Origin of the sequence: Morganella sp. EGD-HP17, assembly GCF_000512315.2 — a bacterium.
Taxonomy (GTDB): domain Bacteria; phylum Pseudomonadota; class Gammaproteobacteria; order Enterobacterales; family Enterobacteriaceae; genus Morganella; species Morganella morganii.
Window position 1 is genome coordinate 115,344 of record NZ_AZRH01000002.1, and the last position, 57,671, is coordinate 173,014.

The 57,671-nt window shown below is 52.8% G+C and carries 46 protein-coding genes (2 of these 46 cut by a window edge); 18 read left to right on the forward strand and 28 right to left on the reverse strand.

What is annotated here, in order from left to right; genetic code table 11:
- The 4 genes in view from mukB to cmoM are tightly spaced (each overlapping or abutting the next) and all read right to left on the reverse strand, a layout consistent with a single transcriptional unit that may run on beyond the window.
- A protein-coding gene (gene mukB, locus X965_RS02980; protein WP_036416996.1) for a chromosome partition protein MukB crosses the window boundary here: on the reverse strand, positions 1-3,479 show its 5' portion. Its footprint begins 1,009 nt before the window's first position; only the first 3,479 of its 4,488 coding nucleotides appear in the window; it begins with the start codon at positions 3,477-3,479; its stop codon lies off the left edge, out of view.
- Positions 3,476-4,213, reverse strand: coding sequence for a chromosome partition protein MukE (gene mukE / locus X965_RS02985; RefSeq protein WP_004235837.1), 738 nt, complete (start codon positions 4,211-4,213; stop codon positions 3,476-3,478). Before mukE ends, mukB begins: the two co-directional genes overlap by 4 nt.
- Positions 4,194-5,519 (reverse strand): chromosome partition protein MukF, encoded by a 1,326-nt coding sequence (mukF, locus tag X965_RS02990; protein WP_036416998.1) that lies wholly within the window; start codon positions 5,517-5,519, stop codon positions 4,194-4,196. Before mukF ends, mukE begins: the two co-directional genes overlap by 20 nt.
- Entirely contained in the window at positions 5,512-6,300 is a 789-nt protein-coding gene (gene cmoM / locus X965_RS02995; protein WP_004235834.1) for a tRNA uridine 5-oxyacetic acid(34) methyltransferase CmoM, read from the reverse strand. Before cmoM ends, mukF begins: the two co-directional genes overlap by 8 nt.
- Before the next feature lie 209 nt (positions 6,301-6,509).
- On the opposite strand from cmoM, the gene elyC reads away from it, so the two are divergent.
- Positions 6,510-7,307, forward strand: a complete 798-nt coding sequence (gene elyC, locus X965_RS03000; protein ID WP_032098470.1) for an envelope biogenesis factor ElyC — start codon at positions 6,510-6,512, stop codon at positions 7,305-7,307.
- A gap of 59 nt (positions 7,308-7,366) precedes the next feature.
- Here elyC and kdsB read toward each other — a convergent pair whose 3' ends face one another.
- The 11 genes from kdsB to serC all read right to left on the reverse strand — a co-directional run bounded on the left by kdsB (position 7,367) and on the right by serC (position 19,941).
- Positions 7,367-8,116, reverse strand: coding sequence for a 3-deoxy-manno-octulosonate cytidylyltransferase (gene kdsB, locus X965_RS03005; protein WP_004235831.1), 750 nt, complete (start codon positions 8,114-8,116; stop codon positions 7,367-7,369).
- Positions 8,117-8,121: 5 nt separating this feature from the next.
- Positions 8,122-8,298, reverse strand: coding sequence for a Trm112 family protein (locus X965_RS18870; protein ID WP_004235830.1), 177 nt, complete (start codon positions 8,296-8,298; stop codon positions 8,122-8,124).
- Between the two features lie 106 nt (positions 8,299-8,404).
- Positions 8,405-8,620, reverse strand: coding sequence for a cold-shock protein (locus X965_RS03010; RefSeq protein WP_004241772.1), 216 nt, complete (start codon positions 8,618-8,620; stop codon positions 8,405-8,407).
- A gap of 360 nt (positions 8,621-8,980) precedes the next feature.
- Positions 8,981-9,964, reverse strand: a complete 984-nt coding sequence (gene lpxK / locus X965_RS03015; protein ID WP_004235827.1) for a tetraacyldisaccharide 4'-kinase — start codon at positions 9,962-9,964, stop codon at positions 8,981-8,983.
- 12 nt (positions 9,965-9,976) lie between these two features.
- On the reverse strand, positions 9,977-11,722 hold the full coding sequence (gene msbA / locus X965_RS03020; RefSeq protein WP_004241767.1) for a lipid A ABC transporter ATP-binding protein/permease MsbA: 1,746 nt from the start codon (positions 11,720-11,722) through the stop codon (positions 9,977-9,979).
- A gap of 37 nt (positions 11,723-11,759) precedes the next feature.
- The gene (locus X965_RS03025) at positions 11,760-14,060 is read right to left on the reverse strand and encodes a DNA internalization-related competence protein ComEC/Rec2 (RefSeq protein ID WP_036416999.1); all 2,301 of its coding nucleotides are present in this window, start codon (positions 14,058-14,060) and stop codon (positions 11,760-11,762) included.
- A 376-nt stretch (positions 14,061-14,436) separates the two neighbouring features.
- A complete protein-coding gene (gene ihfB, locus X965_RS03030) occupies positions 14,437-14,721 on the reverse strand; it encodes an integration host factor subunit beta (RefSeq protein WP_004235823.1) in 285 nt (94 codons plus the stop codon).
- Positions 14,722-14,786: 65 nt separating this feature from the next.
- Positions 14,787-16,460, reverse strand: a complete 1,674-nt coding sequence (gene rpsA / locus X965_RS03035; RefSeq protein ID WP_004235822.1) for a 30S ribosomal protein S1 — start codon at positions 16,458-16,460, stop codon at positions 14,787-14,789.
- A 226-nt stretch (positions 16,461-16,686) separates the two neighbouring features.
- On the reverse strand, positions 16,687-17,376 hold the full coding sequence (gene cmk / locus X965_RS03040) for a (d)CMP kinase (RefSeq protein ID WP_004235820.1): 690 nt from the start codon (positions 17,374-17,376) through the stop codon (positions 16,687-16,689).
- Positions 17,377-17,492: 116 nt separating this feature from the next.
- Positions 17,493-18,770 (reverse strand): 3-phosphoshikimate 1-carboxyvinyltransferase, encoded by a 1,278-nt coding sequence (aroA, locus tag X965_RS03045; protein WP_036417001.1) that lies wholly within the window; start codon positions 18,768-18,770, stop codon positions 17,493-17,495.
- Between the two features lie 85 nt (positions 18,771-18,855).
- Complete coding sequence (serC, locus tag X965_RS03050) at positions 18,856-19,941, reverse strand: 3-phosphoserine/phosphohydroxythreonine transaminase (protein WP_036414234.1); 1,086 nt, start codon at positions 19,939-19,941, stop codon at positions 18,856-18,858.
- Between the two features lie 353 nt (positions 19,942-20,294).
- Between serC and ycaO the strand changes: the two genes are divergently transcribed.
- The 5 genes from ycaO to X965_RS03075 all read left to right on the forward strand — a co-directional run bounded on the left by ycaO (position 20,295) and on the right by X965_RS03075 (position 27,893).
- Positions 20,295-22,076, forward strand: coding sequence for a 30S ribosomal protein S12 methylthiotransferase accessory factor YcaO (ycaO, locus tag X965_RS03055; protein WP_036415785.1), 1,782 nt, complete (start codon positions 20,295-20,297; stop codon positions 22,074-22,076).
- A gap of 305 nt (positions 22,077-22,381) precedes the next feature.
- Positions 22,382-23,242 carry a formate transporter FocA gene (gene focA, locus X965_RS03060; RefSeq protein ID WP_004235816.1) on the forward strand — a complete coding sequence of 287 codons (861 nt, stop codon included), beginning with the start codon at positions 22,382-22,384 and terminating at the stop codon, positions 23,240-23,242.
- A gap of 54 nt (positions 23,243-23,296) precedes the next feature.
- Positions 23,297-25,579, forward strand: coding sequence for a formate C-acetyltransferase (gene pflB / locus X965_RS03065; protein WP_004235815.1), 2,283 nt, complete (start codon positions 23,297-23,299; stop codon positions 25,577-25,579).
- A 104-nt stretch (positions 25,580-25,683) separates the two neighbouring features.
- The gene (pflA, locus tag X965_RS03070) at positions 25,684-26,424 is read left to right on the forward strand and encodes a pyruvate formate lyase 1-activating protein (RefSeq protein ID WP_004235814.1); all 741 of its coding nucleotides are present in this window, start codon (positions 25,684-25,686) and stop codon (positions 26,422-26,424) included.
- A gap of 302 nt (positions 26,425-26,726) precedes the next feature.
- Positions 26,727-27,893, forward strand: coding sequence for a CyaA/EF/ExoY family adenylyl cyclase toxin (locus X965_RS03075; RefSeq protein WP_051997305.1), 1,167 nt, complete (start codon positions 26,727-26,729; stop codon positions 27,891-27,893).
- Between the two features lie 76 nt (positions 27,894-27,969).
- Here X965_RS03075 and serS read toward each other — a convergent pair whose 3' ends face one another.
- The 5 genes from serS to lrp all read right to left on the reverse strand — a co-directional run bounded on the left by serS (position 27,970) and on the right by lrp (position 35,655).
- Positions 27,970-29,262 carry a serine--tRNA ligase gene (gene serS, locus X965_RS03080; protein WP_004235811.1) on the reverse strand — a complete coding sequence of 431 codons (1,293 nt, stop codon included), beginning with the start codon at positions 29,260-29,262 and terminating at the stop codon, positions 27,970-27,972.
- 216 nt (positions 29,263-29,478) lie between these two features.
- Positions 29,479-30,822 carry a replication-associated recombination protein A gene (locus tag X965_RS03085; RefSeq protein WP_015422574.1) on the reverse strand — a complete coding sequence of 448 codons (1,344 nt, stop codon included), beginning with the start codon at positions 30,820-30,822 and terminating at the stop codon, positions 29,479-29,481.
- A gap of 7 nt (positions 30,823-30,829) precedes the next feature.
- Positions 30,830-31,441: an outer membrane lipoprotein chaperone LolA gene (lolA, locus tag X965_RS03090; RefSeq protein ID WP_015422573.1), complete on the reverse strand. Its 612-nt coding sequence runs from the start codon at positions 31,439-31,441 to the stop codon at positions 30,830-30,832.
- 62 nt (positions 31,442-31,503) lie between these two features.
- Positions 31,504-35,022, reverse strand: a complete 3,519-nt coding sequence (locus X965_RS03095) for a DNA translocase FtsK (RefSeq protein WP_036417003.1) — start codon at positions 35,020-35,022, stop codon at positions 31,504-31,506.
- A 138-nt stretch (positions 35,023-35,160) separates the two neighbouring features.
- Positions 35,161-35,655 (reverse strand): leucine-responsive transcriptional regulator Lrp, encoded by a 495-nt coding sequence (lrp, locus tag X965_RS03100; protein ID WP_004235807.1) that lies wholly within the window; start codon positions 35,653-35,655, stop codon positions 35,161-35,163.
- A gap of 560 nt (positions 35,656-36,215) precedes the next feature.
- Here lrp and trxB point away from each other — a divergent pair.
- From trxB to infA, 5 genes are all read left to right on the forward strand, one after another.
- A complete protein-coding gene (gene trxB / locus X965_RS03105; protein ID WP_036417005.1) occupies positions 36,216-37,175 on the forward strand; it encodes a thioredoxin-disulfide reductase in 960 nt (319 codons plus the stop codon).
- A gap of 104 nt (positions 37,176-37,279) precedes the next feature.
- Complete coding sequence (gene cydD, locus X965_RS03110) at positions 37,280-39,049, forward strand: cysteine/glutathione ABC transporter permease/ATP-binding protein CydD (protein ID WP_036417008.1); 1,770 nt, start codon at positions 37,280-37,282, stop codon at positions 39,047-39,049.
- A gap of 2 nt (positions 39,050-39,051) precedes the next feature.
- Positions 39,052-40,818, forward strand: coding sequence for a cysteine/glutathione ABC transporter ATP-binding protein/permease CydC (gene cydC, locus X965_RS03115; RefSeq protein WP_004235803.1), 1,767 nt, complete (start codon positions 39,052-39,054; stop codon positions 40,816-40,818).
- Positions 40,796-41,515 (forward strand): leucyl/phenylalanyl-tRNA--protein transferase, encoded by a 720-nt coding sequence (aat, locus tag X965_RS03120; RefSeq protein ID WP_004235802.1) that lies wholly within the window; start codon positions 40,796-40,798, stop codon positions 41,513-41,515. The genes cydC and aat overlap by 23 nt, the downstream gene beginning before the upstream one ends.
- A gap of 150 nt (positions 41,516-41,665) precedes the next feature.
- The gene (gene infA, locus X965_RS03125; protein WP_002211347.1) at positions 41,666-41,884 is read left to right on the forward strand and encodes a translation initiation factor IF-1; all 219 of its coding nucleotides are present in this window, start codon (positions 41,666-41,668) and stop codon (positions 41,882-41,884) included.
- Positions 41,885-41,960: 76 nt separating this feature from the next.
- On the opposite strand, the gene clpA is transcribed toward infA, so the two are convergent.
- Both clpA and clpS read right to left on the reverse strand, forming a co-directional pair.
- Positions 41,961-44,246, reverse strand: a complete 2,286-nt coding sequence (gene clpA / locus X965_RS03130; protein WP_036415782.1) for an ATP-dependent Clp protease ATP-binding subunit ClpA — start codon at positions 44,244-44,246, stop codon at positions 41,961-41,963.
- A gap of 33 nt (positions 44,247-44,279) precedes the next feature.
- Positions 44,280-44,600: an ATP-dependent Clp protease adapter ClpS gene (gene clpS / locus X965_RS03135; protein WP_015422570.1), complete on the reverse strand. Its 321-nt coding sequence runs from the start codon at positions 44,598-44,600 to the stop codon at positions 44,280-44,282.
- Positions 44,601-44,858: 258 nt separating this feature from the next.
- Here clpS and cspD point away from each other — a divergent pair, with 258 nt between their 5' ends.
- Positions 44,859-45,089: a cold shock domain-containing protein CspD gene (gene cspD, locus X965_RS03140; protein WP_004235798.1), complete on the forward strand. Its 231-nt coding sequence runs from the start codon at positions 44,859-44,861 to the stop codon at positions 45,087-45,089.
- 86 nt (positions 45,090-45,175) lie between these two features.
- Here the strand turns inward: cspD and macB are convergent, their stop codons facing one another.
- The 3 genes from macB to X965_RS03155 are packed head-to-tail and all read right to left on the reverse strand — an operon-like array spanning position 45,176 to position 49,932.
- On the reverse strand, positions 45,176-47,122 hold the full coding sequence (gene macB / locus X965_RS03145) for a macrolide ABC transporter ATP-binding protein/permease MacB (RefSeq protein ID WP_036417011.1): 1,947 nt from the start codon (positions 47,120-47,122) through the stop codon (positions 45,176-45,178).
- Positions 47,123-47,125: 3 nt separating this feature from the next.
- Positions 47,126-48,235, reverse strand: coding sequence for a macrolide transporter subunit MacA (gene macA, locus X965_RS03150; RefSeq protein ID WP_036417013.1), 1,110 nt, complete (start codon positions 48,233-48,235; stop codon positions 47,126-47,128).
- 14 nt (positions 48,236-48,249) lie between these two features.
- Positions 48,250-49,932 (reverse strand): ATP-dependent endonuclease, encoded by a 1,683-nt coding sequence (locus tag X965_RS03155; protein WP_004241747.1) that lies wholly within the window; start codon positions 49,930-49,932, stop codon positions 48,250-48,252.
- Positions 49,933-50,168: 236 nt separating this feature from the next.
- On the opposite strand from X965_RS03155, the gene X965_RS03160 reads away from it, so the two are divergent.
- The 6 genes from X965_RS03160 to artM all read left to right on the forward strand — a co-directional run bounded on the left by X965_RS03160 (position 50,169) and on the right by artM (position 55,542).
- Positions 50,169-51,068: a lysine exporter LysO family protein gene (locus X965_RS03160; protein WP_004241746.1), complete on the forward strand. Its 900-nt coding sequence runs from the start codon at positions 50,169-50,171 to the stop codon at positions 51,066-51,068.
- A gap of 13 nt (positions 51,069-51,081) precedes the next feature.
- Positions 51,082-52,530, forward strand: a complete 1,449-nt coding sequence (locus X965_RS03165; protein ID WP_036417015.1) for a DUF2867 domain-containing protein — start codon at positions 51,082-51,084, stop codon at positions 52,528-52,530.
- A 118-nt stretch (positions 52,531-52,648) separates the two neighbouring features.
- Complete coding sequence (gene artP, locus X965_RS03170; protein ID WP_024474069.1) at positions 52,649-53,377, forward strand: arginine ABC transporter ATP-binding protein ArtP; 729 nt, start codon at positions 52,649-52,651, stop codon at positions 53,375-53,377.
- Between the two features lie 39 nt (positions 53,378-53,416).
- Entirely contained in the window at positions 53,417-54,151 is a 735-nt protein-coding gene (gene artJ / locus X965_RS03175) for an arginine ABC transporter substrate-binding protein (RefSeq protein ID WP_004235790.1), read from the forward strand.
- Between the two features lie 15 nt (positions 54,152-54,166).
- Positions 54,167-54,871, forward strand: a complete 705-nt coding sequence (gene artQ, locus X965_RS03180; RefSeq protein WP_004235789.1) for an arginine ABC transporter permease ArtQ — start codon at positions 54,167-54,169, stop codon at positions 54,869-54,871.
- 2 nt (positions 54,872-54,873) lie between these two features.
- Positions 54,874-55,542 (forward strand): arginine ABC transporter permease ArtM, encoded by a 669-nt coding sequence (artM, locus tag X965_RS03185; RefSeq protein ID WP_032098908.1) that lies wholly within the window; start codon positions 54,874-54,876, stop codon positions 55,540-55,542.
- 64 nt (positions 55,543-55,606) lie between these two features.
- On the opposite strand, the gene rlmC is transcribed toward artM, so the two are convergent.
- The 3 genes from rlmC to X965_RS03200 form a co-directional block, all read right to left on the reverse strand.
- A complete protein-coding gene (gene rlmC / locus X965_RS03190) occupies positions 55,607-56,731 on the reverse strand; it encodes a 23S rRNA (uracil(747)-C(5))-methyltransferase RlmC (RefSeq protein WP_036417018.1) in 1,125 nt (374 codons plus the stop codon).
- 35 nt (positions 56,732-56,766) lie between these two features.
- Positions 56,767-57,255 carry a YbjN domain-containing protein gene (locus tag X965_RS03195; RefSeq protein ID WP_004235786.1) on the reverse strand — a complete coding sequence of 163 codons (489 nt, stop codon included), beginning with the start codon at positions 57,253-57,255 and terminating at the stop codon, positions 56,767-56,769.
- Between the two features lie 105 nt (positions 57,256-57,360).
- Positions 57,361-57,671: the 3' portion of a YbjC family protein gene (locus X965_RS03200; protein ID WP_004235785.1), read on the reverse strand. The gene runs 1 nt beyond the window's last position; the window shows 311 of its 312 coding nt (coding positions 2-312); the start codon is cut by the window's right edge — 2 of its three bases fall inside, at positions 57,670-57,671; it ends in the stop codon at positions 57,361-57,363.

The following is a 57,671-nucleotide window of genomic DNA, read 5'->3' on the forward strand; positions in this document are numbered from 1 at the left end:
GCCTGACGCAGTGCACCGAGGGCTTTATCCGACATGGAACGCAGTGTGTCCGCATCTTCATAAGCCAGCTCACGGCGGTGGAGGCGGCGCTCAACGCCACTTTCTTTCACCATCCGCATCACCGCACACCAGCCCGCTTTGGCGGTCACGACCTGCTCGCGGAGCTGCTGGTAATCGCGCTCTGCTTTGCGCAGACGTTTTTGCAGATTATCCATTTCCGACTCGCCGATCCCCAGCTGTTTTTCCAGCTGATTGATACGGGCGCGGTTATGGCTGACCTGGTTGTACAGTTCATCACGGCGCACACGGGCACGCTCTTCCGCATTGGCATCCGCCTGAACACCAATTTCGCTCATTTCGCGCTCAAGTTCGCGCAGCATGTCCGATTTGGTTTCATACGAGCTGCGCAGTGAGGCCAGAACCTGATTGAACTCCGCGCATTTGGTCTGCTGCTGGCGCAGCATCTCACGTGTACGGGCACGATCAGACTCCGCGTGTTCCAGACGCTGACGCAGTTTGTCATTAAGATCGGCATTTTCTGTCAGCATGCCGGCGGATCCGCCGTAATTAAAGTGCTGACGGCGCTGCGCGACTTCTTCCAGGGCAAACGCCTGCTGACGGGCCTGCTGCTGCACCTGTTTCGCGTTTTCATAATCGCGGATCAGAGCTTCATGCTGCTCCGGATCACTCTGGAGAACAGCTACCATCGGCTCCAGTTTGCGCAGCGCTGCACCGTACTGCTGAATATGACGGGCGGATTCCTGTGCATCCGTCAGCGCATCACGGATCTCATCCGCGCGATCTGCCAGTGTTTCATCAAGCAGCAGAGCGGTATTCGGGATCAGACGGTTAAGGATGCTCAGATTTTCTTTGATCTGCGCATACTGCTGACGGGCAACGGCAGTCTGATCCTCAAACTGTGCCAGCTCGCGCTCCAGCTCATTACGGCGCTGATTCAGTGTGCGGATTTCCGCTTCCGGGTCAGCCTCAAAGGCCACTGAGATATTTTTGCCGACAAAACGGCTGAATGCCTGATGAGCACGCTGCATTTTCTGGACATCAAAAGAGAGTGTCGCCAGGCGTTCTGCCAGCTCATCCCGTTCATGTTCCAGCACTGCCAGCTGATTTTCCCGCGCCGCACGGCCGAACAGCGGCACAGACGGGAAGCGGGAGTAACGCCACTGGCGATCGGTGCTGCGCACCAGCACCGCACGCTCCAGCTCTTCGGTGGTGAAGACGCTGTCATCAAAGGATTGCGGATCCCCTTCAATCAGATAGAGATCTTCCGGACAATCATCGAGGGCATCCAGCATCGGACGCACGGCGCTGAGATCCGGCACCACAATCGCATGGCGCGCCGGGCCGTATAAGGCGGAGAAATACGGTGCGTCATCAATCGTGATGTCGTCATAGATTTCCGACAGCAATATACCACCGAAACGCTCTGCCAGGCCAAGCATACGGCCATCTTCCGCGCCGCTCGGCTGACTGAGCCGTTCAATATCTTTTTCCAGCTGTGCTTTTTTCAGCGCGATTTCATCACGCTCAACAGTCACTTCGCGCTCACGCTCCAGCAACTGCTGCATATATTCAGTGACATCATTGGCGCTGGTGAACGTCTCATGAGACTGCTCACACAATTGCGTCAGAGCTTCCTGCGCCGCCAGCCACGCCGGGGCTTTGACGGTCAGGGACTGGATTTGCTGCTTCAGCTGCTCAGTCTGCTGACGCATTTCCATACGGCGCTCGCCGCTTTCACTGACACTGACACTCAGGCTTTCCTGCTGCGCCTCAAGGGTCATCAGCATCTCATCGAGCCCGTCCGCCTCAACCTGCTGCCCGATGCGTTTGCAGAAATCATCCAGCGATTTCTGCGCATTGTGCTGGCTGTGCAGACGCTGTTCCAGTTCGGATAACTGCTGGCGCAGCGGCTGGACGCGGTCGGCCATCATCTGCTGTGACGGCAGTTCGCGCAATAATTCACGGGCGGTCTGGTAAGCTTCACTGCGGCTGACTTCACCGACCACCGATTTCACCAGTTCATAGGCCTGAGAGAACTGGCTGTGTGCGGCCTGCGCCACACTCATTTTCTGCTCAAGCACTAACAGGGATTCGGTTGCCTGCTCTTCGCGGGCGCGGAAGGTTTCCAGCCATTCATCCAGTGAATCAATATCCAGCTGCGGCAGCTGACACACCGCTTTGGCGCGTTCCAGCGCCTGTAATGCCTGCTGATACTGAATGGCGCGGGTCTGCTGAACATCCAGCGCCTGCTGGTAATCGGCCAGTTGGCTTTTCAGCTCATCCACTTCTTCTTCCGCAACATGGTTGCGTTCTTCATATTCCGCCAGCTGTTCTGCGGCTTCTTCCGCCACTTCAGTCTGTTCTTCCAGACGGAATGTCAGCTCTTCGACATCAGCCTGATAACGGTCAATTTTTTCCTGCTGACGCATGGCCGTCTGCACCAGTGTCAGATGATCACTGGCTGCCTGGTAATCCGTTTCCAGATCGGCGGATGAGGCCGTCTGCTCCGCCAGCTCGCGGGACATTTCCACCTGACGGAACTGTTCGCTGATCAGCTGTTTGCGGCTGCCGAGCAGTTCCCGGCGCACAGAGAGTGCCTGGTCGATATGCACACGGCGCTCATTGGCGTGACGCATATAATCTGCAGAAACATACGCGGTCGCTTCAGTGATCAGGTGTTTGAACAGGTCACGGTCAGACTGGGTAACGCGGATAGCTTCCAGTGTGATACGGTTTTCGCGCAGTGCCCCTTCCATATCCTGGAAGGCTTTGCGCACCCCGCTGTTCTCCGGCAGTAAATAGTCACGCAGGGAACGGGTGATAGCACTGGAGATACCGCCGTAGAGCGAAGCTTCGATCAGGCGGTAGAATTTGCTGCGGTCCCCTGCAGAACGCAGACGTTTCGGGATAACACCCAGCTCGAACAGAACCGAATGGTAATCAGTAATCGAGTTAAACTGTTTGAAATGCACACCTTCGATATCATCCAGGCGGGCTTTCAGGTCATTCAGCGGCAGAACCCGCACCTGGCGTTCACTCAGCTGTTCGCTGACAATCTGTGTCGGGGAATACTGTGTCGGTAATCCCTGAATCATAAAGGATTTGATATCGACTTTTTTATCACGTCCGGCAATCTGCTGAAGACGCACCCCCACCAGCACACGCTGATGGCGGGAGTTCACCACATCCAGCATGGCGTAGCACACGCCCGGACGCAGTTTACCGTGCAGACCTTTATCACGGGAACCGGATGTTGCCCCGGCTTCAGTGGTGTTACGGAAGTGCAGCAGGGTCAAATCCGGGATCATGGCGGTAATAAAGGCCGCCATGGTGGTGGATTTACCGGCACCGTTACCGCCGGACAAGGTGGTGACCAGCTCATCCAGATCAAAAGTGCGCGCAAAAAAGCCGTTCCAGTTGACTAACGTGAGCGAGCGGAATTTACCACGTTCAATCATTCTTCATCCTCCGCTTCATCCGTCGCGTTGTCATTATCAGATTCTTCATTATCATCGTCCTGATCCTCAGGGCGCGGGTATTTTTCATCTTCCGTCAGGGATTGGGCCTCACCGTCACGGATAAGACGCAGCTGCGCCTCACGCGGGTCATCCCCGCTGCGAACATCTGCCCCGAAGCGGAAAACGGATTCGGCAATCACAAACTGGCTGTTATCCGCAGAGACAAACGTGATCATGCCCAGGCGGCGCAGGCGGTTCAGCGCACCTCGGGTTTTTTCCAGTAATTTCTGTTTGTCCAGGTCAGAGCCGGTGGAGCGGTTATTCACCACTTTCAGTAATTTGGCTTCATCCGCCAGTGACAGCAGTTCCTCATAGAGCTCTGCCGTGGAGAAAATACCCTGGTTGGCGAGACGCTCCGGGCTGAGATACAGATAGCACAGCACTTTACCGACCAGCATTTCCAGTTCGGATAACACCGAGCGCGGGATCAGTGTGCTGGAACGCGGGCGCAGATAGAAGAACCCTTCCGGTGCACGGACCAGTTCCACGTTATAACGGGCGTAAAAACCTTCCAGTTCATCCTGGAAATCCATCAGAAAGGCATGATTATCCAGATCATCCACGCCGATATGGCGGCCTGCGCGCAACTGGCTGTCAAGTTCCGGAAAAAGGTTGTTGGCAAGTGCCTGAGCCAGCTTTGCTGACATAAATTGTTCAATATGTGTCGATGACATGTGCCTGCACCTTCGCTCCGTATTCATTAATTGCTGACCATTCTGCCGGGATGCCTGAGAAATCAGCATCAGCCACCCCGAGGCGGACGGCCTGATCCACGATAATCCGTGCCACATCGAACTGGCGGCTGCGCGGATATTTCGCGAGGTAATCACGCAGAACCGCGCCCAGATCCAGCGGCTTCGCCTGTGCTTTATACACAGCCAGCGCAGTTTCCATCATAGCGGCAAGCTCTTCGTTGACCTCGCTGAACTCTTCATATTCCAGATCCGGCGGTAATTCCCCGGTCACTTCGTCATCACGCAGTGCCATCTCTTCGTCACGCATATCCAGCAGGCGATCCGCATTAGCCACATTAAGGGCCCACGGCGAGTCAAAATAGTGCTGTACAGAATGGCGCAGACGCTGCGAGAAAATACGGTTTTTATCCATATCGATAGCGGTACGGATAAATTTATGGACATGGCGGTCATAACCAATCCATAAATCAATAGATTGCTGGCCCCAGCTGATAATGCGGTCGAGCTTGGCCTGCAGATCAAAAATCAGTTTATCCACCAGTTCGGAGCCGGTGGCGGCACTCATATTGGCATCCTGAATACGCAGCAGGTTCGCCTGTAATTTGTCACCGGCGGCTTCGAGCGTATCCTGCAGTTCCCGCAGTGTGAGAGAGGTTTCTGACAGCAACTGTTCACAGTTGGCAATCGCGGCCTGCCAGTCCTGATTCAGCAGTTTGGCGATATCGTCTTTGACGCCGTTTTGCTGCTCATCCATAACGCGCTGCGACATATCAATGCTGTCGAAGATCTCCGCCACGGAATATTTCAGCGGGGCAAACACATTACGGTGCCAGTGGAATTCATCCCCGCCCTCTTCGGCGGCATCTGCCGCGCGGCTCAGTTCACCGGCCACAATCGAGAGCTGCATGGATAAACGCAGTGAGGAAAATTCACGCTGACGGATGTAATAATCACTGATGCCGATCCCGAGCGGGGTCAGCCGGTAAATCGCATTACCCTCAAAGATATCACTGGTAAAGCGGTTAAATATTTTCTGGCGCACCATATCATTGATGGCATTGTTCGCGCGGACCGCAACAGATTCCGTTGTCTGTTCAAAGCCTTTGCAGACTTCGCGGAAGGCATCCACCAGTTCCCCCTCGCTCATTTCACCGTCGATGCGCTCACTGTTGAGCACCGCAACAGACAGTAAAAAAGCCAGCCGTTCCGGCGGCAGCGCGATGGAGAAATCATTCTTTCGCGCCCATGCCACGAGTTCCGGGACTGTTTGGGTAAACTCACTCATTGTCCATCCTTCTGATCGGTTTTCGTGCCATAACGTGAATATAGCGGCCTAAGCTGATATAAGGCTCCTGACGGCAATAGCGTTGCTCCAGTGCCAGCAGCGCCGGGAAATCACGGTTTTGTAACTGGCGGCTCTGCAGATAATCATGGAAAACCCGCACGCCGGTTTTTGCCTCAATCGTCAGACGACAATCATCCAGCCACTGATAAACCTGTTCCGGCATAAGGGGATTCTGCGGCGATAACGAACGCTTGCGGCGGCGCTGAATTTCCGGGGTTGCCAGATGAAAATTGCCTAATATCGCATTTCGCATCACAAGTCCGTTCGCATTGTAAAACATTAACGATAATGCACCACCGCCCGCTATTATAGCGGTCAGTGCTTCAATTGCACCTTTTTGATCTGTGATCCACTCCAAAACGGCATGAAATAATACCAGATCAAACGCCCCTTCAGTGTGAAGTGCGATATCCTGTGCCGCACAATGAATAAAGGACATATTTTCTGCCACGCCGTCATCCAGCGCGGCCTGTTGTGCGCGGGCAATCATCTCTTCTGACAGGTCGCACAATACCACCTGATGCCCCAGCGCAGCCAGACGGCGGGAGAAAAAACCGTCACCGCCGCCCGCATCCAGAATGCGCAGCGGACCCGGTTTCAGCCGGGTCAGTAAGGCGTCCAGATCCTGCCAGACCACCGCTTCGCGGATTTGCCCTTTTGTTGTGCCATAGATATTGCGGGTGAATTTCTCCGCGATATCGTCAAAATTACGATCAACCATGAAAACCTGTGTTCAGTTCCGGGGGATATTTCGGGTCAGTCTGCGGCGGTTTCCCGCGCAATCCGGCTATCTTCAATTGTATTGCCGGGCAGAGCAGTGCAATATGCAAAGTCGGTAACTATTGTGTCACAGACGTGTCTAATGTCACCCGATTTGTGCAGACTCCTGCCGTTAACCGGTGATAAATCAATCATATTTAAGGTGCGCTCATGCTGTTTGCCCTGAAAAAATACCTCGGCGGTTTTCTGATGCCGCTGCCGTTTATGCTCCTGCTGATCCTGGCCGGATTACTGCTGCTGTGGTTTTCCCGATGGCAGAAAACCGGTAAAACCCTGATCACCGTGAGCTGGCTCGGGCTGGTGCTGCTCAGCCTGCAACCGGTGGCGGATGCTCTGCTGCTGACAACAGAAAAACCGTATGAAAAACGTTATGAGCTCATTACCCCGGCAGAAGTTCAGCAACAGGAACTGCGCTATATCGTGGTGCTCGGCGGCGGCTTTACCTATAACCCGGAATGGTCACCTTCCGCCAACCTGATCAGTAACAGTCTGCCGCGCGTCACCGAAGGTGTGCGCCTTGCACTGCGTTACCCGCAGGCGACGCTGATTTTCACCGGCGGGCCGGGCGCAAACAGTATCAGCAGCGCAGAGGCCGCAGCGCAAGTTGCGCAGTCACTGGGGATCCCTGCTGAACGCACACTGCCGCTGGTATTGCCGAAAGATACCGAAGAGGAAGCCGCCGAAGTGAAAAAAGTGGTGGGCGATGCACCGTTCCTGCTGGTGACCTCCGCTAACCATATGACCCGCGCCAAAGCCTTCTTTGATGCGCGCGGCCTGCACCCTATCCCGGCACCGGCTAACCAGCTGGCCGTCACCACCCCGCTGCACAGCTGGGAAAAAACCATTCCTTCCGCGTACTATCTATCACACAGTGAGCGGGTCTGGTATGAAGGGCTGGGGCGGCTCTGGCAGTCAGTAAAATCGTCAGATAATGAAGGACAGGAATAGAAGACAACAAAAACGCGGGTTCAGAAGTGACCCGCGTTTTTGTTTATGACTGATATTTCTCAGCGGGCGGCAAACAATCTGCGCACGGTTTCAAGATCTTCCGGGGTATCAACACCGGTGCCCGGCGCTTCGGATGCCTCCGCGACATGAATTTTTTCACCGTACCAGAGTACACGCAGCTGCTCGAGCATTTCGATTTTCTCCAGCGGGCTGGTTTCCCACTGAATATAGCGGCGGATAAACCCGGCGCGGTAGGCGTAAATCCCGATATGGCGCAGGAAATTATCACCGGCGCTGTCACGGCTGTGCATGAAACGCTCGCGATCCCACGGAATGGTGGCCCGGGAGAAATAGAGCGCATAGCCCTGTTTATCCATCACCACTTTCACCGCATTCGGGTTAAAGGCTTCTTCCGCTGAGGTGATTTTTACCGCCAGGGTGGCCATACCGGCTTCGCTGGCTGCCAGATTTTCAGCAACCTGCGCAATAATACTGTCAGGGATTAATGGCTCATCCCCCTGAACATTCACGATAATCTCATCATCAGCAAACCGGTAGTGATCAATCACTTCCGCCAGGCGCTCGGTCCCGGACTGATGATCTTCGCGCGTCATACAGGCTTCGCCGCCCTCTGCAATCACGGCATCAAATACCGCCTGTGTGTCAGTAGCGACAATGACTCTCGCGGCACCGGAACGTTTTGCCTGCTCCATCACACGGACAATCATCGGCTTGCCGCAGATATCCGCCAGCGGTTTACCGGGCAGACGCGTGGAGGCATAACGCGCAGGAATGATAACTGTAAACATGGAGATTATCCTTCTGAGACCGGCAATTCGCGGGCTTCATTCTCTAATAAGACAGGGATATCGTCGCGGACGGGATAGGCCAGACGGCAGCCTTTGCAGATGAGTTCGAGATTTTGCTTGTCGTAGCTGAGTTTGCCGTGGCAAACAGGGCAGGCCACGATTTCGAGTAAACGGTGATCCATACGTCCCCCAATGAGATAAAAACGTTGGCTCAGAATAACATAAGCCCGGTCTCACCGTTAACTCTGTTGTTGCGATATCACTGAGATAATCGCGTTTTTACCCATATTACAGCGCGATCACATCGTTCGCTGCAATACCATAACTGCCGCGGGTCAGTGAGAATTCCACTTCCTGCCCTTCGCACAGTAATTTGTTACGGGAATTGGCGATCCCGTTACGGGTTACCCAGATATCATCGCCGCCGTTAACCGGGGAGATGAAACCGTAACCTTCTTTCGCGTCATACCATTTAACGCGGCCAAGTTGTAATTGTTTAGACATAGTATTAACTCCTTTTATATCACCAGGAATGGTATACACCCCATCGCTGGTTATGTCTGCTCCGGCCGGGCAACACGGGTGCTCTCTTTGCGAACAGCCACCCGGTAATGAGCAAAACATTATAGTTATTATTTTTTATTCTGATTTGCAGCCGGTCAGACACCTGCTGCAAAACATACCGTTTATCCGCGGGATCCGGTCATCCGCACCACAAGATTAACAAGGTGGTGTGAAAAAATTATGACAGCGGGATCAGAATATGTGTTGACACGCGGATTGGTTGCACAGTGAGATATGAAATACATCACAGAAATACAACTTTTTGATTAAGCCATATTCAGATAAAAAGCGCAAGTCCCTTTATGCATTTTTTATGTGAGATATGACTTTATCCAGAATTAAATCGGCGGATTTTGCGGGAATGGCGGCACTGACCGGTAAATACCACCAGTCAGTTGCAGAAAAGGCAAAACATTTCACTGCATCCTTCTCTGTCATCAGGAGTGACTGACCGGGTTTTATCAGTGCGGAAAGCTGTTCAGGGCTGTAAGACTGGTGATCCGGAAACGCAATACACTGTGCCGGTGTCACGCCGAGGGAGTTCAGCGTGGCAAAAAAACGCGGCGGGTGCCCGATACCGGCCATCGCCACACACTCACCGATTTCAGCCGCCGGTTTACGGGTGCCGTCAGCCAGGTTAACAGCCTCTCCCGGCACCAGTTGCATAGCGGTTTCCCCGGGTTGTGCGGTACCACCGTTGACAATCACCGCATCCACCTGTTTCAGACGCCCTGCCCGTTCCCGCATCGGCCCGGCAGGCAGCCACCAGCCGTTACCGAAACGGCGTTCGCCGTCAATCACCACGATTTCCATATCGCGCTGTAGTGCGTAATGCTGCAAACCATCATCGGTGATGATCACATCCACCGGTGCATGCTGCAAAATAGCTTCTACCGCTGCGGCACGGTCTGGCGCGACCGCAACCGGCACACCGGTACGGCGGGCAATCAGCACCGGCTCATCACCGGCCTGTGCTGTCGTCGTGTCTTTCGTGATAAGCAGCGGATAATGATCCGATTTACCGCCGTACCCGCGGGAAACCACCCCGGGACGGTAGCCGCGGGCCAGCAGTTGCTCTGTCAACCAGATAACCACCGGTGTTTTGCCGTTACCGCCGGCAGTCAGGTTACCGACCACCACCACCGGTACCGGCATACGGCGGGATTTTTTCAGTCCGCAGCGGAACAGCAGACGCCGCAGACCGCTCACCGCCCCGTACAAAAACGAGAACGGCAGAAGCAGCCAGTAAAGCTTTGAGCGGCCGGACCAAATCTTATCGATCATCAGCAGTGCCGCTTAGTGACCAAACTGCATGTTATAGAGCTGTGCATAGATACCCGGCTGTTTCACCAGTTCATCATGCGTACCGCGCTCCTGCACTTCGCCGTCCTGCACCACGAGGATTTCATCCGCTTTCTCAATGGTGGATAAGCGGTGAGCGATCACCAGACAGGTACGGTTTTTCTGTAACTCATCGAGCGCGGCCTGAATCGCACGCTCAGATTCAGTATCCAGTGCCGAGGTTGCTTCGTCGAGGATAAGGATCGGTGCGTCACGCAGCAATGCACGGGCAATTGCAATACGCTGGCGCTGACCACCGGAAAGCAGAACACCGTTCTCACCGATTTCGGTATCCAGCCCCTTCTCCATCTTATTGATAAAGTCCATGGCATAAGCCATTTCAGCGGCTTTTTCAATCTGCTCGCGGGTGTACTTACCTTCTGTGGCATAAGCGATATTATTCGCGACCGTATCATTGAAGAGGTGAACATTCTGCGACACCAGCGCCACCTGACTGCGCAGTGATGCCAGCGTGTAATCGCGGATATCATTGCCGTCGATCGTAATATGTCCGCTTTCAATTTCATAGAAACGGGTGATCAGATTGGCAATGGTGGATTTCCCGGAGCCGGAGCGCCCGACCAGCGCCACCGTTTTGCCTGACGGAATAGTGAATGACACATTTTTCAGCGCCGGGTTCTCTTTCCCCTGATAACGGAAAGTCACATTCTCAAACGCCACATCGCCTTTGGCATCTTTCAGCACTTTGGTGCCGGTGTCTTTTTCCTGCTCCATATCAAGCAGAACAAACAGTGTCTGACAAGCCGCCATCCCGCGCTGGAACTGAGCGTTCACGTTGGTCAGGGATTTCAGCGGGCGCATCAGGGCAATCATGGAGGAGAAGACAACCGTAATGGAACCGGCACTCAGCGCTTCTTTAATTTCAGGGAAACTGGCGGCAAACAGCACAAATGCCAGCGCAAAGGAGGCAATGATCTGAATAATCGGGTCGGCAATAGATGATGCGGTAACCAGTTTCATACCCTGGCGGCGCATATGGTTGCTGACTTTATCGAAACGATCATTTTCCACTTTCTGACCACCGAAAATCAGCACTTCTTTATGCCCTTTCAGCATCTGTTCAGCACTGGCGCTGACCTGTCCCATGCCGCTCTGCATGTTTTTACTGATTTCACGGAAGCGGACAGAGACTTTACGGATAACAAAAGCCACAATCGGCGCAATAACGATCAGAATCAGCGACAGCTGCCAGCTGTTGTAAAACATCAGCCCGAACAGCGCAATAATATAGGCGCCTTCACGGACGACCGTTACCAGTGCACCGGAAGAAGACGAAGCCACCTGTTCGGAATCATAGGTGATACGGGAAAGCAGTGTCCCGGTGGATTGCTGATCAAAGAAGGAAACCGGCATGCCCATCATATGCCGGAACAGGTTACGGCGCATGGTCATAACCACTTTGCCGGACACCCAGGAGAGGCAGTAGCCTGAAACAAAACTGGAGATACCGCGTAACAGCATCAGCCCCAGGATAATCAGCGGCATGATACGGAGAAAATCATTGTCGGCAGTGCCGAAACCTTCATCAAGCAGCGGTTTCAGCAGCGACAGCATAAATGCATCGCCGCCCGCATTGATGACTAACGCAATAGCCGCCACGATGATACCTGTTTTAAACGGTGCGATTGTCGGCCATAACCGGCGGAATGTTTGCCGGGTTGAAATATCAATATCTTTCATTATTGCGTTTACCAATACTAAAAATTAGCTGCCTATATTACCCGTTTACCGGCTGATCTCCAAACCATGCGCTGAACCAGCGGGCGGAGAGATGGGTACGGTAAGTCGTGACGGATACCTCATCAGCAAAAAAGGACACAGAAATCTGGCCACTGTGCGCAGTATCATGCCACTGCACGCCGAGATTGTGATAGCGACGGCGTACTTTATCAGAAGGCAGACGCCACGGGCTATAGCGCGCAACAGAAACCAGTGCGAAAGCGGGATTTACCGCACGAATAAAAAATTCTGATGAGGAGGTTTTGCTGCCATGGTGCGGAACTTGCAGTACTGTGGCGGAGAGTTCATTTTTATACTTAATCAGCTGTTTTTCTGCCTGTTTTTCGATATCCCCGGTCAGCAAAACCTGATGTTTACCGTCACTGATGCGGATAACACAGGAGCCGTCATTTTTGCTCAGCTGATATTTTTCGTCCGGCCATAACACCTCAAAATACAATGACTGCCACAGCCAGCGCTCCCCGCGGCGGCAGGGTGTATCGGCCTGCGGAATATTGCCTTTGACCACAGCGGCAGGATAAGCACTGCGCAGAGAGCCCAGTCCCCCGGTGTGGTCACGGTGGTCATGGCTGATCATAATCCAGTCCGGGGTCAGGCGGTGATAACGCAGATAAGGCAATACGGTACGCAGCCCGTCATCCCGTGTCCCGAAGCGGTTGCCGGTATCATACACGACTGCCCTGCCGTCTTTTATCACCACCGCCGCCAGCCCGTGCCCGATATCCAGTACGGTAACCGACCATTCAGGCAGCGGAGTTTTCCGCAGATACAGACAGCAACTGAACACCATCCCCGGCAGCAGCAACGGGTGCTGCCGCCACATATCCAGCCTGATGATATAAACAGCCGCCCACATCAGTGGTATCCATATCAGAGCGATGTGTCCGGTAACCATCCACCCTTGTGCCAGAAACGGCAGCGGCCATAATGCCAGCGCCAGAGAGAAATCCGCCAGCGGCAGTGCGGGCCCGATCAATAACCCGGCAAACAGCAGCGGCACCGTCAGAAAGGAGATCACCGGTACCACCCACAGATTACTCAGAAACGACAGAATATTCACGCCACCAAAGAAATAGCCCTGAACCGGTAACAGCAGGAAAAATAATCCGCACTGATAAGAGAGGAACAGCCTGATATTGCGCCACAGGCGGGCAAAAGGTGTCAGCGGGATGAATACATTACTGCGGGAGAAAACGCCGGTGTGATGCCAGAACAGCAATGCGGTAACCGCAGTATAAGACAGCCAGAATCCGGCGGATAAAATTGTCAGCGGATCCGCCAGCAGCAACAGAGCGGCACTGATCACAACAAACTGATACGCCGGCAGATGGTAATGCCGCCAGCGCAGCAGATGCCACAACAGCAGCGCAGACAATGCCCGGCAGGCCGGAACCGCAAACCCGGCCAGCCAGACATAGGCAACAGCGGCACAAACTGACAACACAGACGGAATAACAGGTGCCACCATACGCAGCGGTAACAGCAGCAACAATAACCGCCCGGCCCACCAGCCCCATAACGCCGCCAGCCCGATATGCAGCCCGGAAATAGCCACCACATGCGCCACTCCGGTTTCCTGCACCAGTCTGCGCTGCTCTGCAGTGATGCCGCGCCGCTCGCCAAATAACAGCGCCGCCATCAGTCCGTTATGCGGCAGGTTATCCATTGCGGGAAGGTATGTCGCAATCATTTTCTGACGCTGATTGCAGTCTGAAGATAGTTTTTCACTGCGTCCCGGCGTCAGAGAAAACAAAACCCGCTCTGACAGTAAATATTGCTGCCGGTTTGACTGTCCTTCATTTAACTGACCGTGTACCGGCCTCAGTACAGGACGAAATATACGCCAGACTTCACCGGAACATGCCGGTTTAAATGAACCTTTTATTTTTATATTAATAAAAACAGTATCATCATACATTTTATTATTTATATTAATAATCCGCCCTCTGACGGAATAATAGTCAGATGAGTTAATCATGACATCATGGATCATAATATCGATATTATCGGGTAGTTCAGCGGAAAAGAGTGATAATGTATTACCGATATGAATATTTACTGCCAGAAAAGTACCGGCAACAATGCGGATAAAAAAACTCAGCCTGGTGCGGATAAGAAAAAGCAAACAAATACCAGTGAATAACAGCAGGCTTTCTGCCGGTAACAACAACCGCGGAATCAGCAACAGCGGCATATGCCCGGTCACAACAGCAGCCGCAGCGTGCCAGAGCGGCAACGGACGGGGAAACAGATATTTCATCACAGCCATAACAGACATATTACTCACCTGGAAGGTAAACAGGCCGGTATTATGTTATGACGGGTATCACGTGTTATTACGATAATAGAAAAATGCGTGTCGTCACGAATTTATATTTCAGGCATACAAGTAATCAATTATTTTATGCGAGTTAACTCACAATTATTTGCTTAATTATAAACACTGTCTAATTTCCAATAGTATTTTATGGCGAACTGAATATGATGTCACCGGTAACCTATTATTAATAAACGAATTCAACTTGCCAACACCAGAACCTTACACAACCATAATTTATTAATACAATATTAACATTTTCATAATAATGATAATTTAATGTTTGCTGCAAAAAAAATGACGCCGGTGGCGTCATTTTTATTATCTCTGTCAATAATCAAGCATAGATATTTGCGCGGTCGCGTAACTCTTTGCCCGGTTTGAAGTGAGGAACGTGTTTACCTTCCAGTTCCACCTGTTCGCCGGTTTTCGGGTTACGACCTACCCGCGGTGCACGGTAGTGCAGAGAAAAACTGCCGAATCCACGGATTTCAATACGTTCGCCGTCAGCAAGCGTATTTGCCATATGCTCAAGGATCTCTTTTACTGCTTCTTCAACAACTTTAGCCGGAAGATGAGATTGTTGGCCTGCCAGCTTCTCAATCAGTTCAGATTTGGTCATATAACCTCCTGGACTACCCTGATTATCATAAAAGCAGACCGCTTGCGCGGCCTGCTGCTGCTTAATTACTCGCCTTTAGCTGCTTTGAAAGCTTCTGCCATTGCGTTGTTAGAGAAGCCAGCTTCTTCCTGCTTGTTCACAGTAGCGATAGCGTCTTTTTCATCCGCTTCGTCTTTTGCACGTACAGACAGGTTGATTACACGGTTTTTACGATCAACACCAGTGTATTTAGCTTCAACTTCATCACCAACGCTCAGAACCAGAGTAGCATCTTCAACGCGATCGCGTGAAGCTTCTGATGCACGCAGGTAACCTTCAACGCCATCCATCAGCTCAACAGTTGCGCCTTTAGCGTCTACTGCAGTTACTTTACCGGTGACGATAGCACCTTTCTTGGTAACAGCGGTGTAGTTGTTGAACGGATCTTCAGCTAACTGCTTAACGCCCAGAGAGATACGCTCGCGCTCTGCATCAACCTGCAGAACAACAGCTGCGATTTCGTCGCCTTTTTTGTATTCACGTACTGCTTCTTCGCCTGCAACGTTCCAGGAGATGTCAGACAGGTGAACCAGACCATCGATGCCGCCATCTAAACCAATGAAGATACCGAAGTCAGTGATTGACTTGATTTTACCTTCAACGCGGTCACCTTTGTTGTGAGTTTCCGCGAACTGCTGCCATGGGTTAGATTTGCACTGCTTCAGGCCCAGGGAGATACGACGACGTTCTTCGTCGATGTCCAGAACCATAACTTCAACAACGTCGCCCACGTTAACAACTTTAGATGGGTGGATGTTTTTGTTGGTCCAGTCCATTTCAGAAACGTGTACCAGGCCTTCAACGCCTTCTTCGATTTCAACGAAGCAGCCGTAGTCAGTCAGGTTGGTCACGCGACCGGTCAGACGGGTGTTCTCAGGGTAACGCTTAGCGATTGCGACCCAAGGATCTTCGCCCAGCTGTTTCAGGCCCAGAGATACGCGGGTACGTTCGCGGTCGAATTTCAGCACTTTAACAGTGATTTCGTCGCCGACATTCACGATTTCGCTTGGGTGTTTAACACGTTTCCACGCCATATCAGTGATATGCAGCAGACCATCAACGCCGCCCAGATCAACGAATGCACCGTAGTCAGTGAGGTTCTTAACGATACCTTTAACTTCCATGCCTTCCTGCAGGTTTTCCAGCAGCTGATCGCGCTCTGCGCTGTTTTCTGACTCGATAACTGCACGACGGGAAACAACCACGTTGTTGCGTTTCTGATCCAGCTTGATTACTTTGAACTCAAGCTCTTTGCCTTCCAGATGCGTGGTGTCACGAACAGGACGCACGTCAACCAGTGAACCCGGCAGGAACGCACGGATGCCGTTCAGTTCGACAGTGAAACCGCCTTTAACTTTACCGTTGATAACACCGGTAACAGTCTCAGCTTCTTCGTATGCTTTTTCCAGCATCAGCCATGCTTCGTGGCGTTTTGCTTTCTCGCGGGACAGAACAGTTTCACCGAAACCGTCTTCTACTGCGTCCAGAGCAACATCAACTTCGTCGCCAACCTGGATTTCCAGCTCGCCCTGAGCATTTTTGAACTGTTCTACCGGGATAGCAGATTCTGATTTCAGACCTGCGTCAACCAGAACTACGTCTTTATCGATAGCGACAACAGTACCACGGACGATAGCGCCCGGACGGGTTTCGATAGCCTGCAGGGATTCTTCAAAGAGTTGAGCAAAAGATTCAGTCATGTTTGATCTTCAAGTGTTTAAGTATTAACGTCCATTTAGCATCCGGCCGAATGGGGTTGTTTCACATACCTTGCAACATTCCTTGTCACAAAGGGGTGGCAGAAAACTGCTTCTTTGCCTTGTTCTCTGCCGGTAAAAAACTTCAACTTAACATTATAAACAAAAACGAATACAGAAACCTACTAAAAAACACGTTTTCAGTCAGATTTTCCGCAAATTTTGTTTATCATTCCGCCGTTTCTGCCAGTTTTTCCTTCGTATAACGAAGGGCTTCGGCAATAACGTCGTCAATTGACATGGTTGTTGAGTCCAGAATCAGCGCATCGCCGGCAGCCACCAGCGGGGCAACCGCACGGTTGCGGTCGCGGAAATCACGCTCTTCTATCTCAGCAAGAAGGCGGTCAAAATTAACACTAAAGCCTTTGTCCTGCAACTGCTTCATCCGGCGGTGGGCGCGCTCCTGCGCACTCGCGTCGAGGAAAATTTTCACCGGGGCATCCGGGAATACTACCGTGCCCATGTCGCGGCCGTCGGCAATCAGGCCCGGCGCCACACGGAATGCGCGCTGACGGCGCAGCAGAGCTTCACGGACACGCGGGAACGCCGCGATTTGCGAGGCTGTCATACCCACTTCTTCCTGACGGATAGCCCGGCTGACATCCTCACCTTCCAGAATTGTCTCAGGACCGGTGTCTTTTGCCAGGAATTTCACATCCAGATTAGCCGCCAGCGGAACCAGTGCATCTTCCGAAGTGATATCCACATGATGATGCAGTGCCGCCAGTGCCAGAACGCGGTAAATTGCGCCGGAGTCCAGTAAATGCCATCCCATTTCGTTTGCCAGTGCGTGACAAAGGGTACCTTTGCCCGCGCCGCTCGGGCCGTCAATGGTAATGACCGGAACATATACTGCCATGCGCGCTCTCCTGTCGCAGTCCGGCGGCCGTCACAACGGCCGCCTGAAAAAAGATGCCCGTATTATACGCATCTGTGACAGCAGAGGAAACGCCCTGCACGCAGAACGGCGTTTTTTTATTCTGACAGTGCCGCCAGCTCACTGAAGTAGCCGGGGAAGGTTTTTGCCGTACAGCCCGGATCGAGGATCGTGACCGGGGTATCTGACAGTGCCACCAGCGAGAAACACATGGCGATACGGTGATCGTTATAGGTTTCAATTTCCGCATGCTGCAGTTTTGCCGGCGGGGTGACCTGAATGTAATCATGCCCCTCTTCCACCAGTGCGCCGACTTTACGCAGTTCAGCTGCCATTGCGCTGAGACGGTCTGTCTCTTTCACCCGCCAGTTATAGATATTGCGGATAGTGGTTGTCCCTTCGGCGAACAGCGCGGTGGTGGCAATCGTCATCGCCGCATCCGGGATGGCGTTCATGTCCATATCGATGCCGTGCAGGGTATCGCGGGTGCATTCAATATACGTGTCCGCAAACGTCACTTTCGCACCCATTTTTTCCAGCACAGCGGCAAATTGTGTGTCGCCCTGCAGACTGTTACGCCCGATGCCGGTAACCCGCACGGTGCCGCCTTTAATGGCTGCCGCCGCGAGGAAATAGGAGGCAGATGAAGCATCCCCTTCCACCAGGTATTCTCCCGGGGACTGATACTGCTGTTTTCCTTTGATCAGGAAACGCCGGTAATCTTCATTCACCACCGTAATGCCAAAAGAGGACATCATCGCCAGCGTGATATCAATATACGGTTTGGACACCAGTTCACCGCTGATAGTGATTTCTGTGTCATTCTCCGCCGGTGGTGCTGCCATCAGCAGCGCGGTCAGAAACTGGCTGGATACGGAACCATCCACACTGATACGCCCGCCGGTAAAGCCACCGCGGATCCGCAACGGCGGATAACCGTCATTTTCCGGGAAATCAATCTGTGCGCCGCCCTGGCGCAGTGCATCGGTCAGATGACCAATCGGGCGCTCTTTCATACGCGGTTCGCCGGTCAGGGTAATGTCATTATCCCCGAGACACAGTGCCGCAGTCAGCGGGCGCATCGCCGTTCCGGCATTACCGAGGAACAGCTCAATACCTTTAAATCCGCTGATCGGTTTGCCCTGACCTTCCACAATACATTCGGTTTTGTCGTCAGAAAGCTGATAACGGATCCCCAGTTCCCGCAGTGCGCTGAGCATATGGCGGATATCATCGCTGTCGAGCAGGTTGATAAGGCGTGTTGTGCCCGCAGCCTGTGCCGCCAGCAGCAGTGCCCGGTTGGAGACACTCTTGGAGCCGGGCAGGTTAATCGTCCCGTTAATGCGGGCGATCGGTTGTAACGTCAGGGAATCCATACGAAGTTATTCTCCGGTGTGTAAACATAAAAACGAAAAACGGGGCCGGATGCTTACCCGGTCCCGGAAAAATGTCTGCAAAAAATCAGCTGTGGCGGCTTTCAAACTCCGCCATAAATTCGGCCAGTGCGCGCACGCCTTCATACGGCATCGCATTATAAATGGAGGCGCGCATCCCGCCGGCAACTTTGTGCCCTTTCAGGGAAACCAGTCCCTGTGCCTGTGCTTCGGCGAGGAATTTGCTGTCCAGTGACGGGTCAGACATCTGGAACGGCACGTTCATCAGGGAACGGTTGGCCGCCGCCACACGGTTAATATAGAAATCACTGTGATCCACCGCAGAGTAAAGCAGTTGTGCTTTATCATAGTTGATCCGGGCGATTTCCTGTAAACCACCTTGTTCAATCAGCCACTTAAAGACCATACCGGAGAGATACCAGGCAAAGGTCGGCGGGGTGTTGAACATAGAGTCACATTCACTCAGTACGGTATAGTCGAGGATGGACGGGGTTTCTCTGCGCGCTTTGCCCAGCAGATCCTCACGGATAATCACCAGGGTCAGCCCGGCCGGGCCGATATTTTTCTGCGCGCCCGCATAAATCACCCCGAAACGGCTGACATCCAGTGGTTTGGACAGGATGGCAGACGAGTAATCTGCAATCACGATTTTATCGCCGAAATCCGGCTCTTCATGAATGGCAATACCATCAATGGTTTCATTCGGGCAGTAGTGAACATAGGCTGCATCATCACTGAGCTGCCATTCGCTCATCGGTTTCACGCCGATACCGTCTTCCGATTCGGTTCTGACATTAATAATGTTCGGTGTGCAATATTTTTTTGCTTCTTCTGCCGCACATTCCGCCCAGTATCCGCCCACCACATAATCCGCTTTGGTTTTCTCGCCCAGCAGGTTCATCGGCAGTGCGGCAAAATGTCCGCGTGCGCCGCCGTGACAGAACAGCACTTTATAGTTATCCGGCACCGCGAGGATCTGACGCAGATTATTTTCCGCTTCCTTTGCCACCGACATAAACTCTTTACTGCGGTGACTGATTTCCATGACTGAGGTGCCGAGCCCGCGCCAGTTGCACAGTTCCTGCTCAGCACGGCGCAGCACTTCTACCGGCAGCATAGCCGGACCGGCACTAAAGTTATATACCTGACTCATTGACCTCACCCTATCTGTAAATTAATGCTCTGTATATCCATCATATGAATACGCCCTGTCTGTCGGTTTTATCACTCCCCACCCTTCGCTGCAACGCTTATTGCATGATGGGCGGTAAACCCTTTTTGTCGCCCGGCAGAATATCTGACTGCCTCTGACTATCAGATTGGGATATTATATAATGTATTTCCGGGGATTCATGACAGACGGCGGAAATACAGCGGAATAACCCGGTGGTAACTTTACATTCACAAAGGTAGCCGCTGACACGAAAAATCCGTATTATGTGCGCCTTTCTTCCCCGGTATTCCTGAGTCCGCGTGCAGCGGGCCGTTACAGCAATTGTGGATCCCATGACGCAAACACATACTTTTATTCCCGGCAAAGATGCCGCTCTCGAAGATTCCATCAGCCGTTTTCAGCAGAAACTGCAGCAACTGGGTTTCAATATAGAAGAAGCCTCGTGGCTCAACCCGGTGCCGAACGTCTGGTCCGTGCATATCCGTGATACTGACTGCCCGCTCTGCTTTACCAACGGCAAAGGGGCCACTAAAAAAGCCGCGCTGGCCTCCGCCCTGGGCGAGTATTTTGAGCGTCTGTCCACCAACTACTTTTTTGCTGATTTCTGGCTGGGCGAAACCATTGCCAACGGGGAGTTTGTTCACTATCCGGATGAGAAATGGTTCCCGCTGACAGAGGATGACTCACTGCCGGACGGTATTCTCGATCAGTATCTGCGCGATTATTATGATCCGGAAAATGATTTGCAGGGCAGCCAGCTGATTGACCTGCAATCCTCCAATGAGGAGCGCGGTATCTGCGCCCTGCCGTTTACCCGCCAGTCTGACGGCAAAACGGTATATATTCCGATGAATATCGTCGCCAACCTGTATGTGTCCAACGGCATGTCCGCCGGGAACACCCGCAATGAAGCCCGCGTGCAGGGATTATCGGAAGTCTTTGAACGTTATGTGAAAAACCGCATTATTGCTGAGCGCATCAGCTTACCGGCGATCCCGGAAGAGGTGCTGGCGCGTTATCCGCAGGTCACTGAGTCAATCCGCACCCTGGAAAGCGAAGGTTTCCCGATCTTCTGTTTTGATGCCTCTCTCGGCGGTCAGTATCCGGTTATCTGTGTGGTGCTGTTTAACCCGGCCAACGGTACCTGTTTTGCCTCTTTCGGCGCTCATCCTGATTTCGGTGTTGCACTGGAGCGGACTGTCACTGAGCTGTTACAGGGACGCAGCCTGAAAGACCTCGATGTTTTCACTGCACCGACCTTTGATGACGAGGAAGTGGCGGATCAGACCAACCTGGAAACTCACTTTATTGATTCAAGCGGCCTGATCAGCTGGGATCTGTTTAAACAGGATGCGGATTATGATTTCGCTGACTGGCAGTTCCGCGGCACCACCGAAGAAGAATTCACCATACTGATGGCACAGTTCGCGGCATCCGGCCACGAAGTGTATATTGCCGATTATGAGCATCTCGGTGTGTATGCCTGCCGTATCCTGGTGCCGGGCATGTCAGATATCTATCCGGTAGAAGATTTGCATATGGCCAATAACGCCATGGGTATTCATCTGCGTGAAACCATTCTCGCGCTGCCGGAAAGCCGTTACCGTCAGGAAGATTATCTCTCTCTGCTGGCACAGCTGGATGAAGAAGGCCATGACGATTTCACCCGTGTCCGTGAATTGCTGGGCATTGCCGCCGGTAAAGATAACGGCTGGTCCACCCTGCGCATCGGTGAGCTGAAATCCATGCTGGCACTGGCCGGTGGTGATACCGATCAGGCGCTGGCCTGGGTGGAGTGGACACAGGACTTCAACGCCAGTGTTCTCAGTGCCGCACGGGCAAACTATTACCGCTGTCTGCATACCCTGCTGCTGTTAACGCAGGAGCCGGAGCGGGACACAGAACAATACCTGCCGGCGTTTGCCCGTATGTATGGTCAGGAAACCCTGAATGCGGCGCTGGATGCCCTGAACGGCAAAAACTGTTTCTTCGGGTTATGTGCATCAGATAATAATTTAACGGCATTTCCTGCGCATCAGGCACTGCTGGCTGCTTATGAAAAGCTGCAAAAAGCAAAAGCGCATTTTTGGCTAAACGATAAAAATGCGATTTAATCGTCGTAAATAGCAATAAACGTAAATATTAGGTTAATTTGTTCGTTTTAAGTAACACAAAAACGACAAGTTAACCTGATTTTTTACTTTAATTAAATAAAAAACAAAAAATAAAAATATATTACAATTTTTAAAAAATTGTTTTTCCTTTATATACATAAACTTACATTGATTTTTCAACTTTTTTCAGGGTATTTGACGATTCTCTTGAACGCCTTTATGATCCACATCAAGTTTAATTTTTTCACCCTTTGTTACTATCATTGCGTGCTATAATTATTTGGAATCAAGAGACAGTTAGCATTATGAAAACTGACGCACTTTTTAATTTATTATCTCCTGCCGATATGGCACATGTTGCAGACGATGTGGGTGTCTATAAAGCAACGAAAGCCCCTCACATCACATACTTATCTGCATTTATGGCAGGAATATTCATCTCAGTAGGTTTTGTCTTTTATATTACAGCCACCACCGGTACCGCAGGCATAGTGCCTTTTGGTATCGCTAAACTTATCGGTGGTTTATGTTTCTCGCTCGGTCTGATGCTGGTTGTGGTTTGCGGGGCTGACTTATTCACCTCCACCGTATTAACCAGCGTGGCAAAAGCCACCGGGCGTATCACCTGGGGACAGATGTTTGCAAACTGGACCCGCGTGTATTTCGGTAACCTGGTCGGCGCCCTCTTCTTTGTCGCCCTCATCTGGTACGCCGGACAGTATATGGCAGCCGACGGGCTGTGGGGATTAAATATCCTGCAAACAGCGGATCATAAGCTTCATCACACCTTTATTGAAGCCGTCTGTCTCGGGATTCTGGCAAACTTAATGGTTTGTCTGGCGGTATGGATGAGCTACGCAGGCCGTAGTCTGACCGATAAACTTTTAGCTTTAGTCTTACCTATCGGTATGTTTGTTGCCAGCGGATTTGAGCACAGTATCGCCAATATGTTTATGATCCCGATGGGGATTGCGATTAAAAATTTTGCACCTTCTGAATTCTGGACTATGGTTGGTTCGTCGCCTGAACAGTTTCCGTCCCTGACAGTTTCTGATTTCGTGATTAACAACCTGATTCCGGTCACCATCGGCAACATTATTGGTGGTGCAGTTTTAGTAGGTCTGACTTATTGGCTGATTCATTTACGCGGTGACCAGAAGCATTAATCTCTGTTTATCACGACTGAATTTCTAAGTTCCATTGTTAAAAGGTAAAGTATCATGTCAGAATTAAATGAAAAATTCGCTTCAGCATGGCAAGGCTTTAATCTGGGTGACTGGTCACAGGAAGTTAACGTCCGTGACTTTATCCAGAAAAACTACACCCCATATGAAGGCGATGAGTCTTTCTTAGCGGGCGCTACAGAGGCAACAACTGCTCTGTGGGCGAAAGTTATGGAAGGCATCAAAATCGAAAACAGTACCCACGCTCCTATCGATTTTGACACTGATCTGCCGTCTACTATCACTTCTCACGATGCCGGTTACATCGACCAGTCTTTAGAAAAAGTCGTTGGTCTGCAGACTGAAAAACCTCTGAAACGTGCAATGCTGCCGTTCGGTGGTATCCGTATGATCGAAGGTTCATGCAAAGCCTACGGCCGCGAAATGAACCCGGAAATCGAAAAAATCTTCACCGAATACCGTAAAACGCACAACCAGGGTGTGTTCGACGTTTATACTCCGGACATCATCCGCTGCCGTAAATCCGGTGTTCTGACCGGTCTGCCTGACGCATACGGCCGTGGTCGTATCATCGGTGACTACCGTCGTGTTGCACTGTACGGTATCGACTTCCTGATGAAAGACAAATTCGCACAGTTCACTTCTCTGCAGGCTAAATTAGAAAGCGGCGAAGATCTGCGTGAAACTATCCAGCTGCGTGAAGAAATCGCAGAACAGCACCGTGCATTAGGCCAGATGAAAGAAATGGCTGCCAAATACGGTCTGGATATCTCCCGTCCTGCTGCTAACGCTCAGGAAGCTGCACAGTGGACTTACTTCGGCTACCTGGCTGCTGTTAAGTCTCAGAATGGTGCTGCAATGTCCTTCGGCCGTGTTTCCACATTCCTGGACGTTTACATTCAGCGTGACCTGGAACAAGGTAAAATCACCGAAGTTGAAGCTCAGGAAATCGTTGACCACCTGATCATGAAACTGCGTATGGTCCGCTTCCTGCGTACCCCTGAGTATGATGAACTGTTCTCCGGTGACCCAATCTGGGCAACAGAATCACTGGCAGGTATGGGTACCGACGGCCGTACTCTGGTAACCAAAAACAGCTTCCGTTTCCTGAACACCCTGTACACCATGGGTCCTTCACCGGAACCAAACATGACCATCCTGTGGTCTGAAAAACTGCCTCTGAACTTCAAACGTTATGCAGCTAAAGTGTCTATCGATACCTCTTCTGTACAGTATGAGAACGATGACCTGATGCGTCCTGACTTTGATAACGATGACTACGCAATCGCATGCTGCGTGAGCCCGATGGTTGTCGGTAAACAAATGCAGTTCTTCGGTGCCCGTGCAAACATGGCTAAAACCCTGCTGTATGCAATCAACGGCGGTGTTGACGAAAAACTGAAAATCCAGGTTGGTCCTAAACACGAACCAATTCACACAGATGTTCTGGATTATGATGTTGTTATGGCTCGTCTGGATGAATTCATGGACTGGCTGGCAACTAACTATGTGACTGCACTGAACTGCATCCACTATATGCACGACAAGTACAGCTACGAAGCAGCTCTGATGGCTCTGCATGACCGTGACGTATATCGTACTATGGCATGTGGTATCGCAGGTCTGTCTGTTGCAGCTGACTCCCTGTCTGCTATTAAATATGCGAAAGTAAGCCCGATTATTGACGAAAGCGGCCTGGCTGTTGACTTCAAAATCGAAGGCGAATATCCGCAGTTCGGTAACAACGACTCCCGTGTTGATGACATCGCATGTGACATCGTTGAACGTTTCATGAAGAAAATTCAGAAACACCACATGTACCGTAACGCGGTTCCTACACAGTCAATTCTGACCATCACTTCTAACGTTGTGTATGGTAAGAAAACCGGTAACACTCCGGACGGCCGTCGCGCAGGCGCTCCGTTCGGACCAGGTGCTAACCCTATGCACGGCCGTGACCAGAAAGGTGCTGTTGCCTCTCTGACTTCCGTTGCTAAACTGCCGTTTGCTTACGCGAAAGATGGTATTTCTTACACCTTCTCTATCGTACCAAACGCATTAGGTAAAGATGACGATGTTCGTCGTACTAACCTGGCAGGCCTGATGGATGGTTACTTCCACCACGAATCAAGCATCGAAGGTGGTCAGCACCTGAACGTGAACGTAATGAACCGTGAAATGCTGTTAGAAGCAATGGAAAATCCTGAGAAATATCCTCAGCTGACTATCCGTGTTTCAGGCTACGCAGTTCGTTTCAACTCACTGACTAAAGAACAGCAGAAAGACGTTATTACCCGTACATTCACAAAATCCATGTAATTTGTGCGGTAACCATTTGCTGTCTTATTAAAATGACATAAACTAAAAGGCCCCTCTGTTTCGGGGCCTTTATTATAACTGGTCAGTTTTGGAGTAATCCTGTCATGTCAGTATTAGGTCGTATTCACTCATTTGAATCCTGCGGGACCGTTGATGGCCCGGGCATTCGTTTTATCGTCTTTTTCCAGGGCTGTCTGATGCGTTGCCTGTATTGTCATAACCGCGATACATGGGATCTGCATGACGGTCAGGAAGTCACTGTGGACGAGTTAATGAAAGAAGCGGTCACATACCGCCACTTTATGAATGCATCCGGCGGCGGTGTGACAGCATCCGGTGGTGAAGCGATACTGCAGGCTGAGTTCGTGCGTGACTGGTTCCGTGAGTGTAAAAAAGAAGGTATTCACACCTGCCTGGATACCAATGGTTTTGTCCGCCGTTATGACCCGGTCATTGACGAGCTGATGGAAGTAACCGATTTGGTTATGCTGGATTTAAAACAACTCGATGACAGCATCCACCAGAATTTAGTCGGCGTATCCAATCACCGCACATTACAGTTCGCCCGTTATCTCGCTGAACGGAATCAGAAAACCTGGGTACGCTATGTTGTCGTGCCGGGCTGGTCTGATGATGAGCATTCCGCCCACCTTCTCGGTGATTTCACCAAAGATATGAAGAATATCGAGAAGATTGAACTGCTGCCTTACCACGAGTTAGGAAAGCATAAATGGACGGCAATGAATGAAGAATACAAACTTGATGGTGTTAAGCCGCCGTCAAAAGAGACCATGGAAAAAGTGAAATCCATCCTGGAAAGCTATGGTCATAAAGTGATGTATTAAGTTATCTCACTGCTATTTCTGACAGCACACCCCGGTGTGCTGTTTTTATTTGTATCCCCCCTGTTCGTTTATCTTTTGTTTTACTTACCGGGCGGCGTCTGAAACCGAAGAAGAATAAAATTTAAGATTTAAAAACCAATAAAATACATCTCCTAGCAGAGCCGGAAATAACTAAATCTGCAACCTAAACAGAAAATATAGTCAGCCTGTAATCTTATTTATACTGTTTCCGGTTGTTTTCTGACACTTTTTTCCTGCCAGTTTTTTATCCTGACCTTTTGGCAACAATGGATAATCAACACATGTACAAGATCTCCGGCTCACCTTCTTTACCCGATTCTGTCAGTCCCCCGGAAATATCATCGCCCCCGCTTTCTTCCGATACCACAGCCGCATTCCCGGGGCTGATAACAGACCGGCAAACCGTCATTTCACAGACAGGTATCGCTGCAGAGCATCTTGCCCCGCTTCAGGCATTAGCTGAAAAGCAGCAACTGGTGATCAGCTTCCGTCCGGTTGAGGCGACCGCAACCGGCCTTATCAGTGCCGGTTACCCGACCAAAAATTTTAATATCAAAGGGAAAAGTGCCAACTGGGGGCCGATGGCCGGCTTTATTCCGGTTGATCAGTTTTACAGTAAACTGTGCGGACAGAAACATAAGACTGAACTGATGAACAGGAAAGTCGCAGAATGCCTGCGGGATGGACATGCTATCGCAGATAATCTGCAAATAACCGGTTCGCGTATAAACGAACTGGTTGATATGGGATTACTTACCCGCCATCAGCCGGATAAAAACGGATTTATCACACTCGAAAGCAAGTCGCCTCATGGTCATCTGCATTTATTCACCGCGAAACCGGCTGAAAATGATTTATATGCTATCTATGTGCAGAAAGATGATACACCGGTACGTGTTCTCTGTTCCCCGCAGCTGAATAAACCACTGACCGCTGACTATGACCTGATGATTGTGGCTCCCCGTACGGAAGATTTCGGCAGTCAGGATATTCCGCATAACCCGGATGTCAGCGCAGACGCATTTGCGGAGAAACGGCCTTATCTGCTGCGCCGCGGGTCGACAAAAGAGATTATCCGCCGTGAATTACTGGAGAGGGAAGATCCTCATTTTGGTAATAACACCCCGAGAATCACCGCGCTGATCCTACAGATTAATGCAGTTCTGTTTCGCGGGGAAGGCAGAGAAGTCGTGCATCACAGTATGGATGCCACTAACCCTTTTTCTGAGATGGGGGCCAATTTCCCTGCCACCTTTTTCCTGCCGGAGCCGCTGGACGGATTACCGCAAATGCTGCTGGCAAACGATATTGAGGGTTTGCGGACAGTGATCCATACACTGGAATGTCATGGCTTTATGGTACCCCATAACCCGCTGTGGAGTGATGAGATCCCGTCACTGCGCCGGGAAAGCTTTGAAGCTACCAGAAAACTGTTTAATACCCTGTAATGGTTCAGGGATATAAAAAATCCCGCAGATTTTCACCGGCGGGATTTTTATCAGATCAGTGACAACTGACCGGCAATCAGCCGATATGTGTCAGACCTTTCATATACGGACGTAATACTTCCGGAATTTCGATACGACCATCAGCCTGCTGATAGTTTTCCATGATAGCCACAAGGGTACGGCCGACAGCCAGACCGGAGCCGTTCAGGGTATGAACCAGCTGTGGTTTTTTATCATCTTTACCACGGAAGCGAGCCTGCATACGGCGCGCCTGGAAATCCCAGCAGTTAGAGCAGGATGAGATTTCACGGTAGGTGTTCTGCGCCGGAACCCAGACTTCGAGGTCATAGGTTTTACGGGAACCGAAGCCCATATCGCCGGTGCACAGCAGCACTTTACGGTATGGCAGGTTCAGCAGCTGTAATACTTTCTCAGCGTGGCCGGTCAGTTCTTCCAGAGCTTCCATGGATTTTTCCGGATGCACAATCTGAACCAGCTCAACCTTGTCAAACTGGTGCATACGAATCAGACCACGGGTATCACGGCCATACGAACCCGCTTCGGAACGGAAGCACGGTGTATGAGCGGTCATACGCAGCGGCAGATCAGCTTCATCCAGAATTTCGTCACGGACCAGGTTGGTGACAGGCACTTCGGCTGTCGGGATCAGCGCATAGCTGCTGGTTTCCGCTTCTTCTTCCAGTGGTTTGGTATGGAACAGGTCACCGGCAAATTTCGGTAACTGGCCGGTACCGTACAGCGTATCGTGGTTAACCAGATACGGTACATAGATTTCCTGATAGCCGTGCTGTTCTGTGTGCAGATCCAGCATGAACTGTGCGATAGCGCGATGCAGGCGGGCAATCTGGCCTTTCATCACGACGAAACGCGCACCGGTCAGTTTGACGGCAGCCGGGAAATCCAGGCCATCAGTCATTTCGCCCAGTGAAACGTGATCGCGCACTTCGAAATCATACTGCTTAGGTGTGCCCCAGCGGCTGACTTCAGGGTTATCGCTGTCATCTTTACCAAACGGCACTTCGTCTGCCGGAAGGTTAGGAATATTCAGAGCAATGGTGCGTAACTCGGCCTGCACTTCATCCAGCGCAGATTTGGCAGCATCCAGTTTATCCCCTAACAGGTTCACTTCACGGCGCACTGCTTCAATGTCTTCACCGCGGGCTTTCGCTTCACCAATGGACTTCGATCGGGAGTTGCGTTCAGCCTGCAGAGTTTCAGTTTCAACTTGTAAAACCTTGCGGCGCTCTTCGAGAGTGCGCAGCGTGTCCACATCCAGGGTAAAACCCCTGCGAGCCAGTTTTTCGGCAACCGCGTCCAGCTCATTACGCAGTAAATTTGGATCGAGCATGCTATTCCTGTGCTTGTTGTTATAACGTGAGTGTCAGTAACGGAGATGCAACCGGCGAAAAGTGTTTTCCTGCTTTCCGGCAGTGCGGCTGTTATTAACGCAACTGTGAAACGTCTTAATCCGCCCGGAAACCCGCACTGTATGCAGGATGAACATTCTGAGTGTTTTAAGCCATTTACCTATTCTTACATTTCACACCTTACCGCAACAGCGGCATTAACGGTAGCGTTTTATCGGGCTATTTTGATCCTGCTCAGCAAGCCAGGCGAGTTTCTCGCCGATTTTTCCTTCCATGCCCCGGTTTGCCGGAAAATAGTAACGGGTATCACGCATTTCAGGCGGAAAATAGACTTCTCCGGCAGCATACGCATTCGTTTCGTCATGGGCGTAACGGTACTCTTTGCCGAGCCCCATTTCTTTCATCAGTTTGGTCGGCGCGTTGCGCAGATGCTCCGGCACGTCATAATCCCGCCCTTCTTTTGCGTCACGCATCGCCGCTTTGAAGGCGGTGTAAACGGCGTTACTTTTCGGTGCACAGGCGAGATAAACAATCGCCTGGGCAATCGCCCGCTCACCTTCCGCCGGTCCCACACGGGTAAAGCAGTCCCATGCTGAAATGGCGACCTGCATGGCGCGCGGATCCGCATTACCGACATCTTCTGATGCAATCGCCAGCAGACGACGCGCCACATAGAGCGGATCCCCGCCTGCGGTGATAATCCGGGCATACCAGTAGAGTGCGGCATCCGGTGCCGAGCCGCGCACTGACTTGTGCAGCGCGGAAATCAGGTCGTAGTAGCGGTCGCCTTTGTTATCAAAGCGGGCGCTGCGTTCCCCGCTGACTTCCTTCAGCAGTTCTGTGGTCAGAACACGTTTGCCGTCAGCACCGGTTTCGGCCATATCCGCCATCATTTCCAGCACATTCAGCGAACGGCGGGCATCACCGGCGACCAGTTCGGCCAGCAGTTTACGGGTCTCATCCGGCAGGACGATATTTTGTCCGCCCAGTCCGCGCTCAGAATCATTCAGCGCCTGAATCAGAACCGCTTCGATATCTTCCGGTGACAGGGATTTGAGCAGATAAACACGGGCGCGGGATAACAGTGCGGAGTTGAGTTCAAATGACGGGTTTTCGGTGGTGGCACCGATAAAGGTGACTGTACCATCCTCAATATGCGGCAGAAATGCATCCTGCTGGCTTTTATTGAAGCGGTGTACCTCATCCACAAACAGAATGGTGCGGCGCCCCAGATTACGGTTCTGACGCGCCCGCTCGATAGCTTCGCGGATCTCTTTTACCCCGGAGGTCACAGCGGACAGGCGTTCGATATCCGCATCCGCATAGTGGCCGATCACTTCCGCCAGGGTGGTTTTCCCGGTGCCCGGCGGTCCCCACAGAATCATGGAGTGGAGCTGTCCGGCGCGGATAGCCCGCGGCAGCGGTTTGCCCTCTGCCAGCAGGTGAGTCTGTCCGATATACTGTTCCAGTGTCCCCGGCCGCATTCTGGCGGCCAGAGGCTGGTAATCGTTTTGCGAAAAATCGAGAGAAAAGTTAGTCACTGACGCCTCATTGACGCTGATCGTCCAGCGTAACCCCCTTCGGCGGTGTAAAGGTGAATTTGCTCATATTCACATCAGTACTCTGCTGCCCTTTGAGCTGATAGCTGCTTTTCTGGCCATCCTGCTCAACGGCGGCAAACTGCTGAATAATACCGTCCGGAGTTACAGTGATAGTAAATAATTTCAGATTGCCGTCGCTGGTTTTCGGTTTCAGCTCAAAGCTGTCGCCTCGCTGGCTCACCATGTACTGCTGCCAGTCAGCCGGGTCGTTACGCGTGATCAGCATAAACGGGGTATTTTGTGTGGCATCTTTCAGCCAGGTGGCAGTAACCTGCTCAACAAACGGGTTATAGAACCACAGTGTTTTGCCGTCAGAGACCAGCACACTTTCATCCGGCGCGCTCATCTGCCAGTTGAACAGGTTCGGGCGTTTCACCCATAAATCCCCTGTTCCTTCCTGAACCAGTGCGCCGTCAGCATCAGTGACGGTCTGTGCGAAATTCGCATGGAAACTGTTCACTTTTCCCAGACGTGACTGAAGGTCACTGCGGGTATCTGCGTGTGCTGCACTGACTGCGACACCTGCCAGAAGGCAGGCTGTGATAAACACCTTTTTCATGTATGCATTCCTGATGATGCGTTCGGATAAATCAGACGCCGCCTTTGCAGGCAGCGGCGTCATTAAAAGTTATTTGAGGACGGAGCCAGTACTTCGCGGTTACCGTTATGGCCCGGTTCACTGACAATGCCCTGTTCTTCCATTTCTTCCACGATCCGCGCCGCCCGGTTATAACCGATGCGGAACTGACGCTGAACACCGGAAATGGAGACCCGCTGTTTTTCTGTGACGAATTGTACCGCCTGATCGAACAACGGATCCAGATCTTCCCCGCTGACAGAACTGCCGCCTTCTCCGTCATCGCCACCACGGGTGATATTATCGATATATTCCGGACGACCACGGGCTTTCCAGTCATTCACCACATCATGCACTTCCTGGTCACGGACAAACGCGCCGTGAACACGCAGCGGCGCATTGGCACCCTGCGGCAGATAGAGCATGTCCCCGTTACCCAGCAGAGATTCCGCGCCGCCCTGGTCGAGGATGGTTCGTGAGTCAATCTTACTGGATACGGTAAAGGCAATACGGGTCGGGATGTTAGCTTTAATCAGACCGGTGATAACATCCACTGACGGACGCTGTGTCGCCAGTACGAGGTGGATCCCCGCTGCACGGGCTTTCTGTGCCAGACGGGCGATGTGTTCTTCCACTTTTTTACCGGCGGTCATCATCAGGTCAGCAAATTCGTCCACCATGACCACAATATACGGCTCTTTTTTCAGAACCGGATGCGTCATTTCCATGCTGTCTGTCGGTTTCCAGAACGGATCCGGAATCGGCCGTCCCATGGATTCCGCCATCAGGATTTTTTCGTTATAGCCCGCGAGGTTACGCACCCCGAGAGCAGACATCAGTTTATAGCGCCGTTCCATTTCCGCCACACACCAACCGAGAGCATTGGCGGCGTCTTTCATGTCGGTCACCACCTGGGTCAGCAGGTGCGGAATACCTTCATAAACAGAGAGTTCCAGCATTTTCGGGTCGATCATGATAAAGCGGACTTCTTCCGGTTTCGCTTTATACAGGATGCTGATAATCATGGCGTTTACGCCGACCGATTTACCGGAGCCCGTTGTACCGGCGACCAGCAGGTGCGGCATTTTACCCAGATCCGCCACCACCGGCTGACCGGAGATATCTTTCCCCAGCACCACAGAGAGCGGTGATGGCGTATCGCGGAATTCATCGCAGTCCAGCACTTCGCGCAGATAGACGGTCTGACGTTTTTCATTCGGCAGTTCCAGCCCCACATACGGCTTGCCCGGGATAACTTCCACCACACGCACCGCTACAGTCGAGAGTGAACGCGCCAGGTCGCGGGACAGGTTGGAAATACGCGAGGCTTTCACGCCCGGTGCCAGATCCAGCTCAAAGCGGGTGATCACCGGACCCGGTTCATAACCGACCACACGGGCTTTGATGCGGAAGTCATTGAGCCGCGCCTCAATCAGACGGGCTGTCTGCTCCATCGCAAATTCATCCACCGGCTCAATGGTACCCGGCGGTGAAGCCAGCAGATCCAGAGACGGCATCGGGGTGGTTGATTTCGGCAGCGGCTGGTCATTGCGGACCAGGAACGGATGGAACAGGCTCTCTTCCATCTGTTTTTGTAACTGTGCTTCCTGTGACGTTACCGGTGCCGCATTCTGCTGTGGTGCGGCATAAACCGGAGCCGGTTCTGCCGCAGGGGCGGTGACCGGTGTCGGGATAAACAGCGGCACTGCCGGTTCCGGATCCACCAGATCCTCCACCGGAGAGAAGGCTTTCAGTTCGGCCAGATCAGATAAAATAGCGTCAGCCTGCCCGCTGTAGCGCTGTTGCTGCATCTGCATAAACTGCGCCTGAAGACGCTGAGCTTCCTGCTCATCTTCATCGTCTTCTTCTGCCGCCGGGTGAACATCCGCTACCGGCGGTGCGGATGCAAAGGAGTGATGGCTGACCGGTGCCTGATAGGCAGATGCAGCCGGGATAAAGGCGGAGGATGTACCGGTGGTAATTTCCGGTTCAGTTACTGCCTGCACCGGCTCTGCTGCCGGAGACATGTCCGTCTCATCATCACCGTAGCGGTTACGCTGCTGCGTCATAAACTCATCACGCAGACGCGCCTGTAATACGTCGTCTTCATCCGGCTCAGTCTGTGCGGCCTGATGTTCCGGCTGATGCAGTTGTGCAAATTCATCCTGCTCACGGCGCAGACGTTCAAGTTCCGCGTCACGCTGAGACGGAATGCGGATGCCGTAAAGCTCGCGCCGGGTCGGGAGGCGCACCGGATTCGGACGCGGCAGTTCAGGGCCGAGCCCCTGTTTGACCTGTACGGCACCAAAAGCCGCCGCTGCGGTTGCTGCGGCCGCAGAGCTCAGATGTGCGCTGCCGTTATCACCGGTATCCGGCACATCAGGCAGGTCGAACGTAAAGACCGGTTCTGTACGGCCGCTTCCCGCAAACGGGTTTTCCCATTGCGGTGCTGCCGGTTCAGGCTGAATATCCGGTACATTGATCGGGGCATTCAGGTCAACGGTTGTCCGGTAAGCATCCGGGACATCAAAACGGTAGTGTTCAGGTTCATCCGCAGCCGGTGCGGTGTGTTCCTGTTCAGCCGGTTCCTGTGCATGCACAACAGGCACCACAGATTCAGCGGCGGTTTCCGGATATGCGGAGAGATTCTGTACCGGGGTCAGCAGCGGATCGCTGTTATCCGCCGGATCCTCATAATGTGCCTGATGCGCCAGTTCCGCCGCATTTGGTGCGGAAAACAGCACATCGTCCGCATCATCGTATTCACGGTACTGTGCAGTCTGAGTCTGTGCCTCACTGTCAGGCGCAACAGCAGTCAGAGCTGCGGCAGTTGCTGTCTGCGGTATGTTGTTGTGCTCTGTCTGCTCATCCGTTTTCTCATCGTCGTAGTACTCGTCCTCGTCGTCATATTCACGATCGTCGTAATACTGATCGTCATAACGGTCACGGGAGTGATTGGTGATGAAGGTAATCGGGGAAAGGACCGCTGCACCGGTTTTTTCGGCGATGGTGATCCACGACCAGCCGGTCAGCAGCATCAGACCTATCGCCCACAGACTGAGCAGCGCGAGTGTCGCGCCGAGGGCATTAAACCACGGCATCAGCGCAGAGCTGAATAAACTGCCGATCACCCCGCCTGCCGCGAAGTTCTGCATATCATCCACATTCAGGGATGCCAGGGCACAGGATGAAAGGATAAGAGTCAGCCCCCCGATGATACGCATCGAGAGTGAGAAAAAGTCCACATAATCTTTATTTTCATTACTGCGGAAGGCCGACCAGCACCCCAGGATCATCAGCGGGGGTACGGTGTAAGCCAGTATGCCAAAGGCGGAAAAGAGAATATCTGCAAACCAGGCCCCGATACTGCCGGCCAGATTCTTCACCGGCTCATGCCAGGTGGTCTGGGACCAGCTCGGGTCTGACGGATTAAACGATAAGAGAGCAACCAGCAGAAAGACGGCGCACAACCCGATCACAATAAGGACGGCTTCCAGCAACCGGCGGCCGCTGCTGATTTTTCTGAATTTGATGTGTTTGTCTTCTGTATATTCCTGGCTCATGTCATTTCCTGACGCAACGTCCGGTTTTTTCCTGTCAGTAAAACGGAACAACGCTGAGGGTAGCTCAGCGTTGAAACTGTATGCATAAACAGGAGTGTAACTGATTTATCCCGTTTTGCACATGACGCAGGAAACAAATTAACGGGTCTTGATGACCAGACGGTTACTTTGTTTGACCTCTTCCATCACCACGTAAGTACGGGTGTCGTTCACGCCCGGCAGACGCAGAAGAGTTTCACCCAGCAGTTTGCGGTAAGCCGACATGTCCGGCACACGAGTTTTCAACAGGTAGTCAAAATCACCGGAAACCAGGTGACATTCCTGAATCTCTTCCAGCTTCTGCACGGCGGTGTTGAACTGTTCAAACACATCCGGTGCCCCGCGGTTAAGGGTAATTTCCACGAATACCAGCAGGGAGGCATCCAGATAGTGCGGATTCAGCAGCGCGGTATACCCGGTGATAAAGCCCTGACGCTCTAAACGGCGCACACGTTCCAGACACGGAGTCGGAGACAGACCCACACGTTTGGAGAGTTCGACGTTAGAGATACGGCCATCTTTCTGCAATTCGTTAAGAATATTCCTGTCGATTCTGTCAAGATCTTTACCCGGACGCTTTTTGTTATCAATCATCTCGTTATCTCTCTTATTTACTATTTTCCTACACCCATAACACTTCCTTTACCTGACGGAACAAAATCAGCATCGGAAAACATGTTTTCAGGCCAATTCTTTGCATTTCTGATTATTAGAATACGCAACCGGCGCCAGTTTACCGGAACATTCAGATTATTATCGCTATAGTCGTAAGCTGAAATTACCATGCTTCGTCATCAGGACAAACACATCACCGGTGTAACAGGATGTATTAACCCGACGGATAAAAATCTCTTACACTGATGTTTTCGCAAATGCGCAGCCGATTGTCAAAGCAAATGAACAAAAATCAGAACAACCTGTTGAAGAAAATGACAGAAAAACGTTTCGCTGACAAACAGGACGTGCTTTTGGTGTGATATTCAAACAACTTAGGAATCTTCTGAATAATCACTTTCTCGTACAATAGCCTGAAAATCTACTCATTTCCGGCTGATTTCAATTTTGTGCTCTGCCGTTTTTATTCCTTTTTTTACCCCTTCGTTTCTCCTACAATCCTGTACACGCTTTTTTGCCATTCTGTTAATGAGGTGTTCATGAACGCAACCCGACACAGTAAATTAATTATTCTGGGTTCCGGCCCTGCCGGATATACCGCTGCGGTTTATGCGGCACGGGCGAATTTAAATCCGGTACTGATTACCGGGGTGGAAGTCGGTGGTCAGTTAACCACTACCACCGAAGTGGAAAACTGGCCGGGTGACCCGGAAGGTCTGACCGGGCCGGTCCTGATGGAGCGTATGCAGGCTCACGCCGAAAAATTTGAGACTGAAATCATCAATGACTACATCACTGACGTGGATTTCAGCAAACGCCCGTTTACCCTGACCGGGGAAAATACCTATACCTGTGACGCGCTGATTATCGCCACCGGCGCATCCGCCCGTTATATCGGCCTGCCGTCAGAAGAGGCCTTCAAAGGCCGTGGTGTGTCCGCCTGTGCCACCTGCGACGGCTTTTTCTACCGTAACCAGAAAGTCGCAGTGGTCGGCGGCGGTAACACTGCCGTGGAAGAGGCGCTGTATCTCTCCAATATCGCGTCAGAAGTGCATCTGATCCACCGCCGTGACAGCTTCCGTGCTGAAAAAATCCTTATCAACCGTCTGATGGATAAGGTTCAGAACGGCAATATCATTCTGCACACTGACCGCACCCTGGATGAAGTACTCGGCGACCAGATGGGTGTGACCGCTGTCCGTCTGCGTGACACCAAAAGTGACGCAACCGAAGAGCTGCCGGTGATGGGCTGCTTTATCGCCATCGGCCACAGCCCGAATACCGGTATTTTTGAGGGACATCTGGATCTGGAAAACGGCTATATCCGTGTTCAGTCCGGCACGCACGGTAATGCAACACAGACATCCGTTCCGGGTGTGTTTGCCGCCGGTGATGTGATGGATCATATCTACCGTCAGGCGATCACCTCTGCGGGAACCGGATGCATGGCCGCACTGGATGCCGAGCGCTATCTCGACAGCCTCGCAGACAGCAAATAATCCAGCATTTTCAGGGCGCTATATCTGTAGCGCCTTTTCGTGTACCATGACATTATCCTGCTGATTTCAGCCGTATTTTTACTTATCACCTGCATACAGAAAAAATGGATAAATCAAGACAGTCAGAACTCGTCCGCTGGTTAAAACTTCAGGCGGCACCGGCCCGGCGATGGTTACGCCTCTCGATGTTGCTGGGTGTGCTCAGCGGTTTACTGATTATCGGCCAGGCCTGGTGCCTCGCTGTCCTCCTTCAGTCCCTCATTATGGAGCACGTGCCCCGCGAACAGCTCCTCACTCCGTTCACTGTACTGGTCATACTGTTTATTTCCCGCGCCGTTGTTGCCGCGATCCGCGAACGGGTCGGGTTTATCTGCGGACAGGTGGTGAGACGTGATATCCGCCGGACAGTACTGGATAAACTGGAACAGCTAGGTCCGGTACGGGTAAAAGGCAAACCGGCAGGCAGCTGGGCGACGATTATTCTTGAGCAGATTGATGATATGCAGGATTACTATTCCCGCTATCTGCCGCAGATGACCCTGTCCGCCACCATTCCGGTGATGATTCTGATCACGCTGTTCCCGATCAACTGGGCGGCAGCACTGATTCTGCTGGTGACAGCGCCGCTGATCCCCGTTTTTATGGCGCTGGTGGGCCTGGGTGCCGCCGATGCCAACCGCCGTAACTTTCTGGCCCTGAGCCGCCTGAGCGGCGATTTCCTCGACCGCCTGCGCGGGCTGGAAACCATCCGCTTCTTCCACCGTGGTCGTGAGGAAGTGAAACAGATTGATGACGCCACCGAGGATTTCCGCTCGCGCACCATGGAAGTGCTGCGCATGGCATTCCTCTCCTCCGCTGTGCTGGAGTTTTTCGCGGCGATCTCGATTGCCGTCGTCGCGGTTTATTTTGGTTTTTCCTATCTCGGTGAACTGAATTTCGGCAGTTACGGCATGGGTGTCACACTGTTTGCCGGGTTTATTGCCCTGATCCTCGCGCCGGAGTTTTTCCAGCCGCTGCGTGACCTCGGTACCTATTACCACGCCAAAGCACAGGCGGTGGGCGCGGCGGAATCCCTGTTTACCCTGTTATCCGCCGAAAACAATGATGACGAATTACCGGGCACAGAACCGCTGACACCGGCAGAACAGATTGCCGTCACCGCAACCGATCTGGTGATTTTTGCCCCGTCAGGGGAAAAACTGGCCGGGCCGCTGAATTTCACCCTGAATGCCGGGCAGCGTATCGCGCTTGTCGGCCAGAGCGGTGCAGGGAAAAGCTCGCTGCTCAATCTGCTGCTGGGTTTTCTGCCGTATGAAGGCAGTATCCGGATCAATCAGCAGGAGCTGCGTGATATCCGCCCGGAAAGCTGGCGGACACAGCTGAGCTGGGTAGGACAAAACCCGCACCTGCCGGAACAGACCATTCTGGACAATATCCGCCTGAGCCGCCCGGATGCCTCTGCTGAGGAAATCACGGCGGTGATGGAAAAAGCCTATGTGACCGATTTTATTGATTCGCTGCCTGACGGGGTCAATACCGTGGTCGGGGATAATGCCGCGCGGCTCTCTGTCGGCCAGGCACAGCGGATTGCAGTGGCACGTGCCCTGCTCAATCCGTGCCATCTGCTGCTGCTGGATGAGCCTTCCGCCAGCCTGGATGCCCACAGTGAGGAGCGCGTGATGCATGCCCTGAATGAGGCGGCACATCAGCAAACCACCCTGCTGGTGACACACCTGCTGGAAGAAACCCGTGACTATGATGAAGTCTGGGTGATGGATAAAGGTCTGATTATTGAACAGGGCAGCTATGCTGCTCTGCAACAGCAACAGGGTGCATTTGCACAGCTGCTGTCACACCGGACGGGGGATCTGTAATCATGCGTGTTTTACTGCCGTTTTTAGCCCTCTACCGCCGCCACTGGTTTTTACTGACACTCGGGATCCTGCTGGCGATTGCCACGCTGCTCGCCAGTATCGGGCTGCTGACGCTGTCCGGCTGGTTCCTGGCCGGAACGGCGATTGCCGGTGTGCCGGGAATTGCCTTTTTTAACTATATGCTGCCTGCCGCCGGGGTGCGCGGTGCCGCTATCTCCCGCACCGCCGGACGCTATGCGGAACGGCTGGTCAGCCACAGCGCGACCTTCCGTGTGCTGAAGCATCTGCGGGTATTTGCCTTTGAGAAAATCCTGCCGCTGACACCGGGCGGTATTGCCCGCTTCCGTCAGGGAGAACTGCTCAACCGGCTGGTCGGGGATGTGGAAACGCTGGATCACCTCTATCTGCGGGTGATTTCGCCGATTGTTGCCGCGCTGGTGGTGATTGCAGTGCTGACATTCGGGCTGGGTTTTCTCGATCTGACTATCGCTTATGCACTGGGCGGGTTTATGACCTTCCTGCTGTTTGCCCTGCCGGTGGTGTTCTATTACGCCGGTAAGCCAATCGGCGTGCAGCTGACCACACTCCGTGCACAGTACCGCACCCTGCTGACCAGCGCATTACAGGGACAGGCAGAACTGACTATTTTCGGTGCGCAGTCCCGCTTCCGCGAGCAACTGGCGGAGACTGAACAACGCTGGCTGGTACAGCAGCAGCACCAGGCCGGGCTGACCGGGCTTTCCCAGGCGATTATCATTCTGGCGACCGGGTTTGCTGTTGCGCTGATGCTGTGGATGGCATCCGGAGTCAGTTGGCCGTACCGCGAAAGCGGCGCCATTATCGCTCTGTTTGTGTTCTGTGCCCTGGCAGCATTTGAGGCATTAGGCCCGGTGGCAGTGGCTTTCCAGCATCTCGGCCAGGTGATGACCTCCGCAGAGCGTGTATCGCAGATAGTCGACACCAAACCGGAAGTGACTTTCCCGGCCAGTGGTCCTGCAGCCTCCGCACAGGTCAGCGTCAGCCTCAGTGGTGTCGGGTTTACCTATCCGGGACAGCCGCTGCCGGTGCTGAAAGATATCTCCCTGACACTGCGTGCCGGTGAACACCTTGCCCTGCTGGGGAAAACCGGCTGCGGGAAATCCACCTTACTGCAGCTGCTGACCCGTGCATGGGATGTCAGTGAAGGTGAAATCCGCCTGAATGACCAGCCGATTGCCGCTTATGATGAAAATACCCTCCGGTCACTGATGGCAGTGGTTCCGCAACGTATTCATGTGTTCAATAACACACTGCGCGGTAATCTGCGGATCGGAAATAACGAAGCAACCGATGCACAGCTGAATGCGGTGCTGGCACAGGTCGGGCTGGAAAATCTGCTGGATAACGACCAGGGCCTGAATGCCTGGATCGGCGAAGGCGGCCGTCTGCTTTCCGGCGGCGAACAGCGCCGTCTCGGTATCGCCCGCGCCCTGCTGCATAATGCGCCGTTCCTGCTGCTCGATGAGCCGACAGAAGGCCTGGATGCAGATACTGAGCAGCATATTCTCGCCCTGCTGCGGGATATCGGCCGTGACCGGACCATGCTTATCATCACCCACCGTTTACAGGGCCTGGAACACATGGACACGCTGTGCGTGATGGACGGCGGGCAGATAGCCGAACAAGGCTCTCACGACGCGCTGCTGGCGCGCAGAGGCCGTTATTATCAGTTTGTGAACCGTATTCCGGTAATGACCGGGGGATCAGATGCCGTTTTATCAGCTGGATGAGGAACTTCTCTTTCCGCCTGTTGAACACGCGCTGACCGACCCGGACGGGCTGCTGGCCACCGGCGGGGATCTCTCTCCTTCCCGGTTGCTGCTCGCCTACCGGGAAGGGATTTTCCCGTGGTATTCCCCCGGTGAACCCATTCTGTGGTGGTCGCCGGATCCGCGTGCGGTATTGTATCCGGCGGAGCTGCATGTCAGCCGTTCGCTGCACAAGATTCTGAAAAAACACCCGTACAGGGTGACACTGAATCATGCCTTTGAGCAGGTCATCCGGGCCTGTACAGAGCGGGACGAGGGTACCTGGATAGGAGAGGATATTGTGGCCGCCTATATCCGGCTGCATCAGGCAGGACGTGCTCATTCGGTCGAAGTGTGGGATGATGACGCGCTGGTCGGCGGGCTGTATGGCCTGAATACCGGGTTACTGTTCTGCGGGGAGTCAATGTTCAACCGTGTCAGTAACGGGTCAAAAATCGCTTTTATGACCTTTTTTGCCCATTTTACCGGCCACGGCGGCAGGATGTTTGATTGTCAGATACTGAATCATTACACCGAATCATTCGGTGCGCGGGAGATCCCGCGACAGGCGTTTATCCGTCAGCTTTATCAGCTGCGTGATAATCATTTACCGCAGTCATGCTGGCAGCCGCAGACATTAGCACGTCCGGTGCCGTCACAACTACCGCCTTTTTTATAAAATCGCTGTAAACCAACAGGAAATGGTATGTTTCAGCCCGTTTTATGTTTCAGACGCGGTGCTTAAAAAATATCATTCCTTTACATAATCCCGGTTTTTCGGCATTATCTTGCGGTTTGAAAATACTGGTTATTAACATTAGAGGATTAGATGGCCAAAGAAGACAATATTGAAATGCAAGGCACTGTGTTAGATACACTGCCGAACACGATGTTCCGTGTGGAACTGGAAAACGGACACGTTGTGACTGCACATATCTCCGGTAAAATGCGTAAAAACTATATCCGCATCCTGACAGGCGACAAGGTTACAGTAGAACTGACCCCATATGACCTGAGCAAAGGCCGTATCGTCTTCCGTAGCCGCTGATCCCTGCAGGCCACGCCTCATAAAAAGACACCACAGGCAACGCACCGGAGTGCGTGCCCTGTGGTGATCGTTTCTGTCAGGCTACCGGGTCGCCGGATTTCTCTTTCAGGGCACTGAAGCGGTAAGTCAGTTCATCTTTCTTCTTATCAAGATCGATAATCACCGAACCGCCGTTCACCAGCTCACCGAACAGTAATTCGTTCGCCAGCGGTTTTTTCAGTTTATCCTGAATCACACGGGCCATCGGACGTGCGCCCATCGCCGGGTCATACCCTTTTTCTGCCAGCCATGTACGGGCACGGGCAGACACTTCAATGGAAACACCTTTCGCATCCAGCTGCGCCTGGAGTTCAACAATGAACTTGTCGACCACCTGAGCGATAATCGGCTGCGACAGCGCATTAAACCAGACAATGCCGTCCAGACGGTTACGGAACTCCGGTGTGAACACCCGTTTGATTTCCGCCATCGCGTCAGTGCTGTTGTCCTGCTCGGTAAACCCGATGGATTTACGCTGGGTTTCACGCACACCGGCGTTGGTGGTCATCACCAGGATCACGTTACGGAAATCCGCTTTGCGCCCGTTGTTATCGGTCAGTGTCCCGTTATCCATCACCTGTAATAACAGGTTAAAGACATCCGGGTGCGCTTTTTCGATCTCATCAAGCAGCACCACCGCATGCGGGTGTTTGATAACCGCATCCGTCAGCAATCCGCCCTGATCAAACCCGACATAGCCCGGAGGTGCACCAATCAGACGACTGACGGTGTGACGCTCCATGTACTCGGACATATCAAAGCGCAGCAGCTTGATACCCATTGCTTTGGATAACTGCACAGTGACTTCGGTTTTCCCGACCCCGGTCGGCCCTGCCAGCAGGAAGGCACCAATCGGTTTCTGCTCGTTCCCCAGACCCGCACGGCTCATTTTGATGGATTCCGTCAGAGCATCAATCGCCGGATCCTGGCCGAAGACCAGCATTTTCAGGCGGCTGTCGAGGTTACGCAGCAGATCTTTGTCACTGCTGGAAACGGTTTTTTCCGGGATACGCGCGATCCGTGCCACAATTGCCTCAATTTCACCGACGCCAATGGTTTTCTTACGGCGGCTCAGCGGCATCAGACGGGTTCTTGCCCCGGCTTCATCAATGACATCAATCGCTTTATCCGGCAGATGGCGGTCAGTGATGTATTTCACCGACAGATCCACGGCCGCCTGAATAGCTTTCGCGGTGTAACGCACATCGTGGTGTGCCTCATATCGGGCTTTCAGGCCGTTAATGATACGCACGGTTTCATCGGCAGTCGGTTCATTGATATCAATTTTCTGGAAACGGCGGGTCAGCGCTTTATCTTTGTCAAAGATATTGCTGAATTCCTGATAGGTTGTGGAACCAATCACCCGGATCTTCCCGTTGGATAATAACGGTTTAATCAGGTTTGCCGCATCCACCTGACCACCGGATGCCGCACCGGCACCAATGATGGTGTGGATCTCATCAATAAACAGAATGCTTTTTTCGTTTTTCTCCAGCACTTTCAGCAGCGCCTTAAAGCGCTTCTCGAAATCACCGCGGTACTTGGTACCGGCCAGGAGTGAGCCGATATCCAGAGAAAAAATGGTATAGCCTTTGATCACTTCCGGTACATCATCCTGCTCGATACGCCAGGCGAGCCCTTCCGCAATCGCGGTTTTACCGACCCCGGATTCCCCGACAAACAGCGGGTTATTTTTACGGCGGCGGCACAGCACCTGAATGGTGCGCTCCAGCTCCGCCTGACGGCCGATCAGCGGGTCAATCTGGCCTTTACGGGCCAGGTCATTAAGATTGGTGGTGAAGTTATCCAGGCTGTCCTCGCCGCCGGTGTTTTCTTCGGCAGCAGACTGTGACGGCTCATCAAAGGACGGGCCGCTCTCATTTTCATCCTCACCTTTGGTGGTACCGTGAGAGATGAAATTCACAATATCCAGACGGCTGACATCATGCTTGCGCAGCAGATAAGCCCCCTGGGACTCCTGCTCACTGAAAATGGCCACCAGCACATTCGCGCCGTTGACTTCATTACGGCCCGATGACTGAACATGGAAAACGGCGCGCTGCAACACGCGCTGGAAACTGAGTGTCGGCTGGGTTTCACGATCATCCCCTTCCGGCAGCAGCGGTGTGGTCTGTTCAATAAAATGCTCAAGTTCCTGGCGCAAGATGGCCAGGTTAACGCGGCAGGCTTCAAGCGCCTCACGGGCTGATTTGTTACCTAATAACGCCAGCAGCAGGTGCTCTACGGTCATAAATTCATGCCGGTTGTCCCTTGCTTTGGCAAAGGCGATATTCAGACTGAGCTCTAATTCTTGATTGAGCATAGGCACCTCCATTCAGAGAAACAAAGTGTATTCTTATACCTTCTCGAGTGTACACAGCAACGGATGATCGTTGTCTTTCGCGTACGTATTGACCAGTGTTGTTTTCATTTCAGCGATTTCAGCGGTAAATACCCCGCAGATCCCTTTTCCCTGATAATGGATGTCGAGCATAATCTGCGTCGCACGATCAACATTATAAGAAAAGAACTTTTGTAAAACTTCAACCACAAAGTCCATAGGGGTATAGTCGTCGTTGTTTAAAACCACCTTGTACATTGACGGTGGCTGTATCTTCTGCAGCGCTTTTTCCCTGAGCGTGACATCCGTTTGTGATTCAGATTGATAGTGACTCATTGCTATTCCGGTTATAGAAAACGTACGCCACATCAGGCGTATCAATACTTAGCGTTATCTGTATCAAACTTTACAGGCCAATACAGTGTTGCTGTAAACAAAGGCTTGACGTTACCCTCTAATTCAATAGAGTATAAATAATGTACAACGTAACCAGTATATCCGCGTACAGCTGATACTTCATTACTGAGTATTATGGATCATATGGTGCATTGTGCAGCATTTTTCAATCGTTTGACAGATGAGGGTTGTAACAGTATGGAAACAGGTACTGTTAAGTGGTTCAACAACGCCAAGGGTTTCGGGTTTATCTGCCCGTCGGATGGTGGTGACGATATTTTTGTACACTATTCGACGATTCAGATGGACGGCTACCGCACGCTGAAGGCGGGTCAGAAAGTGAATTATGACACCATTCAGGGACCAAAAGGGCATCACGTCAGTGTGATTATTCCGGTTACTGAAGATGACGACACCACAGCGCCGTAACACGGTATTTAACAAAATTATGCGGATCGTCGCGGCAATGTCAATCGTCATTCCGCGACGTATTCGTATTTTCAGACTGTGCGCGGTTACTCCCGCGCCAGTGCATCAATAGGATCAAGTTTAGCTGCATTTCTGGCCGGCAGAAAGCCGAAGATGATCCCGATAGCGGTCGAACAGAGCACCGCGCTGACAATCGCCGCAGGGCGGAAAACAAACTCCCAGTCCGGCAGTGCCATTTTGGCGGCAAAGGCAATGGAATAAGAAAGCCCGAGGCCGATAGCCCCGCCCATCAGACACACCAGCACCGCCTCAATCAGAAACTGCTGCATCACATCCCCTGCCCGCGCTCCGACTGCCATACGGATGCCGATTTCGCGGGTGCGTTCCGTCACACTGACCAGCATGATGTTCATCACACCAATTCCCCCCACCACCAGTGAAATTACCGCCACCAGCGTCAGGAAGAGCTGCATGGTGGTCGTGGTTTTATCCACGGTTTTCACAATGCTGTCGAGGTTGTAGGTGAAGGTATCTTTTTTGCCGTGGCGCAGCGTCATCAGCCGCACCAGTTGCTCTTCCGCATTTTTGGTGTTGTAACCGTCGCGGATGCGCACGGAGATCATATCCAGATAGTTGCGCTGCATCAGCCGCCCGGTCAGGGTGGTGTACGGCATCCAGACCTGTAAGGTTTTTGAGTTACCGAACATGGATTTGCGATCCGCAATCACACCGACCACCGTTGCAGGCATGTTGCCCACCAGCAGCATTTCCCCGATCACATTATTCTGATGCGGAAAGAGTTTGCGCTTGGTATTCATATCGATGATAACAACCTGAGAGCGGCGCTCATACATCTCCGGAGAGAACGCCCGCCCTTCGCCGAAACGCATGTCATACACAGTGAAAAAGTCCGGCCCGATCCCGGTAACACGCGCTGCGGAATCAAGATTGCCCCGGCGCAGACGCGCACTGTTCTCAATTTCCGCTGACGCCGCATAAACATACGGCTGCTGGCGGATCACATCCACATCGCCGGGTTTCAGGGATTGCTGATCCTGCCCCGGGTCACTGCCGAAATCTTTGCCGGGATAGACAAAAATGGTGTTGGTACCGATGGATTTGATATCCGACAACACCAGTGCTTTGGCAGCATCCCCGATCACCAGAATGGTCACCACGGAGGCAATCCCGATAATAATGCCCAGCATGGTGAGCAGAGTCCGCATCTTGTTGACCACCATGGCGCGCCACGCCATCAGCAGCGCTTCATTAAAGCGGCCGAGGAAACGGCTGAACGCGCTGCTTTTCAGCGCTGGTTTCGCAGCCAGCGCTTTCGCCTGCGGGTTAATGACTGATCCGCTGTCGCTGAGGATATGTCCGTCTTTGATTTCAATGATCCGCGCCGCCTGTGCGGCAATGGACGGATCATGGGTGACGATAATCACCGTATGTCCGGCGTCACAGAGCTGGCGCAGAATAGCCATCACCTCTTTGCCCGACTGACTGTCGAGTGCACCGGTCGGCTCATCCGCGAGGATCACTTCCCCGCCGTTCATCAGGGCACGGGCGATACTGACACGCTGCTGCTGCCCGCCGAAGAGCTGTCCCGGCCGGTAAATCAGCCGCTCCCCCAGCCCCAGGCGCTGCAACAGCGCTGTGGCCCGTTCACGGCGCTCACGGGCACTCAGTCCGGCATAGATAGCCGGCATTTCCACATTCTGCTCAGCACTGAGGTGGGATAACAGATGGTAACGCTGGAAAATAAAGCCGAAATGTTCACGGCGCAGCGCCGCCAGTTCATCACCGCTCAGTTCTGCCGTGTTTTTCCCGGCAACAAAATAGTGCCCGTCACTCGGCGTGTCCAGGCAGCCGAGGATATTCATCAGCGTGGATTTACCGGAGCCGGACTGGCCGATAATCGCCACCATTTCACCGGCACTGATAGTCAGCGAGACATCATCCAGCACCGTGACACTGCTGTCTCCGGAAGGATAACGGCGGTAAATATTCCGCAGTTCTAATAATGCGCTCATGAATTATCCTGCTGTGCCGTCATCAATACCGGTCACCACTTTCTCATGCTCCGCCAGACCTTTAACCACCTCGGCTTCCACATCATTACGGGTGCCGAGTGTCACCTGACGGGTTTCCGGCTGACCATTTACCAGCACCTGCACTTCGTATTCGGTCGGGGAGATCTCTTTACCCAGTGCCGCCAGCGGGATTTTCAGCACGTTTTCGCGGTTTTCCAGCGCGATAGTGACCTGGGCAGTCATGTCCAGTTTCAGCACATGCTGCGGGTTCGGCACTTCAAAACGGGCATAATAGAAAATGGCGTCATTGATTTTCTGCGGTTTCGGCAGGATATCGGTGATCACGCCGCTGAAGGTTTTATCCGGCGCGCCCAGCACACTGAACGTGGCTTTCTGGCCGGGTTTCAGATACACCACATCCGCCTCGGAGACTTCCGCATTCACCAGCATGGTATCGAGATCCGCCAGGGAGAGGATGGTCGGCGCCTGCTGCATGGCAATCACCGTCTGGCCCTGTAATGTTTTCAGCTCCGTCACCACACCGTCCATCGGCGCACGGATATTGGTGTACTGCAAATCATTGCGGGCGGTATCGAGTGTGGCCTGATTGCGTGCCACCTGCGCTTTATAGGTATCAATCGCCGCACGCTGCACATCCATATTGCGCCGCGCCTCGTCCACATCCTGCTTTGAGATAACCTGAGTTTTTGCCAGTGCCAGCCGCCGCTGATAGGTTGCCTGTGCAAAGGCATACTCCGCCTCTGCCTGCTTCAGCCGCGCTTTGATTTCACTGACCGTCTGCTCGGCCTCAATCACCACGTTCTGTGCTTTGACCGGGTCGATGACCGCCAGCAAATCGCCCTTCTTAACAAAATCACCCTCTTTGACATTCAGGGTCTGCAGCTGCCCGTTGACCTGGGCACCGACATCCACTTTCTGCAGTGCATCCAGCTTGCCGGTGGCCATCACTTTTTTTTCGAGTGTGCCGCGCTGCACATCCGCTGTCATATAGCTGACCGGTGCATCTTCGCGGGTGAAGAACCAGAAACCGCCGGCGATCAGAACAATCAGAATGCCGGCGGTCACTATTTTTTTCTTTGAAACTGCTTTCATTAACACCTTTTTCCTCAGTTAGCGCGCCCTCTGGCGAGCCATGCCACGCGGGAAAACATCCGGCGCAGCAACAGCGGGATAGAATCCACACCCCGGCTGGCCGCATTGTTGGCAATCGCAATCGCCAGATCCGGTTTTGAGGTGCGGTGAATCGCTTTGGTTATGACCCGGCGGGCCGGCATTTTTATATTTTCCGGAATATCCGCGACCTGGTGATACAGGCGGCTGAACCCCTCGCGATATAAGAAATGCTCCATATCCGGCGCGGGCAGACGGGTCAGTCTGTCCTGCTCGACATCATTGAGCCCCGATGAGAAGTGTGCGGCGGTGGCCGCGTATTTCTTACCGGCTTCGTCGCCGTCAACCAGCGTATGCCATTCTATACCCATTTTGTTGGCAAACTTTAACAAAGGTTTAAGACCGCACTGGGCAAACTCAATCACCTTGATCCCTTCGGTCTCAAAGTAATAATTACACTGTTTTGCCAGGTCGTTCATCAGCCAGATTTCCGTCTCTCCCTCCACCAGCAGCCAGCAGCGGGCAAACAGCGCCGACGGGCGGTTAAAGCGGATGTGGAATGAGATACGCCGCAGCTCTTCCGGTGACAGATGGTTTTCCCCCAGCCGGTAGGCGGCAACGCGGGTGGATTCCCGCACCAGGCGGCAGATATCATGAATCGGTACCAGTGAAAGCAGTTCACCGGAGTTGGTGGTGGTAATGCGCTGTAAGGAAAACAGATTGAGCAGCCCCCACGCCACCGACAACATGATCGGATGCAGGCGGGTTTCCGGGTCTTCCACGATAATGATCGGACGGGCATAGGGGTCGAGTTTCAGACCGCTGTTGGACTGGAGCAGTGCGGCAAACATACCGAGGATGATCAGCCGCACATTACGCTGGTTGGGGCCTGCCACCACGCGGTTAATCCCTTCCAGCGCCTGCCACGCCCGCTGGCGCGGTTCGATATTCAGCCGTTTGGCTTTACGGCGATCGAGCAGGTACTCCCCCTGCTCGGCAAAATAGTGGCTGAGCAGCTGTTTCATGGCCTCAAGGCCATCCTGCAAATCATCATTGGAGAGTGTCTGCGGGTTGCTTACCAGGGCTCGGGTCAGATCCGCCATCCGGTTATTGAAGGTCTCCGTTTGTGTGCGGAGATCATATTCCTCTTCCTCACAATCAGGCACATTTTTTCTCAGGCCGCGCATAAAGCGGGCATCCCGCAGACGCAGCACCGGATAGAGGCGGATAATCTCACTGATAAACTTATCAGTTTCCGCCGGCAGCAGCGGCTCGCCCGCCTCATCCAGAAAAGTGCGCTGACTGGTAATGGTGTTATCATCCGCCAGATCCGCGCTGACGCGGTAGTTGATCCGCAGATATTCATCCCCGTTAGTGCGCCACAGCGGTGCCAGCTCACGGAAACGGCGGGAGCGGGAACGTCCGGGCCGGGTTTCACGGAATGTCAGGACGATCTGTAAGTGACGGACAGGCCCGGCTTCACTGTCAGCAGCGTGATAAAAATCACTCAGAACAAATTTCGCATTCAGTGCCTGCGGTGACAGTGTCAGCGTCAGGGCATCCAGCAGGCTGGATTTCCCCCAGGCGTTCTCACCGATCAGTACCGTATTGCCGGTCAGTGGTAATGACAGGCGGTTAATACCGCGAAAACCCAGAATTTCCACTCTTTCCAGAATCATAGTTCCCTCACTGTTTGCCGGATACCGCCTGTTTTATGACAATACTGTCACAATAATGATCACAATAAAGTATTATCACAATGTAATAAATAAAAACGGTTTTGACTTATACTAAACACGAAAACAGAGGGATACGTAGCAATTATGGTGAGGATGCCGCTATAATCGCCTGCTTTTTAATCAGATACTGACACGAACATAAGTAAAGACGGCATTATTTTACGGAAACGACACACATGTATTCAGGGTTATTAATTATTCTCGCCCCGCTCATTGCGGGTTATCTCATCCCGGTCAGCAGCACGGCACTGAAAAAAATCATCGGCCGTGGTCTGAGCGCGATGGTGTATGTGATCCTGTTTCTGATGGGGATAAGCCTGGCGCTGGTGGAAAACCTCGGGGCAAATCTGCTGGTGATTGTGCAGTACACCCTGACCTTTTCTGTGGTGGTGCTGGGCTGTAACCTCGCCGGACTGTTTTTATACGGCAAAAAATACCCGTGGCAGGTTCCGGCTCACAAACAGCAAAAACCGCCTTCCCGCCTGCATATGGTGCTGGAATCCCTGCAACTGTGTGGTGTGCTGCTGGTTGGCTTTGCCACCGGGTTATTCGGCTGGTCGTTTCTCGCCTTTGCCGGCGCCGCCAGTGAATACGCACTGATTTTCCTGCTGTTTCTCGTCGGGATCCAGCTGCGCAACAGCGGCATGACGCTGCGCCAGATCCTGATCAACCGCCGCGGTATGCTGGTCTCGCTGATTGTAGTGGTCACCTCGCTGCTCGGAGGCGCACTCGCGGCACTGATTGCCGGGCTGCCGGTCAAAACCGGGATGGCGCTCTCCTCCGGCTTCGGCTGGTATTCGCTGTCCGGTATTCTGCTGACCGACGCTTTCGGTCCGGTGCTCGGCAGTGTCGGCTTCTTTAACGACCTGGCGCGGGAGATTGCCGCAATTATGCTGATCCCGCTGCTGATCAACCGCCACCGCGCCGCAGCACTCGGCCTCGGCGGTGCCACCACGATGGACTTTACCCTGCCGGTATTGCAGCGCAGCGGTGGTGTGTCGATTGTCCCGGCCGCGATTGTGCACGGCTTTGTCCTCAGTCTGTTTGCCCCGGTGCTGATAGCCCTGTTTACCTGAAGAGTGAAAACGTATGCCACAACAACGGATTTTAGTGCTGGGTGCCAGCGGTTATGTCGGACAGAATCTTATCCCGCAGCTGATTGCCGCCGGTCATCAGGTCACTGCCGCCGCCCGCCGGGTGGAGTGGATGCAGGCGCAGGGCTGGGAAAACACCCGCTGCTGCTATGCGGATCTGTATGATAAATCCACCCTGGAAACGCTGTTTCAGGACATTGATGTGGTGTATTACCTCGTCCACAGTATGACGGATGAGGATGATTTATTGGCACGGGAGCGCCTGGCGGCGGAAAACGTGCAGGAGATACTGAATAAATCTGCAGTGCGGGAAGTCATTTACCTGAGCGCCATGCAGCACAAAGACAGCGATTCCCCGCACCTCGCCGCCCGCAGGCTGACCGGTGAAATTCTCGCGGACAGCCGCGTGCCGGTCACCGAGATCCGCGCTGCCATTATTGTCGGTCCCGGCTCAGCGGCATTCGAAATCATGCGCGACATGGTGTACAACCTGCCGATCCTGACCCCGCCGCGCTGGGCCCGTTCAAAATCCTCGCCGGTGGCACTGGAAAACCTGCTGAATTACCTGACCGGCCTGCTCTCTCACCCTGCAACCGGAAACCGCCGTTTTGATGCCACGGGGCCGGATTACCTCAGCTATCTGGAGATGTTCCGCCACTTTATTACCATCAGCGGTAAAAAGCGGCTGATGATCCCGCTGCCGATCCCGCTGCGGCTGATTTCAGTTCACTTTCTGCGGCTTATCACCACGGTGCCGGAAGGTATCGCCAAAGAGCTGATTATGGGGCTGAAATATGATCTGCCCGGCGACGGAAAACCGCTTCAGGCGCTGATCCCGCAGACGCTGCTCAGTTTTGATAATGCCGTACGCAAAACCCTTAAAGATGAAACGGATGCCGTGGATAATGAAGACTGGGGTTATGACCCGGAAGTCCGCGCCCGCTGGCGGCCGGGTTTCGGTTTCTATCCCAAACAGGCCGGTTTTACCCTGAATACCTCTGCCTCCGCCGACGCCCTGTGGCACGTTGTGCAGCAGATTGGCGGTAAAGACGGCTATTTTTATGCCAATATTCTGTGGTCAGTCCGCGCCCGGCTGGATGACCTGTGCGGTAATAAAGTCACTTACGGCCGCCCGGATCGCGATACCCTCGAACCCGGGGATAAAATCGACGGCTGGAAAGTGATCACCGTGAAACCCCGGCAGCAGCTCTCCCTGCTGTTCGGTATGAAAGCCCCCGGGCTGGGACGGCTGACCTTTACCATCCGCGACCACGGCCACCAGCGGACGCTGGATGTCCGTGCCTGGTGGCATCCCGCCGGATTCAGCGGGCTGCTCTACTGGTTCGCCATGATGCCTGCTCATTTATTCATCTTTAAAGGAATGGCGAAAACCATCGTCAAACGGGCGGCAGCATACGTCATCCCGGCATCTGATAAGACATAATCACTCAGTAAAAGTCATTAGTTTGCTTTTTTAGTAGTTTTTTATGCAGAAATAATTGCATATTTATTCTTACGGCGTTAATATTCACTCAACGTCACTGAGTATGCAGAATTACAGCATGAGTATTCAATTAAAAAACATCAATTGCTTTTACGGACAGCATCAGGCGCTGTTTGATATCAACCTGGAATGTGGTGCAGGCGAAACCATGGTGCTGCTCGGGCCGAGCGGCGCCGGTAAGAGTTCGCTGCTGCGGGCACTGAACCTGCTTGAAATGCCGCGCTCCGGTGAACTGACTATTGCGGATCACCATTTTGATTTTACCACCACGCCATCTGCCAAAGAGATCCGTTCCCTGCGTCAGAACGTCGGTATGGTGTTCCAGCAATATAACCTGTGGCCGCATCTGACTGTCATGGATAACCTGACAGAAGCACCGATCCGGGTGCTGGGTCTGACCAGAGAAGCGGCTCAGGCAAAAGCGGAAAAGCTGCTGACACGTCTGCGTCTGACCGATTTTGCAAACCGTTTCCCGCTGCATTTATCCGGCGGCCAGCAGCAGCGTGTGGCAATTGCCCGTGCCCTGATGATGGAGCCGCAGGTACTGTTATTCGATGAGCCGACAGCGGCACTGGACCCGGAGATTACCTCTCAGGTCGTCGATATTATTAAAGAGCTGTCACAGACCGGGATTACCCAGGTGATTGTGACTCACGAAGTGGATATCGCCCGTAAAACCGCCAGCAAGGTGGTGTATATGGAAAACGGCCGCATCGTGGAACAGGGCGGCGCCCAATGCTTTATCACGCCGCAGACAGAGGCATTTGCCGGTTATCTGTCACACTGATTATTTTCTGCCACTGAACATTAAAAATAGGATGTTGCTATGAAAAAACTGGTTATTGCCGCATTAATCGGCGCGTTTGCTTTCTCCGCAGCGGCGGCAGAAAAAGAAAAAATCCGTTTCGCGACAGAAGCGAGTTATGCCCCGTTTGAAACCGTGAATGAGAAAAACGAAATCGTCGGTTTTGATGTGGATCTGGCTCAGGCGATGTGTGCCAAAATCAATGCGGAATGTACCTTTACCAACCAGGCGTTTGACAGCCTGATCCCGAGCCTGAAATACAAGCGTTTTGACGCGCTGATGGCCGGAATTGACGTCACACCTGAGCGTCAGAAACAGGTTGATTTCACCAATACCTATTATGATAACTCTGCTGTTTTCGTTGCAGTTGCGGGCAAATTTGATAGCATTGACAGCCTCAAAGGGAAACAGATTGGTATCCAGAACGGCACCACGCATCAGAAATACCTGATGGAGCAGTTTAAGGACATGAAAATTGTGCCTTATGAAAGCTACCAGAACGCGGTACTGGATCTGAAAGGCGGACGTATTGACGCCGTATTCGGTGACACAGCTGTTATCAATGAATGGCTGAAGAGCAACGACAATCTGAAAACCGTGGGTGAGCGTGTCACCGATCCGGAATATTTCGGCACCGGCCTGGCTATTGCGGTCCGCAAGGGCAACAGCGAGCTGAAAGACAAACTCAACAAGGCGCTTGGTGAGGTCAAAGCGGACGGTACTTACGATACCCTCTATAAGAAATGGTTTGAGTAATAACATAAAAAATTAATGAACGATTTTCTCTCTTTAGCAAGCGCCGCCGGGGTAACCGTCGGCCTTGCTGTTTCTGCACTTCTGATCGGTCTGGTGCTCGCGATGCTGTTTACCCTCTGGGAAACCGTGCGCTGGAAACCTGTCGCCTTTGCCGGAACCTGTCTTGTTACGCTTATCCGTGGTTTACCTGAGCTGCTGGTGGTCCTGTTTGTCTATTACGGCACACAGGAAGTGATTATTCAGCTGAGCGACGGTATCAATCTGGGCTTCTTCACCCTGACGCTTGAGATCGACAACGGTCCCTATGTGCCGATCTTCAGCGGTATCACCGCCCTGTCTCTGCTCTATGCGGCCTATGCGTCACAAACCCTGCGCGGCGCCCTGAAAGCGGTGCCGGACGGACAGCGGGAAGCAGGCCAGGCGCTTGGTCTGAGCCGCGCCACCATTTTCCTCCGCTTTGTTATGCCGCAGATGTGGCGGCATGCCCTGCCGGGGCTGGGTAACCAGTGGCTGGTTCTGCTGAAAGATACCGCGCTGGTCTATCTGATTGGTATTAACGAACTGATGCTGCAGACACAAAGCATTGCCCGCCGTACTGAAGAACCTTTCACCTGGTACAGCATCGTGGCGCTTATCTACCTCGCCATCACGCTGGTCAGTCAGTACATCCTCAAACGTATCGAACTGCGTACCACACGTTTTGAACGGAGCGGCCAATGAGCATATTTGATTATATTCTTGCCGTCTTACCGGGCCTGCCGGTCAGTCTGTCACTGACCTTTACCGCACTGATCACGGCGTTTCTGCTGTCAGTGCTGTTTACACTGGTACTCTCTCTCAAACCCCGGGTTCTGACGCCGCTGGTCAAAGGGTATATCACCCTGTTTACCGGGACGCCGCTGCTGGTCCAGTTTTTCCTGATTTATTTCGGGCCCGCGCAGTTTGAAGGGCTGAAAAACTATCCGCTGCTGTGGGAACTGATGTCCTCCCCGTGGCTCTGTGCCATGGTGACACTGGCGCTCAACAGTGCGGCTTATTCGACACTGCTGTTCTACGGTGCGGTAAAAGCAATTCCGAAAGGTCAGTGGCAGTCCTGTCAGGCGCTGGGAATGTCGCAGAAGCAGACCATGCGGATTATCCTGCCCTATGCCTTTAAACGTGCATTGTCGTCCTATTCCAACGAAGTGGTGCTGATTTTCAAAAGTACCTCACTGGCCACGACAATTTCACTGCTTGAAGTGATGGGTTACAGCCGCCGCCTGTTTGGTCAGGATTACGATCTGAACGTCTTTATTGCTGCGGGGATTATTTATCTGGCCGTCAACAGCCTGCTGACGCTGGCGATGCGTCTGATTGAACGCCGCGCGCTGGCATTCGAACACCGTAACTGATCCGCTCATACAGAAACGGGGCTGCAATGTGAATTGCAGCCCCGTTTTTTTTATTCTCTGATTATTATTTTCTGGTCAGCAGCACCAGCACTTCATAATGTGCGGTATGCGGGAACATATCAAACAGCTGCACGCGCTGCGGCTGATACTGTGTGAGATGCGCCAGGTCCTGTGCCAGGCTCTGTGCATTGCAGCTGGAATAGATAATCGTCTCCGGTGCCATGGTATTGAGATAATCACACAGCGCTTTGCCTATTCCCCGGCGCGGCGGGTTCACCAGCACCAGTTCCGGTACGGCGGATTTAGCGAGGGCAAACTGCGCGGAATCCAGCGCCTGAAAGGTGACATTCTCCAGCCCCATTTTTTCCGCTGAGCGGGTGGCGCAGGCTATCGCTTCCGGGCTGATTTCAATCCCGGTCAGCTGTGTGGATTTATCCGCACAGTGCAGGCCGAATCCGCCCGCACCGCAAAACAGATCCCATAAACGGGTGATCCCCAGCTCACGCACCCACTGTCCGGCGGTATGATACAACTGCGCGGCAACAGCCGGATTGGTCTGGAAGAAGCTGTGCGGACGGATATAGAGCGGAATGCCGTTGAAGGTCTCTTCCAGTACCTCATCCGGGGTAAAGATAATTTCCTGCTCACCTTCCAGAATCGCCATCGCGACCGGCTGGATATTAGCGGAAATCACCGATAACTGCGGCAGTTTCGCCTGCAAAAACGGCAGTGCCGCCTGTAATTGCGCCACTTTTTTCTCTGAGCGCAGCACAAAGCGCAGCATCATTTTACCGCTGGCGCGGCTTTCGGTCAGAAGCAGGAATTTCAGTTCGCCACGGCGGCGTTCCACATTGTACGGCGTGAGTCCGGCACGGGCGATAAAGGGCTTCAGTACGGCAAACACCTCGGCAAAATGCGGCGGATAGAGCGGGCAGTCCGATAAATCCACCGGTTCGTTATCCGTCACGATCCCGAACACCGGGCGCTCCACGCTGCCGCTGACCACCATCTTGGCTTTATTTCTGAACGCGGTTTCCGCGCTGCGGACCGGCGGCAGCCAGTTGTTAACGGCAAACGGCGAGAGCAGCGTGCGGAGATCCTGCTCTTTATCATCAATCTGCTGAATATAGGGTTTTTCAAGCCACTGACAGGAACGGCAGCGGCCGGCGGAATACTGAGGGCAATGCATGATGGTGTCCCGGATATCGAAAGTGGTACGGATAATCAGTGGATCACCGGAGAAGGAACGGAATCAGCGCGGAAGCTTTCTTCATCTTCCGGTTCCGCATCATTCGGATCAAACAGCATATTGTTACTGAACAGCTCAAAAATCACTGCACCGACCTGCTCTTCCATCAGTTGCAGGGAGAGAGAGAACTGCTCAAATGTCAGCCCGGCACTGAGCGGCAGCGAGTAACAGACCACCAGCTTCGGCATGGCGGAATCCTGAATATCCATAAAGGTTTTGACCAGCAGCGAGCTGGCGTTGATCTGGCTCAGGTTGGCAATCAGCGGGACAATCGCGGTCGGGCGGACTTCCGCCAGCGCCGAGAACACCAGCATATCGTCAAGGATATCAATTTTGGCATCAAATACACCGTCCACATTTTGCATATGCGGCAGATGCAGTGCCTGACAGGAATCACACTCAAAACAGGAGAGTTTCATCTGATCCAGCCATGTGCGTAATATCGTGAGATCGGGAATGATCATGAACCTGAAACCTTTTAACCGGAAAAACAAAAGTACAGCGGGGAAAACCGTCACCCGCAGACCAATGACGGATCTTAGCTGAAAAACGTGAAGGGGAATAACGTTTTATTGCTTTTTTTCATTTTTCTTCTGCCGGGTCTTTTTGTCTGGCCCGCTTTTGCTGTCAATACCCACGGACGGCATGGCGCTGATGGCCCGCCAGACAATATTGATTGCCGCCGGTACCAGACATCCCAGGCCGGCAAACGCCATCACCATCAGGGCATTTTTGCTGCTCATAAATCCGGGCAGCGAAATAAAATCATTCACCGCCAGATAGACCAGCACCAGTAATATCACACCGATGACCTCACAGATAATTACTGGGCGCGGCATATCCCCTAATGAACGCATTTGTCGCGGCTGTTTTCTGGTCA

Excerpts from the sequence above, each read along its gene's own strand:
- X965_RS03095 (WP_036417003.1), bottom strand. The coding sequence starts at position 35,022 with ATGAGCCAGGAATATACAGAAGACAAACACATCAAATTCAGAAAAATC.
- clpS (WP_015422570.1), bottom strand. The coding sequence starts at position 44,600 with ATGAGTCACTATCAATCTGAATCACAAACGGATGTCACGCTCAGGGAA.
- focA (WP_004235816.1), top strand. The coding sequence starts at position 22,382 with ATGAAAACTGACGCACTTTTTAATTTATTATCTCCTGCCGATATGGCA.
- pflB (WP_004235815.1), top strand. The coding sequence starts at position 23,297 with ATGTCAGAATTAAATGAAAAATTCGCTTCAGCATGGCAAGGCTTTAAT.
- aroA (WP_036417001.1), bottom strand. The coding sequence starts at position 18,770 with ATGGATTCCCTGACGTTACAACCGATCGCCCGCATTAACGGGACGATT.
- macA (WP_036417013.1), bottom strand. The coding sequence starts at position 48,235 with ATGAAAGCAGTTTCAAAGAAAAAAATAGTGACCGCCGGCATTCTGATT.
- X965_RS03075 (WP_051997305.1), top strand. The coding sequence starts at position 26,727 with ATGTACAAGATCTCCGGCTCACCTTCTTTACCCGATTCTGTCAGTCCC.
- serS (WP_004235811.1), bottom strand. The coding sequence starts at position 29,262 with ATGCTCGATCCAAATTTACTGCGTAATGAGCTGGACGCGGTTGCCGAA.
- X965_RS03195 (WP_004235786.1), bottom strand. The coding sequence starts at position 57,255 with ATGATCATTCCCGATCTCACGATATTACGCACATGGCTGGATCAGATG.
- ihfB (WP_004235823.1), bottom strand. The coding sequence starts at position 14,721 with ATGACCAAATCTGAACTGATTGAGAAGCTGGCAGGCCAACAATCTCAT.
- macB (WP_036417011.1), bottom strand. The coding sequence starts at position 47,122 with ATGAGCGCATTATTAGAACTGCGGAATATTTACCGCCGTTATCCTTCC.
- X965_RS03155 (WP_004241747.1), bottom strand. The coding sequence starts at position 49,932 with ATGATTCTGGAAAGAGTGGAAATTCTGGGTTTTCGCGGTATTAACCGC.
- cydC (WP_004235803.1), top strand. The coding sequence starts at position 39,052 with ATGCGTGTTTTACTGCCGTTTTTAGCCCTCTACCGCCGCCACTGGTTT.
- serC (WP_036414234.1), bottom strand. The coding sequence starts at position 19,941 with ATGAGTCAGGTATATAACTTTAGTGCCGGTCCGGCTATGCTGCCGGTA.
- X965_RS03165 (WP_036417015.1), top strand. The coding sequence starts at position 51,082 with ATGCCACAACAACGGATTTTAGTGCTGGGTGCCAGCGGTTATGTCGGA.
- artJ (WP_004235790.1), top strand. The coding sequence starts at position 53,417 with ATGAAAAAACTGGTTATTGCCGCATTAATCGGCGCGTTTGCTTTCTCC.
- rlmC (WP_036417018.1), bottom strand. The coding sequence starts at position 56,731 with ATGCATTGCCCTCAGTATTCCGCCGGCCGCTGCCGTTCCTGTCAGTGG.
- trxB (WP_036417005.1), top strand. The coding sequence starts at position 36,216 with ATGAACGCAACCCGACACAGTAAATTAATTATTCTGGGTTCCGGCCCT.
- ycaO (WP_036415785.1), top strand. The coding sequence starts at position 20,295 with ATGACGCAAACACATACTTTTATTCCCGGCAAAGATGCCGCTCTCGAA.
- rpsA (WP_004235822.1), bottom strand. The coding sequence starts at position 16,460 with ATGACTGAATCTTTTGCTCAACTCTTTGAAGAATCCCTGCAGGCTATC.
- infA (WP_002211347.1), top strand. The coding sequence starts at position 41,666 with ATGGCCAAAGAAGACAATATTGAAATGCAAGGCACTGTGTTAGATACA.
- cmk (WP_004235820.1), bottom strand. The coding sequence starts at position 17,376 with ATGGCAGTATATGTTCCGGTCATTACCATTGACGGCCCGAGCGGCGCG.
- X965_RS18870 (WP_004235830.1), bottom strand. The coding sequence starts at position 8,298 with ATGGATCACCGTTTACTCGAAATCGTGGCCTGCCCTGTTTGCCACGGC.
- lolA (WP_015422573.1), bottom strand. The coding sequence starts at position 31,441 with ATGAAAAAGGTGTTTATCACAGCCTGCCTTCTGGCAGGTGTCGCAGTC.
- artP (WP_024474069.1), top strand. The coding sequence starts at position 52,649 with ATGAGTATTCAATTAAAAAACATCAATTGCTTTTACGGACAGCATCAG.
- cydD (WP_036417008.1), top strand. The coding sequence starts at position 37,280 with ATGGATAAATCAAGACAGTCAGAACTCGTCCGCTGGTTAAAACTTCAG.
- lrp (WP_004235807.1), bottom strand. The coding sequence starts at position 35,655 with ATGATTGATAACAAAAAGCGTCCGGGTAAAGATCTTGACAGAATCGAC.
- X965_RS03025 (WP_036416999.1), bottom strand. The coding sequence starts at position 14,060 with ATGTCTGTTATGGCTGTGATGAAATATCTGTTTCCCCGTCCGTTGCCG.
- pflA (WP_004235814.1), top strand. The coding sequence starts at position 25,684 with ATGTCAGTATTAGGTCGTATTCACTCATTTGAATCCTGCGGGACCGTT.
- artQ (WP_004235789.1), top strand. The coding sequence starts at position 54,167 with ATGAACGATTTTCTCTCTTTAGCAAGCGCCGCCGGGGTAACCGTCGGC.
- msbA (WP_004241767.1), bottom strand. The coding sequence starts at position 11,722 with ATGAAAGATATTGATATTTCAACCCGGCAAACATTCCGCCGGTTATGG.
- cmoM (WP_004235834.1), bottom strand. The coding sequence starts at position 6,300 with ATGGTTGATCGTAATTTTGACGATATCGCGGAGAAATTCACCCGCAAT.
- X965_RS03160 (WP_004241746.1), top strand. The coding sequence starts at position 50,169 with ATGTATTCAGGGTTATTAATTATTCTCGCCCCGCTCATTGCGGGTTAT.
- clpA (WP_036415782.1), bottom strand. The coding sequence starts at position 44,246 with ATGCTCAATCAAGAATTAGAGCTCAGTCTGAATATCGCCTTTGCCAAA.
- cspD (WP_004235798.1), top strand. The coding sequence starts at position 44,859 with ATGGAAACAGGTACTGTTAAGTGGTTCAACAACGCCAAGGGTTTCGGG.
- aat (WP_004235802.1), top strand. The coding sequence starts at position 40,796 with ATGCCGTTTTATCAGCTGGATGAGGAACTTCTCTTTCCGCCTGTTGAA.
- X965_RS03010 (WP_004241772.1), bottom strand. The coding sequence starts at position 8,620 with ATGTCTAAACAATTACAACTTGGCCGCGTTAAATGGTATGACGCGAAA.
- elyC (WP_032098470.1), top strand. The coding sequence starts at position 6,510 with ATGCTGTTTGCCCTGAAAAAATACCTCGGCGGTTTTCTGATGCCGCTG.
- mukF (WP_036416998.1), bottom strand. The coding sequence starts at position 5,519 with ATGAGTGAGTTTACCCAAACAGTCCCGGAACTCGTGGCATGGGCGCGA.
- mukE (WP_004235837.1), bottom strand. The coding sequence starts at position 4,213 with ATGTCATCGACACATATTGAACAATTTATGTCAGCAAAGCTGGCTCAG.
- lpxK (WP_004235827.1), bottom strand. The coding sequence starts at position 9,964 with ATGATCGATAAGATTTGGTCCGGCCGCTCAAAGCTTTACTGGCTGCTT.
- kdsB (WP_004235831.1), bottom strand. The coding sequence starts at position 8,116 with ATGTTTACAGTTATCATTCCTGCGCGTTATGCCTCCACGCGTCTGCCC.